This is a genomic window from Nocardioides albertanoniae (genome assembly GCF_006716315.1).
Taxonomy (GTDB): domain Bacteria; phylum Actinomycetota; class Actinomycetes; order Propionibacteriales; family Nocardioidaceae; genus Nocardioides; species Nocardioides albertanoniae.
Genome location: NZ_VFOV01000001.1, coordinates 403,730 through 459,590, shown reverse-complemented (window position 1 = coordinate 459,590; position 55,861 = coordinate 403,730). Strand labels below are relative to the sequence as shown.

Sequence of the window (55,861 nt, the reverse complement as noted above, 5' to 3'; positions counted from 1 at the left end):
GTTGAACTCCTTGAGGTTGTCACCCTCGGCCTCGGTCTTGCGCACCATCTCGATGAGCTGCTCCTGGTCACCGTCGACCCACGAGGTCGTGACCTTGGCCCCACCGTCGCGAGCACCCTTGACCAAGGTGGCCTTGATCTCCTGGTCGCCGTCGACGAACGTGATCTCCTTGACCTCGTCCTTCTGAATGTAGGACGTGAGCTCACTCGTGGTGATCTCGTCGCCGCCATTGCGAGGGGCCAGGTACTGCAGAGCAAGGATCACACCGAGCACTGCCAGGATGATCCACAGCCAGGGACCTTTGAATATGCGCTTCACAGGCTTCTTTCAACCGTTACGGGGTCAGACAGGGCGCGCAGGGGAGCGTGCTTGCCATTTAGAACGACGGTACACGGCAAATCGTGCCCGATCCCATCCGAGCGTTGCGCCCTCAGCGAAAGCGCGGCCCCGGCGCTGCGCTGCCACTGCCCTGGACCTGCGCTGACCTAAAGTGTGGCCATGACCCAGAACGGGCTCGGGACGCCTTCTGCCGGGAACAGCACCAACAGCCGTACGGCCGCCGTGATCATCGCGGTGCTGGCGCTCGCGCTGATCGCCGTCGTCGCCACCGCCGGCGTGCTCGCCTGGCGCCTCCTGGCCCAGGACGCGAGCGGCGATCCGGCTCCGCCGGCGGGCGGTACGTCCGAGAGCACCCAGGCGGCGGCGCCTCCGAAGTCGGTCGCGCCGGCGCCGGTCCCGGCCGGTGCCTGGAAGAAGGTGACGTCGCCCAAGGACAAGATGGCCTACGACGTGCCTCCCGACTGGGAGCCGACCCCCGGCGGGCTCGCCGGGTTCGAGTCGCCCGCCGGCGAGATCACGGCGCTCATGCACGGCATCGCCTCCTACGGCGACGACTGGTGCGACGACAACTGGCACACCCTGGTCGGCTTCGTGACGCCCGGCTCCATCTCCGACAAGGGCACCATCGAGGCGACCGCGACCCACTGGGCCAAGGCAGCCGCTCAGGACGACGGCGGCAGCAGCCCCACCGGGTCGCTGGGCGAGCCGCGGTCGGTCACGGTGAACGGAGGCCGCACCGAGGCGACCGCGGTGACCGCCACGACGACGCCGGCCACCCAGACATGTCCGGTGCCCGCCATCGAGGTGACCGTCGTGGCCGTGCCCAAGGACTCCGGTTACGCGCTCTTCGTGGTCGTCGCCGACCGGGGCGCCGAGGGGTCGAACCCGGACGCAGCGCTCGAGAAGGTGATCGCGAGCGTACGCCCAGCCGGCTGAGGTGAAGTGAGGCTCAGCTGTAGATGTGCGGGGCGAGGGCCGAGATGTCGCGCAGGTTGCGGTACTTCTCGTTGAAGTCGAGGCCGTAGCCGACCACGAACTCGTCGGGGATGTCCCAGCCGACGTACTTCACCTCGACGGGCATGCTGACCGCTTCGGGCTTGCGGAGCAGGGTGGCGATCTCGATGCTCGCCGGGCCGCGGCTGGTGAGGTTGGAGGTCAGCCAGGTCAGGGTGAGGCCCGAGTCGATGATCTCGTCGACGACGAGCACGTGCTTGCCGGTGACGTCGGTGTCGAGGTCCTTCAGGATGCGCACGACGCCGCTCGACTTGGTGCCGGAGCCGTAGGAGGAGACGGCCATCCAGTCCATCTCGACGTGGCGGTTCAGGGCCCGGGCGAGGTCGGCCATGATCATCACCGCGCCTCGTAGGACGCCGACGATGAGCAGGTCCTCACCCTCGTAGTCCTTCTCGATCCGGCGGGCCATCTCCTCGACCTTCGCCTGGATCTCGTCGTGGGTGAAAAGGGTCTTCACGAGGTCGTCGCCGACGTACTCGGTGTCCATGAGCGCCATGCTAAAGGTTTCCCGTGAACGGTCCCGATTCTCCGCTCTGTTTGCGCTCGAAGACGATCACGCCATCCGTACGCCGCGCCAGCAGGTGACCCGGCAGGTCGATCCAGCGCTGGCCGCGCCAGCCGGTGACCAGCGTGTCGACGGCCTTCACGTGCTCGCGGGTCAGCTCGGCAGGAGGACTGCCCGCTTCGAGCGCGGCGATGCGGAGCACCCGGGTGCGGACAGCGGCCGGATAGCGCGCGAGGGTCGCGACGGCGAGGGTCTCGCCGAGGTCGCGGTGGGCGGCCTCGGCGATGTCGTCGATGAAGTCGGCGTCGTCGCGGAGCTGCTCGGCGGTGCGTGCCAGGGCGTCGGTCACCCCGGGGCCGAGATGGTCCTCGAGCGTGGGGAGCACACGGTGGCGGATGCGCGCGCGGGTGTAGGCGAAGTCGCGGTTGTGCGGGTCGTGCCACACCTCGAGCCCCTGGACCTGGCAGGCGGTCTCGGTGTCGGTCCTGGTGGTGGCCAGGAGCGGGCGACGGTAGCGGTCGAAGGCCGACCTCATCCCGGAGAGGCTGCGGGCGCCCGACCCCCTGGTCAGCCCCAGCAGCACGGTCTCGGCCTGGTCGTCACGGGTGTGGCCGAGCAGGATCGTGCTCGCCCCGAGACGCTCGGCGAGCTGGTCGAGGACCGCATAGCGGGCCTGTCGCGCCGCCGCCTCGGGGCCGTCACCGTCGGCCCTGACCTCGACGGTCGCGGTCACGGTCTCGTCGACGCCGATCTCTGCCAGCTGCTCGACGACCTTCGCGGCCTGGTCGGCGCTGCCGGCCTGCATCCCGTGGTCGACGGTCACGCCGATGATCTGCAGGCCGAGCTTGTGGCCCTCGAAGACCGCCGCGGAGGCCAGCGCCAGCGAGTCGGCGCCCCCGGAGCAGGCCACGATCACCGTCTCGCCCGGCTCGAGCTGCTCGAGCGTGGCTCGGACGGGGCGGCGTACGGCGGCGACGGAGGGGTGGAGGCTCATCGCCGGCTAGAGGACGCGAGCGACCCAGGCGTCCGGGTCGACGATCTCGGCCTTCGACGGGAGGTTCTCGGGGCCGGCGAAGACGGCGTTGAACTCCTCCATGCCGACCCGGTCGACGACGTGGCGTACGAACTTCGCGCCGTCGCGGTACTGCGCCATCTTGGCCTCGAGACCAAGGAGCCTGCGCAGCAGACGGTCGAGCACGCCGATGCCCTGGCGGCGCTTGTTGAAGGCCTTGCGGATCGAGGTGACGCTCGGGATCACGCCGGGGCCGACGTCGTCCATGACCACGTCGGCGTGGCCCTCGAGCAGCGACATCATCCCGGTCACCCGGTCGATGATCTCCTTCTGCTCGGGCTTGGCGAACGCGTCGACGATGCTGCCGTTGCCCTTGAGCGCCTCGGTGACCCGCTGCAGCCCGCCGTCGAAGAGCGAGGCCGGGTCCATCGCGTCGGAGAGGCCCTCGATCTGGGTGAAGAGATGGTCGCGCATCCACGGGCTCGCGGTGAACTGCACCCGGTGGGTCTCCTCGTGGAGGCAGACCCACAGCCGGAAGTCGGTCGGGTCGAGGCCGAGCTCACGCTCGACGTGGACGGCGTTGGGGGCGACCAGCAGCAGCCGGCCCGACGGGTCGGAGAACGGGTCGAACTGGCCGAGGATCTTCGAGGACATGAAGCCGAGCAGGCCACCGACCTCAGCAGCACTGATCTTCGAGCCGACGGCCTGTGTGAAGGCGCCCGGCGCGCGCTTCTCGGTCATCCGGTCGACCACCGGCGTGATCACGTTGGCGAAGGTGTCGGCGTTGGCCTGGATCCAGCCCTTCCTGTCGACCACCAGCACCGGGGCGGTGTCGCGGGGCGCGTCGAGACCGGTGAAGTCGCGTACGAACTCGGTGGCCTTCGCTGCGTCGGCGCGCAGCTCCTCGACGGCGTGCTGGGCCTCCGTACGGGAGACGATCGGGCCCTCGCCGGCGACCTTGGCGCCAAGGCGTACGGCCAGGTCCCAATCGACCATGGAGGCTCCGGACGGGCTGGTGTCCTCAGCGCGATGGGTCATGCGTACGACCGTAGCCGAACCGGCCTACCCCGAACATCGACACGTCGCGACCGCGGTCATCGCGTCGTCGAGCGCGTCGCGTACGTCCAAGGTCTTGTCCTTCTTGAAGCGGTCGGCCATCAGCACGACGACGAACGGGGTGCCGCGGGCGTCGACCGTGATGCCCGCGAGCGAGGAGACACCGGTGAGGGTGCCGGTCTTGGCGCGGACCAGGCCCCGGCCCGGCTCGGCGTCGAAGTTGAACCGCAGCGAGAGCGAGCCGACCCAGCCGGCGACCGGGAGGCCGGTCAGCACGGGCGCGAGCTCGGGGCGGTCGGGGTCGGCGGCGGTCTGGATCGTGCTCGCCAGCAGGCTCGGTGGGATCCGGTTCTGCCGGGACAGGCCCGAGCCGTCACGGAGGACGAGGCCGTCGGTGTCGATGCCGAGGTCTGCGAGCGTTGCCCTGATCGCCTTCGTCGAGCCGTCGAACGTCGCCTCACCTGCGGCGACACCGACGTGACGGGCGAGCACCTCGGCGAGCTGGTTGTCGCTGTGCACGAGCGTGTACTCGACGATCTCGCGCAACGTGTCGCCCCGATGGCTGGCGAGCTGGGTGCCGGCCTTCGTGCCCCGTGTGGGCTTGCCGACGACCTTGATCCCGTGCTTGGCCAGGGCTCGCTTGAACTGGTCGGCCGCGGCCTGGGACGTGTCCCTGCTGTGCGCGCCTTCCGGCGAGCGGCCGTGGTCGACCAGCAGCGCGGTGATCTCACCGACGACGCTCCCCATGTATCCCGGGCGCCAGGCCGGGCTGACCGACGGACCCGCGAAGAGGCTGTCGTCGTAGGCGAGCTTGACCGTCTTGGTCCCGAGCGCGTCCGCGGTCTCGGCGGCGAGGGTGTCGAGATCGGCCGTGGTGAGAGATGCGTCACCACCGCCGACCAGGGTGAGGGTCGACCCCTGGAGCGTGGTCGTGGTCTCGAAACGACGCTCCGATCCGTACGCCTCGAGCACCGCCGCACTGGTCAGCAGCTTCGTCACGCTCGCCGGTGTGGAGGCGCCGGTGCCGTGGGCGACCAGGGGCGGGCCGTCGAGCGAGGAGATGGTGGCCTTGAGGTGCCTGCCGAGGCGCTTGTCGCGGACCATGCCGCGCATCACCTGCTCCAGCGCGGCCTGATCGGGCTTTCCGGGAGCATGGGTCTCTTCTCCGGTGACCGCCGCGGGGCTGACCGCCCGGATGTGCAGCGCCGCGGGCGGAGGGGTCGGCGCGACGTTGCCGCGGGCATACCGCACCCACCCCAGGGCGTACGCTCCCGCTGCCGCTCCGACGAGGAGCGCCAGCACCAGGGGCAGGACGATCACCAGCTTGCCGCGGGCTTCCTCCGGCTCTTCGGAAGGCCACTTCGGCTGGCTGTGCGGCTCCACGGATATCCTCCTCGATGCCGGACCTGACGCTCATCGATGTCAGACTGTCCGGCATTCCGTTTTGGTTTGTCTGGAGGCAAAAAGTGGCGCACGAGTTCGACGTACTGATCGAGGTCCCCAAGGGATCCCGCAACAAGTACGAGGTGGACCACGAGTCGAACCGGCTTCGACTCGACCGCGTCCTGTTCACCTCCATGATGTACCCCGCAGACTACGGCTACATCGAAGACACGCTCGGTGGCGACGGGGACCCGCTCGACGCGCTGGTGCTGACTCCCTACCCGCTCTTCCCGGGCGTGCTGGTCGAGTCGCGCCCCGTCGCGATGTATGTCATGGAGGACGAGAAGGGCCAGGACGAGAAGGTCCTCTGCGTCCCCTGCGACCCCCGCTTCGACCACATCCAGGACCTCGGCGACGTCGACGAGTGGACGCTCAACGAGATCAAGCACTTCTTCGAGCACTACAAGGACCTCGAGCCCGGCAAGACCGTCAAGGGCTCCGGCTGGGTCGGCAAGGACAAGGCCATCGAGGAGATCGAGGCTTCGGTCGACCGGTTCAAGAACTCGGGTCACTGAGGTTCTCTCGCCGCTGCGGGTGTCGACCGAGGTAGTCGGTCGGGTCGCGGATGCTGACCGAGGTAACTCGGTCGAGCGGCCGATATTCACCGAGGTAACTCAGTCAGGTCGCGCTGCCTTCGTGGGATTCCACGAAGGCAGCGTTCATTTACCGAGGTACCTCGGTCAGCATCCATCCAGCGCGGTGCGCAACGAGGCGTAGGTCGCGTCCACCTCTCCGGCGACGCTGGGAATGACCTTCGTCGCGGGACGTTGCGCCCGCAGGTCGGCGAGCTTGGAGACGTACACACGCAGGTGCTCGTCGCCACCGGACTCCCACACGATGTCCCTCACGATCGGGTGCCACGGGTCGTTGCCGTCGTCGCGATCGTGGAAACGGCGCACGCCGTCGTCCTCGGCTGCCTCGATCAAGACCTCCACGAACTCGGCGCCGGCGTCATGCGCCGCTTTCTCGAAGCGCTCGAGCTCGCTGAGCCTGGCCAGCAGCTGTGGTAGCACGACGTCGCCGGACTCGCGGAGATAGCCCCGGATCATTCCCAACGCCGCCGGCCGGATCCGTGCCCCGGCGCCGACGAAGTCGCCGCGCCACCCGCTGATGAACGTGCGCAGCAGATCGATGTCGCACACCAGCGTGCCCGGGTGGTCGGCCGCGAAGCGCCTGGCGAGCGTCGACTTTCCGACTCCGGGCATCCCGTTGATGAGGATCAGTCTGGCCACATGGCCAGTCAACCAGCCGAGGCGGGATCAGCTGGCGACCCGCATCCGAGACTCGAATCGGGACAGGGTCTGCCTGGGTCTGTCCAGGTCGTCCCAGACGACCCGCACGAACCCGTAGTCGGTGATCTCGCGAATCTCGTCCTCGCGCCGCTTCTCCTCGAACACCGCCTCGCTCGGCAACTGGCCGGGCCGGAGCAGCTTTCCGTACTTCACCTTCCCGTCGAACTCTCCGAACAGCCGAAACTGGGGCCAGGCCCAGTCGATGACGCCGACGAGCGAACCGTCGGCACGGTGGACGGGCACCTGCAGCAGCGGGCGCGGCAGGCCGCCGACACGGAACAACCACAGACAGCGGGACTCCGCGATCGACCCCGACAACGGATCCGCGTGAGCGACCGCGGCTCCGAGAGGGTGGCTGAAGGGCCACTGGTTCATCCGTCTGTATTCGGCGACGAGCTCCTCCTTCGTGAACGCCTTCGCCCTCAGACCGGCATCGAGAAGACACTGAGCGACCTCATCGGTGGCTTGGAGGCTCGTCTCCAGCGCGCACCGAACCGCGGGCAGCGTACGCAGCCCGTCCTGTGTCTCGATCTCTTCCTCCCCGACGACGCCCAGGTGGTGGACGACGTCTCCCTCGAGCGGCCTGCCGGCACCGTCGAGCCTGGTGACATGCACCTTGGCCAGGTCCACACCCCACAGATCGATCCCGTGAGCAACCATGCCGGACGAGTGACTCAGCACGACCTTGCGGCCTAGCGAACGCTGCACGGCTCGGGCACGGACGCGGTGTCGTCCGACCGCATCGAGCGCTTTCCACTCGTCGGCAAACACGTAGGCCCCGCGCCTGATCCGATGCCATGCGCCTTGACGGACGACCCCAGTGATCTCGCGGTCTGCGTAGCCCGCGTTCTTCGCTTCCCTGCGTGTGAAGAAACCTTCAGCGGCGGTGATGATTCGTAGTGGGTCCATGGATCCAGGGTTCGTCTCCACACCGACATTTCCGACCTGAAAATGGCGCGCTGTGGATAACGGCGAATCGAACATGGACTGTGGACAACCAGCGGCCCGTTATCTTGCACGGCCCTGGGTTGGATGCTCACCGAGGTAACTCGGTGAACGCACGCTGACCTCGTGGAGCTCCACGAAGGAAGTGACACCCGACCGAGTTACCTCGGTGAGCATCCACCCCGCCGCCAGCCCCGCACCTCAGCCGAGCAGGTCCTTGGCACGCAGCAGCGGCTCGGGCACCCCGAAACCGTCGACGAGCAGGCGAGCGTGGGGGCGCAGCTCGCGGCAGAGGCGGTTGACCTCGGAGGTGATGGCTTTGGAGCGCTCGGAGGAGAGGCGTCCGTGCTCCATGAACCAGGCGCGGTCGGCCTCGATGACGGAGAGGGCGTTGAGGTCGCAGAGCTGCTCCATCAGGTCGTGGAGGTCGCCCTCGGGCAGGCTGCGTACCTTCTCGCTGAACGCCTCGTGGATCAGCCGCTCGACGTGGGCGTGCGCCACCCCGATGACGTGGTCCTGCACGGAGGAGAACACCTCGCCGGCGTTACGTCCGGCATCGACGCCGGCCTTCAGGCGTCGGGCGACGCCGCCGAGCATGTGCTCCTCACGGAAGCGCAGCATCGCCAGGTGGTAGTCGGAGTCGAGAATGTCGGGCTCGCGCTCACCCGCGATCGGTACGACGTCACGGACCCGTTCGAGCAGCTTGTGCACGGCGGTGCGCTCCAGGACGGTGTCGACGGCGAGACCGGCCACGAAACGCACCATCGCGAGCTGGTCCATCTCCGAGAACTCGCTCGAGTAGTCGGTGAGCAGGCCCTTCGCCACCAGCTGCAGCAGCACCGTGTTGTCGCCCTCGAAGGTCGTGAACACGTCGGTGTCGGCCTTCAGCGCGGTGAAGCGGTTGGCGGCCAGATAGCCCGCGCCACCGCACGCCTCCCGGCACTCCTGGATAACCCGGGTGGCGTGCCAGGTCGCCAGCGCCTTGGTGCCGGCGGCCCGCGACTCGAGCTCGCGGCGGGCATGCTCCGAGGTCTCGGCACCGCTGAAGACGGCGTGCAGATCGTCGCGTACGACCTCCTGCGCGAAGCGCAGCGCATAGGTGCGCGCGACGAGCGGCAGCAGGCGCCGCTGGTGCTGTCCGTAGTCGAGCAGCAGGTCTTCGGAGGTCTCGGAGGTCGCCTCGAACTGTCGCCGCCGCAGCGCGTAGCGGACCGCGATCGTCAGCGCGACCTCGGAGGCCCGGATGCCGGCCCCGCCGACCGAGACGCGCCCCTGGATGAGGGTGCCGAGCATGGTGAAGAAGCGGCGGCCCGCCGACTCGATGTCGGAGACGTAGTCGCCCTCCTCGGTGACGTCCGCGAAGCGGTTGAGCAGCGACGTACGCGGCACCCGCACGCCCGAGAACCAGATCCGTCCGTTGTCGACGCCGTTGAGGCCCATCTTGAGCCCGTCGTCCTCGATGCGCACTCCGGGAGCGACCTCGCCGGAGACCCGGATCGGCACGACGAACGCGTGGACGCCGCGCTCCTCGCCACCGACGACGAGCTGAGCGAAGACGACCGCGAGCTCGCCGTGAGCGGCCGCGTTGCCGATGTAGTCCTTGTAGGCGTCCTCCTGGGTCGTCTCGATGACGAACTCCTGCGCAGCCGGATCGTAGGTGGCCACAGTCGCCACCGCGGCCACGTTGGAACCGTGCCCGTGCTCGGTCATCGCGAACGACCCGAGCAGCCGCCCGGCCACGATGTCGGCCAGGTAGGCGTCGTGGTGGCGCGCCGTGCCCAGCTGGAGGATCGCGCCGCCGAAGAGGCCGAACTGCACGCCCGACTTCACCAGCAGCGAGAGGTCGCCTCCGGCCATCTCCTCGAAGGCAGCGATGGAGGCACCGACATCGCCACCGCCGCCGTACTCCTTCGGGAAGCCGAGCCCCGACTGGCCGGTCGCGGAGATCTCGAGCAGCACCTCCAGGACCCGATCGCGGTACTCGGCTCGAGGCAGCTCCTCGACCTCGTCGAGGAACCCGGCGTGGTCGGTGAGCGACGTGCGTACGTCGGCTCTGACCGCGGCGTAGCGGCCGTCGAGAAGTGAAGTCAGTGCGGTGGCATCGATGGCGTTCACAACCGCCACCCTAAGCCCAGCGCGCAGACCGATCAGGTCAACTCGTGGGCCACCTTGGACTCGCGTTCGGCGATCTCGTCGGACTCCACGCGAAGCCTGCGTACGCCCTTGCGTTGGAACTTCTGGTTCGCCGCCAGACCACCGAGGTAGTAGGCGACCAGGGCGATCATGCAACCCGCGACGTCGTCGGCGAGGTAGTGCCAGCCGAAGTAGATGGTCGCGACGACGGTGATCCCGAAGTTGATCCAGCCGGCCCAGCGGGCGATCTTGTTGTTGATCGTCGCCTGGATCATCAGCGCCATCAGCAGGGTGATGCCGCAGTGCAGCGAGGCGAACCCGCCGACGGACTGCACCACGTTGGAGTCGACGTCGAAGAGCACATGTTGTCGGGTGAAGACCAACGACTGCATCAACGCGCTCGCCGGCGTGTCCGGCAGGTCGGAGTAGAGATAGGGGTAGTTCAGCCCGGGGCCGACGGTCGGCAGGCAGTAGTAGGAGACCGTGCCGAGGATCCACGCGATGCACTGCGCGCTGACGAACCAGTAGCCGTAGGCGAGGTTGCGCGACCACACCAGCCAGCCGGCGACGGCGAACGGCACCAGCGGCAGGAACCACATGTAGATGTAGGAGAGGAACCAGGCCACCCAGCCGGTGCCGAGGAGGTCGTGGAGCATGATCGCCGGGTCGGCGCCGAAGAGCACCGCCTTGTCGATCAGGTGCAGCTCGTGGTCGAACTCGTAGGTCTCCGGCACCACGAACGGCAGGAACGACTTGAGGTTCCGGTAACAGACGTAGACCAGGTAGAAGCAGACGATGCCCATCGCCACGAGCGTCAGCCGCTCGCGGGTCCAGTGACTGCGGAGCCGAGACGTGAAGATCGGCCCCATCGCCCGCCAGTTGAACTTCGATTTCCACAGCGTCCGTGGCACGAGGTCGACGAGGAGCGCCGCTCCGACCAGGAGGGGAAGGCGGAGCCACGTGGGTCCGAGGAAGCCCTCTGGGTCGAGCATGCGCTTGTCGACGATCTGCGCGGTCACGACTGCGATCAGGCCGAAGATCAGCGCGCTTCCGACGAGGAGGATCTGAGCGCGTCGATACATAGCCGCTAATTCTAAGTGGGGGGTGGGTGCGCTGCCGATTCGGGGAGAGCTGATTCCGGGATCGCGAGACGGTTCGGCTCGACGCGGAGCGCGATGTTCTCCCCCGGTGCGGGCGCTTCGTCGGCGACCGCGTCGACCTCTCCGACGCCCGGAAGACGTACGACGAGCCGCAGCTGTTCCGGCGTCGCCCTGGCCGAGACCACGGTGCCGGTGAGCGGCCCGGAGGGGTCGGCGACGAAGGCCGAGCGGCGCAGCGCGACCTCGTCGGCGGAGGTCATCCCGGCGGCCTCCAGGACGGTGCGTGCCGCAGCACCCTCGAGCACTCGGGCGTAGCCCAGGAAGCTCGCGGCCCAGGCGTCGGTCGGCGTCGCCCACACGTCCCGGAGCGTGCCCTCCTGCACCAGCCGCCCGTCACGCAGCAGCGCGATCCGGTCGGCGACGGCGAAGGCCTCCTCCTGGTCGTGCGTGACCATCAGCGCCGTCGTGCCGGACTCGTGCAGGATCCGTCTCAGGTCTCCCGCCAGGCGCTCCCGCAGCCCGGCGTCGAGTGCGGAGAGCGGCTCGTCGAGGAGCAGCAGCCGTGGTTCGACCGCGAGCGCCCGGGCGAGCGCGACCCGCTGCCGCTCGCCACCGCTGAGGGTGCCGGGGAGACGGTCCTGATAGCCGCCCAGGCCGACGAGCTCCAGCAGATCACCTGCCTTTTTCGTGCGGACGGCGGCGGCCATGCGGCGCAGTCGCATCGGGTAGGCGACGTTGCCGGCGACGGTGAGATGCGGGAACAGCTGCCCGTCCTGGAACATCAGCGCGAACCCACGCTTGTGCGTCAGCACCCCACGCAGCGACCGGCCGTCCCACTCGATCGCTCCCCCCGCATCCTCCAGCCCGGCCACGGCTCGCAGCAGCGTCGACTTCCCCGACCCCGACGGCCCCAGCAGCGCCAGGACCTCGCCGTCACCCAGCTCCAGGCTGACGTCTTCGACCGCGGTCGTCCCGTCGTACGCGACCGACACCTCACGCAGCGACAGCATCACTCTCTCCTCCCCGAAAGGTCACTCGTGCAGGCCGAAGCGTCACTCGTGCAGGCCGAAGCGTCACTCGTGCAGGCCGAAGCGTCACTCGTGCAGGCCGAGAAGTCAGTCCTGCAGACGTGACTTCTCGACCTGCAGGACTGACGCTTCGACGTACAGCCGTGACCTTTCGACCTGCACAAGCGACCTCTCGACCTGCAGGAGTGACGTTTCGGCGGATGGGGTTCACAGGGCTCCGATCGAGGGGACGCGGAGACGCTCGACGAGGAGCATCACGGCGGCGGTGGCGACGGCGAGGACGCAGGCGGCGGCGAGGGCCATGCCGTAGTTGTCGGACCCTGGGCGGGACAGCAGCCGGAGGATGACGACGGGGAGCGTGGGGCGCTCCTCGCGTACAAGGAACGAGGTGGCGCCGAACTCGCCGAGCGAGGCCGCGAAGGCGAAGCCTGAGGAGGCGAGCAGCGGCTTCCAGACGGCGGGTGCATCGACGGTCATGACCGTACGCAGCGGCCCGGCGCCGAGTCCGGCGGCGGCCTGCCGCAACCGGTCGTCGACCGAACCCAGCACCGGGACCAGCGTGCGCACCACCAGCGGAAGCGCGACGAGCGCCTGGGCCAGGGGTACGAGCCAGGGGGCGTCGCGCAGGTCCAGCGGCGGCGATCCGAGGGTCAGGTAGAGCCCGAGACCCAGCGTCACGGCGCTGACTCCGAGCGGCACCATGAACAGCCCGTCGAGCACCGCCCGCACCCGGCGCTCGCCACGGGTCCGCGACCGACGGGTCACCGCGAAGGCGACCAGCAGGCCGAGCGCCAGCGCGACCAGGGCGGCCTGCACCGCGACCGCCAGCGACGTCACCAGCGCCTGGGTGACCGGCACCGGCAGCGGCGGGTCGAAGCCCGGCGTCTGCAGCGCGACGTAGTTCGCGAGGCTCCAGCGGTCGTCCACCCGCAGCGATCCGAGCAGCAGCGCCAGCATCGGCCCGGCGACCAGCAGGACCAGCACCGCCGTCGACGCCAGGACCGGGAGGTCGCGGAGCGAGACCCGCCGGCGGCGTACGACGACCCGGGACTGCGCCGGGTCGGGCACCGCCCGAAGCCGACCGGCCACGACCAGCAACCCGACGACGACCACCAGCTGGAGCACCGACAGCACCGCGGCGCCAGGCAGGTCGAAGAGCGTGAAGGTCAGCTTGTAGATCTCGGTCTCGATGCTGTTGTAGCGGACCCCACCGAGGGTGAGCACGATCCCGAAGGCGGTGGCGCAGAAGAGGAAGACCACCGACGCGGCCGACACGATCGCGGGACGCAGCGCCGGCAGCGTGATCGTCATGAACACCCGCACCGGCCCAGCACCCAGCGCCGAAGCCGCCTCGCCCGGGCGCGGGTCGAGCGACTCCCAGGCCGCCCCGACCGCACGGATCACCACCGAGGCGTTGAAGAAGACCAGGCCCAGGATGATCGCGGTCGGTGTGCCGTCGAGCCCCAGGAATGCCAGGACTCCCGCCTCGCCGATGAGCTCACGGAAGGCGACACCGACGACCACCGTCGGGAGCACGAACGGCACCAGCAGCCCCGCCCGGATCACCCGCTGCAGCGGGAAGCTCAGCCGGCTGAGCGCGAACGCCGCCGGCAGCCCCAGCGCGACGCTCAACATCGTCGCCAGCCCCGAGGACCACAGCGTGAACCAGAGCGCCCGCTGGATCTCTGACCGCTCGAGCACCCGGATCACGACCGCGGGGTCGAAGGCCCCGTCGGCCATGAAGCCGCGCTGCACCATCCCGGTGACCGGCAGCACGAAGAAGACCGCCAGCACCGCCACCGGGATGGCGGCGAGTGCGATCAGGGTCCCGATGCGTCCGGACACGGCGCGGCGGGTGGGGCTCCCCAAGCGAGAGGTCACTGCGCGATCGTGTCACTCCACGTCGCCAGCCAGGCCTCCCGGTTCTCCTCGATCTCCTCGGGGTCGACGGAGAGCGGCGAGGTCGGCTGCTTGGCGTGCTTGGCCCAGTCGGCGGGCAGCTGGGCGCTCGAAGAGACGGGGAAGACGTACATGCTCTCCGGCAGTGCCTCCTGGACGCTGTCGGTGAGCAGGAAGTCGATCAGCGCCTGGGCGCCTTCGGGGTGGTCGGCGCCCTTGAGCACGCCGGCGTACTCGACCTGTCGGAAGCAGGTGTCGAGCAGGGCCGCGGTCGTCGACTTCCCGTCCTCGAGGGTGAACGCCGGCGAGGAGTCGTAGGAGACGACGATCGGGCGCTTGCCCTTGCCGCCGCCCTGGGTGAAGTCGGAGTAGTAGGCTTGGTCCCAGCCGTCGACGACCTTGGCGCCGTTGTCGATCAGCTTGCCCCAGTAGGACTCCCAGTCGTCCTCGCCGTACTCGGCGATCGTCGCGAGCAGGAAGGCCATCCCCGGCGTCGACGTCGCCGCACCCGGGGTGACCAGCAGATCCTTGTACGCCGGCTTCGCCAGGTCGTCGAGCGACCTCGGCGGCGCCAGCTTCTTCGCCGCGAACCATTCGGTGTCGACGTTGACGCACACGCTGCCGTTGTCGACCGGGGTGAGGAAGTGGTCGTCGTCGCCGGGAAGGTCGAACTCGGAGACGCCCTCGGGCACCTTGGCCGGCGTGTAGGACTCCAGCGCACCCTGGTCGATCGCCCGGCTGGCGAAGGTGTTGTCGAGCCCGAAGACGGCGTCGCCGTCGGGGTTGCCGGTGTCCATGGCGATCTTGGTGGTCAGCTCGCCACCGTCGCCCGCGTGCCGGATCTCCGCGGTGTAGCCGGTCTTCTCCTTGAACTCGGCCAGCACCTCCTTCGGCAGCGTGAAGCTGTCGTGGGTCAGCAGCACCACCGACTTGTCGTCGGCGCCGCCGGACGGCTTGCTGTCGGGCTCGGTGGACGTGCTCCCGCACGCGCCGAGCAGCAGCGCCGAGACCGCAGCGATCGCAGTGGCAGTGATGGCAGGCCTACGCTTGCGCACTCTGACTCCCTTCGCCGGTGTCAACCGGAGCAGGTTCGGAGGGTCTGCGGCCCGTGGCGTCCGCACTCTCAGGCCTCCCGGCCTCCCCTGTCTGTCGTGGTTCACCCTACCGGTGACCGGGCACGTCGAGGCCACCGGGGACGTGTCAGACTCCCAGCGTGACCAGCGTGAACATCTCGTCGTTCGACGACCTGAGCCCGAAGACCGCGTACGCCCTGTGGCAGCTGCGCCAGGAGATCTTCATCGTCGAGCAGGACTGCCCGTATCCCGACCTGGACGGTCGCGACCACGAGCCGGGCACGCTCCACGTGGTGCTCAGCGACGGCGACCGGGTCGCCGGCACCGCACGGATCCTCGACGACGGCGACGTGTGGCGGATCGGCCGGGTCGTGCTCGCCCCTGCCTACCGCGGCAAGGGCCTCTCCGACGTCATGATGACCGCCGCCGTCGAGGCGACGTCCGACCGCGCCGTCGTGCTCGACGCCCAGGCTCCGCTCGCCGGCTGGTATGCGACGTTCGGCTTCGTCAAGGACGGCGAGGAGTTCCTCGAGGACGGGATCCCGCACATCCCGATGCGGCTCACCCGCTGATCGCGAAGGTGATGCCCGCCTCGGTCTCCTCACGGCTCGCCTGACCGCGGGCGGCTAGCAGCTCGAGGTGAGCCTTGGTCTCCATGACGGCCAGGCCGGCGTTGAAGAAGTCGAGCTCGCTGAAGGCACGCTCGTGGCGGGTCCAGCCGAGATCGTTGGCCACCTCGAGCGCCGAGCTCCGGCCGGCCCGCAGCGACGCCAGGCTCTGCGCGAGCCGGTCCTCGTGGTGGGCCAGGAGCTCGTCGACGCGCGTGTGCGACGAGTCGGCGACCGGCCCGTGGGCGGGCAGAAGTCGCAGATCGGGCATCGAACGCACCTTCGTCAGCGACGCCATGAAGTCGCCGAGCGGATCGACGACGGGCACCGGCTCGAAGCCGATCGAGGGAGTGATCGTCGGCAGCACGTGGTCGCCGGCGAACAGGATCTCGGCCGCGGCGTCGGCGTAGACGTAATGGCCTTGGGTGTGGCCAGGGGTGTGCACGGCGTCGAGCTCGCGACCGGCGACGGAGAGGCGTACGTCGCCGTCGAGCCACTGATCGGGCATCCGCCAGTGGGCCAGGTCGGGCGCGGGAGGCGGGTTGGCCGCCCACACCTCGGCCAGCTCGTGAGCACCCGCGTGAGCGAGCAGCCGGTCGGTCGAGATCCAGCCGTCGAGGTCACCGTTGGTGAGCTCGAGCGTGGGCCGGTCGCCGGCGCCGAGCAGCACCTCCGCGCCGAACTCACCGCCGAGCACCGAGGCGAGCGTGTAGTGGTCGCGGTGCACATGGGTGACCAGGAACCGGCGGATGTCGCCGAACTCGAAGCCGAGCTTCGCAAGCCCCGCCTCCAGGGCCGAGCGCCCCTCGGTGATCGCCCAACCGCCGTCGACGAGCGAGAGCCCGTCGGCGCCCTCGAGGACGTAGATGTTGACCGCCTTGAGCCCGTCCATCGGCAGCGGCAGCGGGATCCGGTGGATGCCGTCGGCGACCGTCCACGCACCCGGGGCGGACCAGTGCTCCCCCGAGTCAGGCGAGATCGCGGTTGCTGTCGACTGGCTCATCGGTCTCCTTCGGTTTGACCTTCCAGAGCCAGAGGAGGCCCAGGATCGGCAGCAGCGCCGGTACGAAACCGTATCCGCTGCCGAACTTCGACCATACCGAGGCGTCCGGGAACCACGACGTCACGGTGAGCGACAGCGTGCCCACGACGAGCACCCCCGCCAGCTCGATCCAGAGCATGATCCGGGCGAAACCGGTCGAGCCGTTGGCCGCGCGGCGGATCGCGAACCAGCCCGCGACGTAGGTGGCCGCCGCGACCACGGACAGCGAGTAGGCGACCGGTGCCACCTCGAACTCCGTGATGACCTGCACCAACGAGCGTGCTCCCGCCGCGAGCACGAAGATCGCGTAGACGGTCAGCAGCACCAGGTGCGGACCGGAGCGGGGCCGTCGTGGGGTATTCACGCCTTTCGGGGTCCCCGCGGCGCCCGGAGCGAAGCGAGGACGTCGTGGGGTACTCATCGCACCATCATGACGCGCACGGCGACGACCCCGACCGCCAGGGCAGCCGCCGCGATCACGCCCGAGGACCAGGGCGAGCGGTCGCCGCGCATGGTCTGCAGCGCCAGCGGCATCAGGCACACCAGCGCGCCGAGGTATCCCAGGAAGGTCGAGAGCGACTCCGGCTTGCGACCGGCTGACCAGCCGGCCAGCGCACCGAGCGCGAGCACGAGCGCCAAGACCTCCAGCATCCACGCGAGCTGGTCGAGCCACTTCGGCCGCGGTGCCTTCAGCGCGACGCCGAGCGCGGCCGCGACCGTCACGAGGGCGGCATAGCCCGCGACGATGAAACCGATCGGAGTCAGGGCGTCCACATGACAATCTTCTCCAATGACCTCCCCCGCTCGTGACCCAGCCCCTGGTCCTGGGCTCGTCGCGCGCCTGCGCGCGGCCGGCTGTGTCTTCGCCGAGGAGGAGGCGGCACTGCTGCTGGGCGAGGCCGTCTCGCCCCAGGAACGAGAAGCCATGGTCGTACGCCGCGTGGCGGGCGAGCCGCTGGAGGCGGTCCTGGGCTGGGCCGAGCTCTGCGGGCTCCGGGTCCGGGTGGCGCCCGGCGTGTTCGTGCCTCGGCAGCGCTCGGCGCTGATGGTCGAGCTGGCGGTCGATCACCTCGGGCGGCCGTCGCGGCAGGCCCGGCGACCGGTCGTGCTCGACCTCGGGTGCGGCACCGGTGCCCTCGGCGCGGTCGTCGCAGCACGGGTGTCGGGGGTCGAGGTGTGGGCGACCGACATCGACCCGGCGGCCGTGGACTGCGCCCGGACGAATCTGCCGGCTCGCGGCCAGGTGCTCCTCGGTGACCTCTTCGACCCGCTCCCCCGCGATCTCGTCTTCGACGTGATCCTGGCCAACGCGCCCTACGTCCCGACGACGCGGATCGCCGACATGCCGCCCGAGGCCCGCGACCACGAGCACCGGGTCGCCCTCGACGGCGGCGAGGACGGGCTCGACGTCCAACGTCGCGTGATCGCGCAGGCGCCGGATCACCTGGTGCCCGGCGGGATTCTCGTCGTCGAGGCCGGGGAGGATCAGGCTCCGATCGCCGCGGGGCTGATGCGGGACCAGGGGCTCGCCGCGGAGATCCGGCACGACGAGGAGACCTACGCGACCGCGGTCAGCGGCACGAAGGCGTAAGGGCCCCGAAAACCAAGGCGTCCCTCTGGTTGCACACCACCCCCGCGGTGTGCACTCAGAGGGACAGCCACCGAGCTGGCGGATCCCCCCGGATCAACCACCAACCCTGGTGTCGGAGGGTCGTCCGCCCCCACCGGCGAACGCCCTCACGCCGATGGAACGGCCCACCCGTCATCGCATGACGCGGATTCGCGAGAACTTTTTTCCGGCTTGTCGTCCAGGCCGTCGTCGGTGGGTCAGACTTCCCACATGGAGGCGTACGGCCTGACCCACCTCGTGCCGTTGGCCCTGCTGGCTGCGGGGATCGTGGTGGTCGTCCGGCTGGGCAGGCGCCAGCGGGCGTACGGGAGACCATCGAGGTTCTCCAGAGGCTTCGCGCTGGCGATCCCCCTGACGACCATCCCGCTGCAGGCCCACGAGTGGGTCACCGACTTCGACCTCTTCATCGACCTCCCGCTCCAGCTGTGCGACCTGGCGTGGGTCGCGGCAGCGGTCGCGCTGTGGACCCACCGCCCCTATCCGACGGCGCTGGCCTGCTTCTGGGGTCTCACGCTGACCACCCAGGGCGTCTTCACGCCCGACGTGAAGGACTTCCCGGACGTCAGCTACCTCACCTACTGGGGCCTGCACCTGATGGTCGTGCTCGCCGCCGTCTACCTGGTCTTCGGCCTCGGGCTGCTGCCGCACTGGCGTGACTACGGCTGGACCGTCGCGACCACGGCGGCATGGGCCGTCGCGGCGTACGCCCTCAACCTCGTGCTCGACGCCAACTACGGCTACCTGCGCTACAAGCCACCGACGGCCTCGATGCTCGACCTGCTCGGCCCGTGGCCCTTCTACATCGTCAGCGAGATCGTCATCGTCGCCGGTGTGTGGGCACTGATCACCCTGGGGCTACGAACCTGGGCGCGTCACGAGGGGTCGACGAGCACGCCGGTGCGCTCGTAGTCGGCGAAGCGCTCATCGATATATTGCCTGAAACCTAGAGATTTCGATAGTATTTCCGCAATCATCGATGACTTTAAAGGATTCAGGCAATGGCCCGACTCAGTGTCGCGGAAGCCGCCGAGCGACTCGCCGTCGGCCCACAGCGCATCCACCAACGGATCCGAGACGGATCCTTGCCCGCCGAGCGCGTTGGCGGCCGTTGGATCATCGACGACAAGGATCTGCGCCGCGTCGCCGACTCCCACAAGCCCGGACGGCCCCTGTCCGCACGGTCAGCATGGGCACTGGTGGCGGTCGCTTCCGGCGACCCTTCCTGGCTCGGTGATCTCGCAGCTCCCGATCGCTCTCGGGCGCGGTCTCGCCTCCGGGCCCTGCTGGGTGCGGCCGAAGATGTCGACAACGAGCGCGAGGTTGCCAGGATGCTGTCGAGGGCACTTCGCAATCGCGCCGCCCGTCGCAGCTTCCATGCTTCGGTGCCTGATCTGCCCGACCTACGCGGCGATCACCGCATCCTGCGATCAGGGCTCTCGGATCCCGGGTCAGGGCTCAGCGCCGGCGACGTCGTCGAAGGGTATCTACTGAAAGATGACCTCGACGGCGTCATGCACGACTACCTGCTGAGCGAAGTCGACCGCGACCGCGCCAACGTCGTCCTGCATGTCTTCGCTCCCGGCGCACGACCACGGCACCTCGATGAGCGGGCACGAAAACTGCTCCTCGCCGCCGATCTCGCAGAGCACGGCGGCCCACGCGAGCTTGTCCGCGCCGTCGAGTCGCTGCGCGATCTCGCGGCCGGCCCGGGGAGCGCCGCCGACCGATGAGCGAACCGATCGTCATGCCCCCGATGGATGATGCGCAGGCCGCGTCCTGGCACGCCATGATGGAGCTGCACGCGAAGGTCCCGGCGAACTGGGCACTCGTCGGCGGTCAGCTCGTTCATCTGCACTGTGCTGAACGTGGCGCTTATCCGACGCGCCCGACGACAGACGCCGACACGGTCATCAACATCCGTGCCGATCCCCTGATGCTCGTCCGATTCACGACGGCGCTCGCCGACCTGGGCTTCACCGCTGACACCAGCGCCGAAGGCCACCAACACCGGTGGCGTCGCGATCTGGCCCAGATCGACGTCCTCATCCCGGAAGGCGTGGGGGAGCGCGCCGCGTCTCGCACTGGCGTCGGCGGAGCCCCGACAGTCTCCTCACCCGGGACGACTCAGGCGCTGGCTCGGACCGAGGCTGTGATCGTCGCCGTCGAGGGACGAGTCGGAACCATCTTGCGTCCCAACTTGATCGGCGCGCTCGTCGGTAAGGCAGCAGCGCGCGTCGATCTCGGCGGAGGCAGCGCGGCCTCTCGCCACTGCGTCGATTTCGTGGTGCTGGCTTCACTGGTCGCTGCCCGCGACTTTCGCATCACTTCGCTGGGACGCAAGGACAGACATCGGCTACGCAAGATGGTGCCGCTGTGCCGCGGCGACAGCGCGGCAATGCTCGTCGACCACGCCGACGAGCATCTGGCACGCATCCTTCGCGCAGTCGACCTCTGATCAGGAGGGGTCGACGAGCACGCCGGTGCGCTCGTAGTCGGCGAGGGCCGCGGCGTACGGGGTCAGGTCGATGCCCTTCTCCTTCACCCACGCGTCGTCGTAGTAGGACGAGGTGTAGCGCTCGCCGGAGTCGCACAGCAGGGAGACGACGCTGCCCTGCTCGCCCGCCTCCACCAGCTCGCGTACGACGCCCAGCGATGCCCACACGTTGGTGCCCGTGGAGGGGCCGACCGAGCGGCCCATCCGGGTCGAGAGCCAGCGCATCGTCGCGATCGAGGCGGCGTCGGGCACCTGCACCATGTCGTCGACGACCCCGCCGACGAACGACGGCTCCACCCGCGGGCGGCCGATGCCTTCGATGCGCGAGGGCATCCCGGTGGCGTAGTCGGAGGTGTCGCTCTCCCAGCCGCCGTAGAACGCGGAGTTCTCCGGGTCGGCGACGAGCAGCCTGGTGGAGTGGCGGCGGTAGTGGAGGTAGCGGCCGATGGTCGCCGAGGTGCCGCCGGTGCCGGCCGAGACGACGATCCAGGCCGGCACCGGGTGCCGCTCCTGCGACATCTGGTCGAAGATCGACTCGGCGATGTTGTTGTTGCCGCGCCAGTCGGTGGCCCGCTCGGCGTAGGTGAACTGGTCCATGTAGTGGCCGCCGCACTCGCGGGCGAGACGCTCGGCCTCGGCGTACATGTCGGGGGCGTGGTCGACGAAGTGGCAGGTGCCGCCGTGCCACTCGATCAGCGCGACCTTCTCCTTCGAGGTCGAGCGCGGCATCACCGCGACGAACGGAAGGCCGAGGAGCCCGGCGAAGTAGGCCTCGGAGACCGCGGTCGACCCCGAGGACGCCTCCACGACCGTCGCGCCCTCGTGGAGCCAGCCGTTGCACACCGCGTACAGGAACAGCGACCTCGCCAGGCGATGCTTCAGCGAGCCGGTGGGGTGCACGGACTCGTCCTTCAGGTAGAGGTCGATGCCCGGACATCCCGGCAGCGGCACGGCGTGCAGATGGGTGTCGGCGGAGCGCTGCGCGTCGGCCTCGACACGGCGTACAGCTTCGTCGATCCAGGCGCGATGCGAGTCAGAGAGGCGTGGCACCGCCCGAGCGTAACTCCACCCTGGCCTACCACCGACATGTGCGGTGAGCCACAATGAAGGACCGAATCACGCTGGACTCACCCCGGGGTCCGGGCAGTGAAGTTGCCCACAACTTAGACCGATCTAAGGACCCCGATTAACCATTGCGGACCCAAAAGCGAGACAAAAGACCTGTGGACGAACCTCTTGACGTAGTGCTGATCGGCGGCGGCATCATGAGCGCCACCCTGGGCGTGCTCCTCCAGGAGCTGGAGCCCAGCTGGTCCATCAAGCTCATCGAGCGGCTCGACTCGCTCGCCGTGGAGTCCTCCGGACCCTGGAACAATGCCGGCACCGGCCACTCCGCGCTGTGCGAGCTCAACTACAGCCCACAGACGGCCGACGGCTCGGTCGACATCACCAAGGCCGTGGGCGTCAACGAGCAGTTCCAGCTCTCCCGCCAGCTGTGGTCCTTCCTCGTCGAGAACGGTCGCATCCCCGACCCCGACAAGTTCATCCACACCGTGCCCCACATGTCGTTCGTGTGGGGCGAGAAGAACGTCGACTACCTGCGCAAGCGCTACGAGGCGCTCAAGGACCACCCGCTCTTCCCGGGGATGGAGTTCTCCACCGACCCCGAGGTCATCAAGGGCTGGGCGCCGCTGCTGCTCGAGGGCCGCACGTCGAAGTCGCTGGCCAACGAGCCGATCGCGGCCACCTGGACCAACGCCGGCACCGACGTCGACTTCGGCTCGCTCACCTCGATCCTGACCAAGACGCTGGTCGACAAGGGCGCCGACCTGGAGTCCGGCTCCGAGGTCACCGACCTGCACCAGACCACCGACGGCTTCTGGCACGTCTACGGCCGCAACGCGTCGGGGAAGTACCACCTGCGGTCGCGGTTCGTCTTCGTCGGCGCCGGCGGCTACGCGCTGCCGCTGCTGCAGAAGGCCTCGATCCGCGAGATCCGCGGCTTCGGCGGCTTCCCGGTCTCCGGCGAGTTCCTGCGTACGTCGAAGCCGGAGCTCGTCGCCCAGCACAAGGCCAAGGCCTACGGCAAGGCCGCCGTCGGCGCTCCGCCGATGTCGGTGCCCCACCTCGACACCCGTTACGTCGAGGGCGACACCCACCTGATGTTCGGCCCGTACGCCGGCTGGAGCCCGCGCTTCCTCAAGTCCGGGTCGCTCACCGACCTCTTCCTCTCCGTGCGCCCGCACAACCTGCTGCCGATGGTGCGCGCGGGTCTGAGCAACATGGACCTCACCGTCTACCTGGTCAAGCAGCTGCTGGCCTCGCCGAAGACCAAGTTCAAGGACCTGCAGGACTTCTTCCCCGCCGCGGACCGCAACGACTGGGAACGCATCACTGCAGGTCAGCGCGTGCAGGTCATCCGCCCCGACGGTGTGCTCCAGTTCGGCACCGAGGTCATCACCGCCGAAGACGGCACCATCGCCGGCCTCCTCGGCGCCTCCCCGGGCGCCTCGACCGCCCCGGGCATCATGCTCAACCTCCTGCAGCGCTGCTTCCCGGAGCGCTGGGACTCCTGGCAGCCGCAGCTCAAGACCATGATCCCGGCCAGCGGCGCCGACATGGTCGCCGACCCCGAGCTCGCCAGCGAGACCTTCGCGCGCACCGACCAGGCGCTCAACCTCGGCTGACCCAGCACCACCCGTCGAGAAGTCACTCCTGCAGGTCGAGTTGGCACGTCAGTGCCAACTCGACCTGCAGGAGTGACTTCTCGACCTGCGGGAGTGACTATTCGGCGGCGGTCAGGAGCGCGGCCACGGCGGCGGCCTGCACGCGGATCTCGGGGATGGCGGTCGCCTCATAGAGGGCGCCCTTGCAGGGCGGACCGACGGTCACCAGATTCCGTACGATGCGGCCGTCTGCTCCGCGCACGCGGCCGTCCTCGGTGACGTCGATGCCGAGGCGGAGCGGGTCGGGCACGATCAGGCCGCGCTTCTGCAGCGCGAGCAGGAGCGGGTTGTCGGTGCGGGTGATGTCGGGTGAGGGGCCGGTGCAGTTGATGACGGCGGTGACCTCGCGCTCCCCGTCGGCCAATGTGACGACCGGTTGCCCCACGCCATCGAGCCGGCAGCCGAGCACCCCGCCGGCGAGGATCTCCAGACGGCCCTCGGCCTGATAGGCGGCGAGGAGCGCGGCGATGCGCGGCGCCATGCGGTGGCGGCGTACCTCCCACTCGCGGGCGTAGACCTCGCGGAAGCGACGCCGCTCGGACTCGGGGAAGCGACGCCAGATCGACTGCGTCGGGCCACGCAGGCCGTCGATGACCGCGCGCCAGTCGACGCCGATCTCGGCCGCGTGCTCGAGCTGCTCGCGCACCAACTCGACGACGCCGTCGGCGGTCAGCGGACCGTCCGGGACCGGAGTCACCCACGAGGTGAACTGGTCGTCGACGTGCGGATTCGGCAGGAGCCCGTGACGGCTCACCATGACCACGCTGCGCGCCGGGGCCTCGTCGAGGAGCGTGACCGTCGTGTCGACAGCGGTCAGGCCGCTGCCGACGACGAGCACGGTCGCGTCGGCCGGCAGGGCGCTGATCCGGTCGACGTCCCAGGGGTCGGAGAGGTTCCACGGCGCCTCGGGCAGATCGGCGAACGGCTGCGGCGGCGGGTTGCCGTACGCCAGCACGACCGCGTCGGCGGCGTACGTCTCCTCGGGGCCGGCGGCACCATCGGCACCATCAGCACCGGTCACCACAGTGAAACCACCCCCGACCGGCTCGACGTCGACGACGGTCTTCCCCACCGTCTCCAGCGTGCCGGCGCCGGCTTCTGCCGCGGCAGCGAGGCGGTCGCACAGGTAGCGCGAGTAGTCGCGACGCGGCAGGAAGTCGGTCGGGCCGAGCTCGATGCCCGCGGCGGCAGCCCAGCTGAGCAGGTCGTCGCGGTCGTCGGGGAAGCCGGACATGTTGTTGGCCCGGACGTTGAGGAGATGACGCTCGTCGGTGGTGGAGTAGGCGACGCCGCGGCCCGCCTCGCCCCGTGACTCGAACAGCCGCACCGATGCTCCCCGGCGCAGCAGGTTGACGGCGGTCAGAGTGCCGCTCGCTCCCCCTCCGATGATCGCCACGGTGGGTGTGGAGGTCGGCGCGGGCGATGCGGCGTCTGTCGTCACCCGCACAGGGTAACCGCGCTATCCCGGCTTTGTTCACCGGCTTACTTGGTTTTCTCTCAAACCGCACAATTCTATTTGCAAACACATCCTTGCGGTCTACGATGCCAGCATGGCAGCACGCGAGATCGTCCCCGGAGTCGACCAGCTCAAGGCCCTCACCCACCCTGTGCGCGTACGCATGCTCGGGCTTCTCCGGGTCGACGGACCCGCGACGGCGACGACCCTGGCAACCAGGCTCGGCATCAACAGCGGCGCGACGTCCTACCACCTCCGACAGCTGGCACAACACGGGTTCATCGAGGACGACGAGAGCCGAGGCAACGGCCGGGAGAGGTGGTGGAAGGCCGTCCACCAGGCGACCGTCACCGGCGAGAGCAGCGTGCCGGACACCCCCGAGGGTCACGAGACCCTCGACGCCTACCTGCAGACGGTCGTGACCATCTACGCCCAGCGTCTCCAGGAGGGGATCGAGCGGCGGAGCAGCCTCCCTCAGGAGTGGCGTGAGGCCTTCGGCCTCAACGATCGCGTCGTCCGCGTGACGCCCGCCCAGGCCACTGAGCTCGAGGCGCAGGTCAACGAGCTCATCGACGGCCTCGAGCACGACGCCGTCGGCGAGGCCGTGATGTTCCAGTTCCACGTGCTCCCACAACCCGGCCCCGACCAGGAGAGATAGCCGGTGAAGCTCCCCCTCTACGGCTGGCTGGCGGCCGAGACGATCAGCCTGGTCGGCACCCGGGTCTCGATGCTGGCCATCCCGTGGTTCGCGCTCGAGACGACCGGCAGCCCGGCCAAGACCGGCCTGATCGCGCTCTTCGAGCTGACGCCGCTGGTGCTCAGCAAGATCTTCGGCGGCCCGGTCATCGACCGGATCGGCCCGCGCCGCGTCGCGATCGCCTGCGACCTCGGCTCGTCCCTCGTGGTCGGCCTCATCCCGCTTCTGTACGTCGCCGGGCTCCTGCACTTCCCCACGCTGCTCGCCCTCGTCGCCCTCGCCGGCACCCTGCGCGGCCCCGGCGACTCCGCGAAGGCGGCGATGATCCCGCAGCTGGTCGAGGCGGCCGGGGTGCCGACGGAACGGGCCACGGGCCTCCACTCGTTCGTCGAGCGCACCGCCTCGATGCTCGGCGCGGCCGCGGCCGGTCTCCTGATCGGCCTGGTGGGCGCCACCAACGCGATCGTCGTCGACGCCGCCTCGTTCGCCGTCGGCGGTCTGCTGCTCGCCGCGACCACCGCCGGGCTGTCCCGCCGGCACGCCGAACGGTCAGCCACCGCCCCGCCGGAGCAGCGCGACCCCGCCTCCTACCGCGCGCAGCTCGCCGAGGGCTGGCGCTTCCTCCGCCGCGACCGGGTGCTGATGGGGATCGCGTTCATGGTGGCGTTGACCAACCTGATCGACCTCGCCTGGAGCAGCGTGCTGATGCCCGTGTGGGGCCAGGCGCATGCCGGCCCCGAGACGATCGGCCTCCTGTTCGCCACCTTCTCGGGCTTCTCCGCGGCAGGCTCGGCCGTGGCCGCCGCGCTCGGCGACCGGATGCGGCGCTACCCGACCTACCTGGTCTGCTTCCTCGTCGCCGGCCTGCCGAGATTCCTGGTGATCGCCTTCGGGGCGCCGCTGTGGGTCGTCTTCGTGGTCTTCGCGATCGGCGGCACCAGCAGCGGGTTCATCAACCCGATCCTCGGAGCGATCCAGTTCGAGCGCATCCCCGCCCACGTGCTGGGCCGGGTCATGTCGCTGGTCTCGGCCTTCGCCTGGGGCCTGATGCCGCTCGGCGGGCTGCTCGGCGGCAGCCTGGTCTCCGGCTTCGGCCTGACCGTCGCCCTCGTGGCCTGCGGTGCCGCCTACTTCGTGGTGACGATGTTCCCGGCGGTCGACCCCACCTGGAAACAGATCGAGCGGACGCCCGACGACGAGGCCGTCCCCCTACGCGCGTAGGGGTGCGGATCGCTCCGTGGAGCGACGCGAGCGCCGGAGCCTCGTCCTTAATCTCACCCGCATGACAACGCAGACCGCTCTTCCCAGCACCGTCCTTCCCGGGTCCGTCAGGCTCGCCGGCATCGCCTGGTCGGGTGCCGTCGCGGCCGGCGTGCTCGAGTCGGCGATCGCCGTGACCCGCATGCTCGCCGACGGCGTCATCGGGCCCGGCGACTGGCTCGGTCTCGGCGTACATCTGGTCGTCTACGTCGTGGCAGCACTGCTGATCGTCGGCCTGCTGCGCGGGTCCCGGGCCGCACGCATCGCGCTGACCCTGCTCCTGAGCGTGGTCGGGCTGGCTTCGCTGGTCGTGCCGACGGTCGCCGACGTCGCAGGTGGTGCCTCCGTGGCCGCCGCGCTCGGCGGGGGCGGGCTGCTCGGCGGCGCGTTCGTCGTGGTGCGCGTCGCGCACATCCTGCTGGTGATCGTCGCGACCGCGGCGATGTACGCGCCGACGGCCGACGCACACTTCCGGAAGCGGGCCTAGCAGGCTTCCCGCAGCCTGGGGATCCTCGGAATCCCGCCGAGCCGCTTGTTGTAGCGGACCCGGTCGGCGTGGCCCTCCAGCACCGTCCACAGCGCCTTGTGGGCAGGCCATGGCACCGGCTCGCCCGGGAACGCCCAGGTCGAGCCGAACCCGACCCAGACCGGCACCCAGTGCTTCGCACAGTCCCACTCGCCGCGCTTGGACATCAGCAGCTTGTGGCGGATCTGGAACGCGAGCCGCTGCCCGTCCTTCGCGATCGGCGCCGCGCACACCCGCCACAGCGGCATGTCGAGCGCCATCAGCTGGATCTCGATGTCGCCCAGAACGCGCGGATCCACCAGGACCGTAGCGACGTTCTCGTGCGGGCGCCTCATACACATCACGCTAGCGGCGAGCACCGACAAACGGGGCGGATCCGCCAGGAGCGAACATCAGCCCCCAATTCACCACCCCGGCGGACGCGAGGCGGGCCTCGGGCCTATCATCCCTCCCAATCTCGATCGGGCAGGGAGGCCCGAGGGAGTGACCGCGCGAGGCGCGGATCGAGGAGGGACGACGGTGGCATCGACGAGGCAGCCCGTGACGGGCGAAGAAGCCGAGAGGTACGCCGCGGAGCATCTGCACGCGCTCGGCTGGCCCGACGCCTCGCCCTCGGGCAGCACGGCGGCAGCCGACGTCGACATCATCGGTGGCCGACCCGACAACGTCGTCGTCGCCCAGGTCGTGCTGACCCGATCGGCGACCGACGCCCGCAGCGTCTGTGCCGTCCGCGGCGCCGGCCACGCCTACGCGGCTCGCACCGTCGCGCTCTACAGCCGCGCCGGCTTCACCGACGACGCCGTCGCCTGGGCCGACAGGATCGGGGTGGCGCTCTTCGAGCTCGCCGCCGACGGCTCGGTGCGCGCGCACGGGAAGCATGCCGCCGGCCTGATCACGACGGCGACGACACCCGCGTCCGCACCGACACCCGACCCCGCTCCGGCGCCCGTCGTGGGCCAGGCACCGGAGCCGGCGCCCGGCCGCCACATCGACCCCACCACCCGCACCGGCAGCTTCACGTTCAGCATGAAGATCCCCGCGATCCGGGCGCGCCGGAAGGCCGGCACGCAGGCGACCGCCGACATCGCCCCGGCGCCCGCCCCGGAGCCGACGCCGCCCTCGCCGGGCACGGGCTCCCAGAAGATCGCCGGGCCGCTGACCGGCCAGCTCCCTGCGTACTCGAACGACGGCACCCGCGAGCTCGCACCGCCCGACGGCGAGCGGTGGGTGCCGGAGGGGCTGGGGCCGATCCTCGACGCGATCGACCGCGCCCTCGAGCTGCCGGTGGTGCTCGTGCTGGGCTCCGAGCGGCGAGCCGAGTGGGTGCGGCAGACCTTTCGCGTCGGCACCATCACGGTGACCGAGGAGAGCGTGCTCCCGATGCTGCTCTCGCTGGTGACCGGCCGGGAGTCGCAGTACGCCAGCGGCGGTTCCTACCACAAGGTCGACGGTCTCAAACCGCAAGGAGAGCGGGCCCTGGAGTCGTGGCGGGCCTGGGAAGCCTACGACCGGGCGCTGGCGCAGCACCCTCGCGCGGTCTGAGCACCGATGAGTGCGGGACGCTCCTGACCGCGTGTCGTCAGGGTGCTGAGATCGTCGCCGACCACGGCTCATCGCCGCGGAGAGGGTAGAACTGGGGAACACTCTCCAGACGTCGGCTGGAGTCTTCCCAGGAGGTGACCGGTCGTGCCGGACGGACAGATGCCCGAGCTCGCGCCCCAGCAGGTTCGCGAGATGTTCACCCGGGTCGCGCCGAGCTATGAGCTCGGCAACACCCTGATGACAGGCGGCATGGACCGCCGCTGGCGACGTCTGATCCAGCGGCTCGCGGCCCTGGGCCCCGACGAGGAGCTCCTCGACCTCGCGACCGGCACCGGCCAGCTCGCCCTCGATGCTCGCCGGCGGCAGCCGACGGCCCGGATCGTCGCCGCCGACCTGACCCCGGAGATGCTCACCGTCGCCCGCCGGCAGCCCAGCGCCGACACCATCGAATGGATGGAGATGGATGCGCACACCCTGCCGTTCGACGATGCCTCCTTCGACGTGATCACCCACGGCTACCTGCTCCGCTACCTCGTCGACGACCTCGACGCCGCGCTCCGCGAGCAGTGGCGCGTGCTCAAGCCGGGCGGGCGCCTGGTCGCGCTCGAGACCGGACCCGGCCGCGAGGGCCCGCTCGGCTCGGCCGCCCGCGTCGTCGGCGGCCGCTGGCCCCGGATCGTGGGCCGCCTCATCGGGAGCGACCCCGGCGACTACGGCTTCCTCCAGGAGTCGACGCTGGCCTTCCTCCGCCCCGCCCCGCTCGCCGCGGCCCTGGAGAGGGCCGGTTTCAGCGACGTACGCCACCACGGGTTCCTGCAGGGAATGGTCTGCGTCCACTCGGCCGTCAAGCGCTGAGGAGGGCGGCTCAGCCGTCCGCCGCGCCCTCCAGCTCGTCGACGAGCAGGAGCCCGCGCTCGGCCCAGGCGATCGCGCTGCGTGCCTGATCGATGAGGCCGTCGTAGGCGAAGATCTTGTAGCGCACGATCCGGTCCCACTGGCCGGCGTCGTAGTGATCGAGGCGCCGGGCCAGGGTGGGGTGGCTGCGGTCGACGAGCGTCGCCCGGGTGACTTCGAGCATGGCCATGTGCTCGGTCCAGTAGTCGCGGAACTTGGTGAGCTCGGCGCGTGCGGCGTCGGGCTCGGCCCACTCCAGATACGCCGCCTTGAGGTAGGCGGGCTCCCGCTGCCGGCGGATCTCGACCGGCGCGTCCATCCACTCCCGGAAGGCCGTCACCCCGGCCTCGGTGACGGCGTACTCCTTCTTCGTGCCCTTCTTGCCCCACGGCACCACGGTGGACTCGAGCAGGCCGTCGCGCTCCATCCGGTTCAGCTCCGGATAGATCTGCGAGTCGGGCGCGTGCCAGACATGGGCGACCGACTGGCTGAACTGCTTGGAGACGTCGTAGCCCGTCATCGGGCGTGAGGTGAGCAGCGCCAGCAGCGCGTACCTCAACGACATCGCGACCCCTCTCCAGCACGGCGGACTCGGCGAGCCTACCCGGCAGCTCCGGCGAGGACTTCCGGCGGCCAACCCCTTGCCACTACCTATATTGATAGTTAGTTTGTGATCAGCACCACAACACCTATCCCCATAGGGAGTCGCCATGACCACCGCCGTCGCTCGTCCCATCGATCCCGCTGCTCCGACGACCGCCGCCAGCAAGATCTTCAACTTCCCCCGCAACACCTGGTACGTCGCGGCCTGGGACCACGAGGTCACCGGGAAGCAGCCGCTCGCCCGCACCGTGGCCGACCGCCCGCTGGCGCTGTGGCGCAACAGCGAGGGTCGTGCGGTGGCGATGGCCGACGCGTGCTGGCACCGCCTGGCGCCGCTGTCGAAGGGGAAGCTGTTCGGCGACGAGATCCAGTGCCCCTACCACGGCCTGCGCTACAACTCGGCCGGCCGCTGCACGAGCATGCCCGCCCAGGAGACGATCAACCCGAGCGCGACCGTCCCGTCCTACCCGGTCGTCGAACGTCATCGCTACGTGTGGGTCTGGGTGGGCGACCCCGATCTCGCCGACCCCGCCAGCGTGCCCGACATGCACCAGATGGACTCCCCCGACTGGGCCGGCGACGGCGAGACGATCTACGCGCCCTGCAACTACCAGCTCGTGCTCGACAACCTGATGGACCTCACCCACGAGGAGTTCGTGCACAGCTCGAGCATCGGGCAGGACGAGCTCTCCGAGGCCGAGTTCGACGTGAGCCACACGGATCGTGGCGTGACCGTCACCCGCTGGATGCGCAACATCGACGCGCCCCCGTTCTGGCTGAAGAACATGCGCGACAAGTTCCCCGGCTTCTCCGGGAAGGTCGACCGCTGGCAGATCATCCACTTCGAGGCGCCCTCGACGATCTGCATCGACGTCGGCGTCGCCAAGGCCGGCACCGGCGCCCCCGAGGGTGACCGCAGCCAGGGCGTGAACGGGTTCGTGATGAACACGATCACCCCGGAGACCGCGCGCACGTCGCACTACTTCTGGGCCTTCATGCGCAACTACCGCCTGGAGAGCCAGACCATCACCACCCAGCTGCGCCAGGGCGTCCACGGCGTCTTCGGCGAGGACGAGGAGATGCTCGCCGCCCAGCAGAGCGCGATCGACGCCAACCCGGACCACGAGTTCTACAGCCTCAACATCGACGCCGGCGGGATGTGGGTGCGCCGGATCCTGGACCGCATGCTGCAGGCGGAGGGCCTCCCCTCTGCCGCGGCGGCGAAGTGAGGCCGCCGCCATGGCAGTGAACACCCAGACCTGGTGGCAGCAGGGCCGTGTGGTCGAGACCTCCGACCTCGCCAAAGGCGTACGCCGCGTCGTGCTCGCCCCCGACCGTCCCGTCCACGCCGCGCCCGGCACCCATGTCGACCTCCGGCTCGAGCTCGACGGCCACGTGCGGAAGCGGTCCTACTCGGTCCTGCGCTCCGAGGACGGCGGCCGCCGGATCACCCTCGGCGTGCAGCTCGCCGCGTCGTCTCGCGGCGGGTCGCGCCACATGCACGGGCTCGAGGTCGGCGACGTGGTCGAGATGACCGGCCCCGTCCAGAGCTTCCCGCTCGGCGTCGGCGCGGACCGCTACGTGCTGGTCGCCGGCGGGATCGGCGTCACCGCGCTGGTCGCGATGGCCGACGCCCTGCGCCGCCGCGGCGCCGACTACACCCTCGTCCTGGCCGGGCGCAGCCGCCGCGTCATGGCCTACCTCGACGAGCTCGTCGAGACGCACGGCGACCGCGTCCGCGTGTTCGTCGACGACGAGGACGTACACCTCGACGTGGAGACGCTCGTCGGCGAGATCGCCGGCTCGCCGGCAGCGGCCCGGACCGAGATGTACATGTGCGGGCCGATCCGGCTGATGGACGCGATCCGCCGCGCCTGGGTGGCCCGCGAGCTGCCCGAACCCAACCTGCGGTTCGAGACCTTCGGCAGCAGCGGCGCCTGGGCGGCCGAGGAGTTCGTCGTACACCTCCCCCAGCTCGACCGTTCGGTCAGCGTCGGCAAGGACAGCTCGATGCTCGACGCGCTCGAGGACGCCGGCGTCGACGTGATGTGGGACTGCCGCAAGGGCGAGTGCGGGATCTGCCAGGTCAAGGTCCTCGACGTCAGCGGCCGCATCGACCACCGCGACGTGTTCCTGAGCCGGCAGCAGAAGGAGACGTACGCCTCCTTGTGCCTCTGCGTGGCGCGAGCAGCCCGCGGCGAGTCGGGGTCGGGCTCGGCCGACCCCGCCGCCGTGACCCTCCACCTTCCGTGAAACCCCACACCGAAAGAGACCCGAGATGAACCTTCGTGCGCGCATCGACGCCGCCGCGATGACCCCGTACCAGTGGATGGTCGTCGCGCTCTGCGTCCTGCTGAACTGTCTGGACGGATTCGACGTGATGGCGATGGCCTTCACGGCCTCCTCGCTGACCGAGGAGTTCGCGCTGAGCGGCTCGGAGCTCGGCCTGCTGCTGAGCGCCGGGCTCGTCGGCATGGCCGTCGGCTCGCTGGCCCTGGCCCCGGTCGCCGACGTCATCGGCCGTCGGCCGCTGATCCTGGTCAGCGTCGGTCTGGCGACGCTCGGCATGCTGCTCTCGGCGGCCGCTCCGTCCGCGATCCTGCTCGGCCTCGCTCGGGTCGTCACCGGGCTCGGCGTGGGCGGCATCCTGGCCAGCACCAACGTGATCGCGAGCGAATACTCCTCCTCCCGATGGCGGGGTCTGGCGATCGGGATCTACACGGCCGGATACGGCATCGGTGCCACCTTGGGCGGCATCGCGGCCCGCGGCATGCTGACCGATCTCGGCTGGCGCAGCGTCTTCGTCGCCGGTGGCGTCGCGACCGGGGTCGCGCTGGTTCTCCTCGTGATGCTGCTGCCCGAGTCGGTCGACTTCCTCGTCCAGCGCCGACCGCGTCAGGCCGTGGAGCGGATCAACCGGATCCTCGGGCGGCTGGGCCAGCCTGCTGTCACCGCCGACTCGCTCGGCACCGCACCGGTCACGACAGCCCGGCGCCGGAGCGGCAACCCCGGCGTGCTGCTCGGCTCCGAGCTGCGTCGCTCCACCCTGCTGATCTGGGTCGCCTTCCTGGCCACGATGTTCGGTTTCTACTTCGTCAACAGCTGGACCCCGCAGCTGCTGGTGACCTCGGGGATGTCGGAGGCCGACGCGGTCACCGCCGGCATGATGCTGGCGCTGGGCGGCACGGCAGGCTCTGTTCTCTACGGCGTCGTCGCCTCCCGGCTCGACAATCGCCTGGTGCTCATCGGCTTCACGGTGCTCTCGTCGCTGACCATGGTCGTCTTCATCACCAGCACCGCCCTGCTCACGGTCGCGCTGATCATCGGCGTCGTCGTCGGCGCGCTGATCAACGGCTGCATCGCCGGGCTCTACACGATCACGCCGGCGGTCTACGGCACCGAGATCCGCACCACCGGCATGGGCTGGGCGATCGGCATCGGCCGCATCGGAGCGATCTTGTCGCCGATGCTCGCCGGGCGCCTGCTCGACTCGTCCTGGACCCCGGTGCATCTCTACATCGGTGCTGCCGTCGTCGTCGCCGTCTCCGCCGTCGCCCTGGCCTTCCTGCGCAGCGGCCGGGCTGCGCGGCCCGTCCCGGACGTGGCCTCGGCCTAGGCGGCCGGAATCGGCCCGTCCCGGCCGCAACCGGGGCGGGCCACACCGGTGACGACAGCCACACGGCCCTGTGCTGATTGCACAAACGACCTCAGGAAGACACGGAGCGTCGCGTTGGTAGCCTCCAGCACATGTCCCGCCAGCCGACTGGTGAAACACCGCCGCCACCCGTCCCCGTCCCCCAGCCCCTGGCGATCACCCGCGCACTGGCGGAGCGCCTGCTGCCGCGTGCCGAGGAGCTCGGCACGGTGCTGCGCGACACGCTCCTCATCAAGGACGAGCGCTACGCGACCACCGACCTGATCGCGGCTGAGGAGCTGCTGCGGTCGTGTCGCGACAACATGGTGCGCTCCCTCCAGTCGCTGGCCGACCGGATACCGCCGGGCGTGGACGTCTTCGACGCCGCCCAGATCACCGCGCGGCGCCGAGCCGACGCCGGCTTCCCGCTCGAGTCCGTCCTGCACGCCTACCGCCTCGGCACCGAGGTGATCTGGGCCGCGATCCTCGACGAGGCCCGCTCCCGGGCCCCCGAGCTGCTGGACGAGCTCCTGGACAGTGCCGTCCAGGTCATGCAGCTGATCGACCTGATGTCGACCGCGGTCGCCGACGAATACCGCACCCGAGAGCTCGAGGCCAAGCGGCGCGACATCGAACGCAGGCAGGCGATCCTCGACGGGCTGCTGGAGGGGCGCGCGGCAGACCCGGGTTTCGCCGCCGAGGCGATGCGCATCCTGGAGCTGACCTCGGCGGCACGGATCGCGGTCGTCGTGATCCGGCACCGCGCCTCACCGGGGCCTCCCCCGTCGCCAGGCGCCGCCCTCGCCGCCGCCGGGTTCCGGTCCGAGTGGCGCCTGCGTGCGGACCGCGAGATCGGGCTCGTCGAGCTGGGACAGGCGACCGTCACGCAGCTGGTGGGTCGGCTCTCGTCGATCGTCGACGGCTGGGTCGGTGTCTCCCAGGAGACGGTGGGCCTTGCCGACGTGGTCACCGAGTTCCGGATGGCCGAGCTCGTCCTGGCCAGCCTGCCCGCCGAGAAGCCGGGCGTCGCCGCGCTGACCGAGAGGCTTCCCCAGGTGCTGGTCGCCGCGAACCGACCGATCGCCGACCGGATCCGGTCCCGCGCACTGGGCGACCTGCTCTCGCTCCCCCTCGACAAGCAGGAGTCGCTGCTGGAGACCCTGGGCCGGTGGTTCGCCAACAACAGGTCGACCTCGGCGACCGCGACCGAGATGCACTGTCACCGCAACACCGTGGTCTACCGCCTCAAGCAGATCGAGGATCTGACCGGCTGCCGCCTCGACGACGGTGACGACCAGATGCTGCTGAGACTCGCACTGCTCGCGTCCTGAATCGACGACCTCCAGCTGTGCGCCAGCACAGTTTGGCTCCGCCAACTCTGTGCGTGTCACTGATGCCGACGGCCCGATCGCGGTGGCACTGTGAGATGCGTATCGAGCTCGGAGGTATGTGTCATGGAGACACCGCACGTCGATCGTCGCTTCTTTCTGACCCGTGTCGGGGTGCTGGGCGCCCTGGCCGCGGCCGGCACCGCGGTGCCCGGTGTCGCGAGGGCCGTCACCAGCGGGTCACCGGCCGATCCACTGGTCGACCAGGTCGCCAAGCTGTTGGCGGCCATCGCCCGGGACACGCTCAACGGACTCGCGGTCTTCGTGGTGCCCGGTCCCGACGCCTACTCGAGGACCCAGGGAACGCCGCGCGAGGAGCCCGGCGCGATGGAGGCCAGGACTCCGGACTTCCTCATCGAGTCCCTCGACAACTACGTGCCGATGTCGGACCAGGTCGCCGCCGCGGTCGGCCGGGCGCTCGCCAACGGTCTCGCCGACGTACCGATCGTGGTGCCGCCTGCGATCCCGGTGGTGACCAACTCGTTGCTCGCCGATCTCGACGACGTGGTCAAGGTGCTGCTCCGCAACGACTCGGCGCTGCCGCTGTCCGCGGTGATCGCGCTCCTCCTCAACACACAGGCCGTACGGGTCGATCCCGGGTCGGCGGCCGGGCCGCACCTCTCACCGTTCTCCCGGCTGTCCTTCGCGAAGAAGGCCGAGGTCTTCGAGCTCTTGGAGCAGGCCGACCCGCAGCTCGTCGGCTCGATCGACCGCGAGCTGCCCGAGCCGCTGAAGGGGTCCGTGTCGGGCATCCTGCAGTTCATCGCCGGCGCCCTGCTGGAGTTCTCGGCGTTCGGCGCCTACTCCGAGTGGTCGACGTTCGACGCCGCCACCCTGACCGTCGCCAAGCCACCCCTCGGCTGGGGTCTGGCGAAGTACGACCCCGGGAGCATGGACGGCTGGGACGAGTTCAAGGGCTACTACCAGGGACGACAGAAAGTGAGCCCCCTCTGATGCGCGACGTGATCATCATCGGTGCCGGCGGTGGCGGCGCGGTCGCCGCCAAGGAGCTCGCCGCTCAAGGCCTGGACGTACTCGTGATCGAGGGTGGGCCGCGGCACGCCAAACCGCGCGAGCAGTGGAGCCGCCTCGAGAACGATGCCAACAACCCGCTGACCGGTTACCTCCGGGTCGGCCAGGAGGACCGCACCAAGCCCGCGGCCTACCGCGAGCTGCCGCAGAACTCCTTCCTGTGGCAGGTCTCCGGCGTCGGCGGCACGACGCAGCACTACTTCGGCAACAGCCCACGGGCCTACCCCGGGGTCTTCACCGGGTACGACGGCCCCGACGCCGCCCTGTACGACGTCGACCACCGCTTCCCGTTCTCCTATGCCGACCTGGTGCCCTACTACGAGTGGGTGGAGACCACCCTGCCCGTGCAGACGGCGGCCGTCGGCACCAAGGAGTCGGTCTACCTCCAGGGCTGCGAGACCCTCGGCCTTCCGGTCCAGAAGACGAAGACGACGCTCGAGGCGTCCTACCGTCCGCAGGAGAACGCGATCCTCCAGCCGGGCGGCACCGCCGGCCGGACGAACGACGCCAACCTGCTGAAGTATCCGCAGGCGACCGGCTGCACCTTCTGCGGACACTGCTTCCAGGGGTGCGCATCGCCCGACAAGGCGCCGCGCAACCTGGTCGCGAAGCGTTCGACGGACAACAGCTACATGCCGATGGCGCTCACCGCCGAGTCCTGGGCCTCCGGCGGCAAGGCCGTCGGGCTGGTCACGGACGCGACGGTCACCAAGATCCGTACCGAAAAGGTCAAGGGCGAGCTGACCGCGACCGGCGTGACCTGGCTGGACAACCCGACCGGCATGGTGCACACCGAGGACGCGAAGGTCGTCGTGATGTCCGGTGGAGCCGTGGAGAACCCGCGGCTGTGGTTCAACAGCGACCTGCCCAACCCCAACGACTGGGTCGGGCGCGGGTTCACCGACCACTACCTGGACTGGACCTTCGGTCTCTTCGACGAGAACGTCGGCAGCTCGAAGGGGCCGGCGTCCGCGGCGCGCACCGAATACCCCGGCTACGGGATGAACATGAACGTCGGCCTGATGCCGGGCATCGAGGCGTTCACGATGACCTTCTCCGACAGCGGGATCCGCGACCAGTACTCCAACGGCCGCGGTATGACCGGCCCCTGGGACGGCACCACCGGCCGGCTGGTCGGTCCGGAGCTGAAGGACGTGCTCTCGCACGGTCTCGACAACATCCTCAACGTCGTCAGCATCGTCGACGACGACGTCTCCCCGATCAACCGGGTCACTCTCTCGACCCTGCCCGCCGACGAGAACGGCCCGATCCCGAAGGTCCGGTTCGACAACCGGCACCGCACCTCCCGGAGCCGACGCAACCGCGAGTTCCTCGCGCACGAGGCTGCCCGGCTGCTGAAGGGCGCCGGCGCGAAGAAGGTCTATCGGATGGACTGGCCGGCGCTCCCCCTGCACGTGCACTCGACGATGCGGATGGGTGACTCCGAGGACGACTCGGTGGTCGACCACAGCGGCGAGACCCGGGCGGTCAAGCGGCTCTTCGTCGCCGACAACTCCGCCCTGCCCAACTCGGTGGGCGGACCCAACCCGACGCTGACGATGCAGGCGATGGTCACCCGGATCAGCGAGCACATCGTGACCCGCTACTTCGACGGCGAGGCCTGGGTTGCCGACGGGTCACCTGTCATCTCCACCGACTCCCGGATCTCGCGAAGGCTCACCGAGCTCGGGCTGTGACCGGCTGTACGGTGGCAGTGACCGGATCCCGTTCTCGTGGAGGTATCCCATGTCCCGGCTCGTATCGACCGCTGCCCTGGCCGCCTGTGGCGTGCTGGCGCTCACCGCCTGCGGAGGGGCGTCGGACTCCGGCGCCACCGACCGCGGCGAGGTGAGCGCCAAGCTCGCCGACCCTGACGGGAAACGGGTCGGCACCGTCGAGATCGACGAGGACGACGGCACCCTGCAGATCAGCGTCGAGGCGAGCGGTCTGAAGGCCGGCTACCACGGCTTCCACGTGCACACGACCGGCAAGTGCGAGGCCGACAGCGCGGCACCCGACGACCCGTCGAAGACCGGCGACTTCCTCTCCGCGGGCGGCCACCTCAACCCCGACGAGAGCGAGCACGGCGACCACCTCGGCGACCTGCCGGCGCTCCTCGTCGACGACGACGGCAACGCGAGCCTGGAGTTCACGGGCCCGTTCACCCTCGAGGAGCTCCAGGATGACGACGGCAGCGCGTTCATGATCCACGCGGACCGTGACAACTACGCCAACGTCCCGGAGAGGTATGCCCCCGAGGGGCCGGACGAGGACACGACCAAGACCGGCGACGCCGGAGACCGGATCGCGTGCGCTGCGATCAAGGCCGGCTGACCGCTCCGAAATAACGCGACGTACGCAGCGGCCGGCCGCAGACTGGAGCGGTGACCAACGACCAGCCCAGCACCGAGATCACCCCGACCGACATGGCCCACCTGCGACGCTGCCTGGAGCTGGCCGCCGAGGCGCTGGCCGACGGTGACGGGCCGTTCGGGTCGGTCCTGGCCGACGCTGTCGGCAACGCGCTCCGGGAGGACCGCAACCGCGAGCACTCGACCGGCGACCCGACGGCCCATCCGGAGATCGCCCTCGCCCGCTGGGCAGCCCTCAACCTCGATCCGGAGGCGCGTGCGGGCGCGACGATCTACACCTCCGGCGAGCACTGCCCGATGTGTGCGGCGGGGCAGGGCTGGTCCGGCGTCGGCCGGGTCGTCTACATCGCCTCCTCCGAGCAGCTGACGCAGTGGCGAGCCGGCTGGGGCGCGGCCGAGTCACCGGTGCTGCCGCTCGCGATCGGCGAGGTCGCACCCGCTGTCGAAGCGGTCGGGCCCGTGCCCGAGCTGGTCGAGGAGATCCGTACGCTCCACCAGGCCGCCGCGGGCGCGTGAGCCCGCGCCGCCTCCCCACCGAGCGCCTCGGCCTCGTGGCACAGTGACCGGATGATCACCGCAGCAGACCTGGCGCAGGCGGTCGCACCTGCTTTCGCCGAGCTGGCCCAGCCCGGGGAGGCCCGGCCCGTGCTCGGCGTGGAGCTGGTCGAGGCCACCGGACCGGTGCAGGTCGAGCAGGGCGACGTGGTGCTCGCCGTGGGCGTACGTTCGCCGGACGACGCCCTCGAGATCGTCGACAAGGCCCACGACGCGGCAGCCCTGGTGCTTCGACGCACCTGGGCCGACCTCGACGAGGTGCGGCGACGCTGCGCGGTCCGCGGGGTCCCGTTGCTGGCAGTGCCCGACCAGTCGCCGTGGTCGCCGGTGATGGCGATGCTTCGGAAGGCGCTCGAGGCCGCGCACACCGGGCGGAGCCAGGAGCCGGCCGACAACCTCTACTCCGACCTGTTCGATATGGCCGACAAGGTCAGTGCGCTCGTCGGCGCGCCCGTCACCGTCGAGGACGCCACCTCGCGCGTGCTCGCCTACTCCACCGGCCAGGAGGACGTCGACCAGGCGCGGATGTCGACCATCGTCGCCCGGCGGGTGCCGCGGGAGGTGCGCAACCACTTCCGCTCCGTCGGCGTCTTCCGTCATCTGGCCCGCTCCGACGAGCCGCTCTTCGTGCCCGCGGTCGACTCCGGGGCTCGGCCTCGCTACGTCATCCCGGTGCGTGCCGGCGGCGAGTGGCTCGGCTCGATCTGGGCCGTGGTCGACGCTCCTCCGCGAACCACGCGCGCGGGCGAGCTGCGGGCGGCCGTCGAGGTGATCGCCCTCTATCTGCTGCGCCTGCGTGCCCACACCGAGCTGCACCGTCAGACGCAGCTCGACCACGTCCGCACCGCGTTGCGCGAAGAGACCTCCGACCGGCCGGAATGGCTCGGGTCCGAGCCGTGGCGGGTCGCCGCGCTCCTCGGACCGGAGGGCCTGGGCCTCGACGCGCGGGCCGAGCTGTGGGTGATCCTGGCCCGGCGCCACGGGTGGCGGCAGCCGGTCGTGGTCGACCTCGACGGGCTGCTCTATGCGGTGCTCGACAGCTCGACGGGCCCCGGCGGCCACGACTGGTTCACCGACCTGGTGCGCGCCGAGTCCGTACGCAGCCCCTCGGTCGGGCTGCGCCTCGGCTCCGCGGTGGAGACGCTCGCCGACCTGCCCCGGTCGCGCACCGAGGCCGCCGAGCTGTCCACCATCGGCCTCGAGGGCGCGCGCCACGCGGTGGCGTCGGTCGAAGACTGCTGGCCCGAGCTGGTGCTCGGTCGCGCCCTCGGGGGCATGGCCCGGATGCCGCTCGTCTCCCCTGTCGCCGGCCTCACCGCGCCGGGCGCCGACGCCACGCTGCTGACGACCCTCGAGGCCGTCCTCGACCACTGGGGTGAGGTCGGCCGGGCCGCCCGCGCGCTCGGCGTGCACCCGAACACGGTGCGCTACCGGCTGGCCAGGCTGGCCGAGACCTGCCCGATCGACCTCGACGACGCCGCCCAACGGCTGGCCGTACGCCTCGAGATCGCGCGCGCCCGAGCCGACGCCGCCGAGCGCTGATTCTCAGCGCAGCGGGTCGACCGCGCGCAGCGGCTCGGGGCGTACGCCGGTGACGATCTGCTCGGCGAGCAGCCTGCCGGTGACCGGGCCCAGCGTGATCCCCCACATCCCGTGGCCCCCGGAGACGAAGACCCGGGGGTCGTTCGTGGCGCCGACGAGCGGGAGCCCGTCGGACGTGCACGGCCGGGCACCGACCCACTCGTCCTCGCGCTGGTCGAGGTGCACGCCCTCGAGGAGCGTGCCGGCCTCGGTCACCAGCGCCTGGATGCGGCGGTGGTCCATCGGCGCGTCGACGTCGCGGAACTCCATCATCCCCGCGATCCGCAGCCGGTCGCCGACCGGCGTGCAGGCCACCCGCTGGGTCGGGAAGTAGACCGGGCCGCGCGGCTGGTCGTCGACCTTGACGGTGAACGAGTAGCCGCGCCCTGCCTGCACGATGCGCCGCACGCCGAAGTCACGGGCGAGCCGGTTCAGCCGTGCGCCGGTGCACAGCACGGCGGCGTCGTAGCGCTCACCGGCGACGACGACACCGGAGCCGGACGAGACGACGTCGTCGGCCTCCTGACCTGCGAGGATCCGGCCTCCACGAGCCCGGACGGAGGCGGCGACGGACTCGACATAGGCGGCGGGGTCGATGAAGCGCTGGTTGCGGATCCGGATCGCCGTGGCGATGCCGCCGGCCAGGGCCGGCTCGTCGGCGCGAGCGGCGTCACCGTCGACGATGTCGAAGGTGACGTCCTGCCCGCTGGCCCTGATGTGCTCGAACTCCTCGAGCAGCGCCTCGCTGTCGGCCACCGTCCGGAAGGCCGCGGTGAACGGCTCGGCCGGCTTCGTCCGCGCCTCGACCCCGCCCCGCTCCAGCTCGGCGAAGGCGTCGAGCGAACCGTTGTTGAGCGGGATCAGCGCCGCCATCGCGCGCTGCCAGCGGGGGTGGGTGCAGTTGCGGCCGAACTGCGCGAGGAACCGCAGCAGGCGCGGGTTGGCGGTCGGCGGCACGTAGACCGGCGACGACGGGCTGAGCACGGCCTTGAAGCCGTACTTGAGCACCGACGGCTCCGGGAGCGGAACGGCGATGCTGGGGGTCAGCCACCCGGCGTTGCCCCAGCTCGAGCCCGCGGCGACGTCGTCGCGGTCGAGCACCGTGACGTCGACGCCGGCCTCCTGGAGGAACCATGCGGTGGACAACCCGACCATGCCCGCGCCGATCACGACGACGCGCTCGGGACGTGTGTGCCTGCTGGAGTTCATGGGGTCCATGCTCCGACGTCCGGCGCGAGCGCTCCTTGACCATCTGCCACAACTTCGGAGCGCGCGTCTGTGCTCTGCCCACAACGACTCTCACCCGGGCGGTGCGGTGTCACCCACGCCACATTTTCTTGCATTGACTGCAACTTGCACTGAATGCAAGAATTAACTCGTGTCTACCGCAACCCCACCTCACAACGCCCGCGAGCGCCAGAAGCGGGAGCGCCGGATGGCGCTGATCGAGGCGGCCCAGCGACTGGTGGGCGAGCGTGGCCTCGACGAGGTCACCGTCGAGGAGATCAGCGCCGAGGCCGGGTTGTCGACGCGCACGTTCTTCAACTACTTCGACACCAAGGACGACGCCGTGCTGGGCATCCAGGAGGTCGAGCTCGACGCCGAGGTGCGTGCGCAGTTCGTCTCCGGCGGGCCGTCGGGCCGGCTGATGAGCGACCTGGAGTCGCTCGTGGCCGGCTTCCTGCGAGACGGCGCCCCCAACATCGAGCAGGGCGAGCGGGCGATGCGGCTGATGGCCTCCGACCCGCGCCTCGTGCAGAGGCACATCGCCTGGCACCAGCGCGTGATCGGCGAGCTCGAGGAGCTGCTCGCCGAGCGACGTACGGCACGGCCCTCCCCCGTCGACGACGACACGATCGGGATGGTCGCCGGCCTGCTGATGCGGGCCAGCGCGCTCGCCTGGGCACGATCGGGCTACGAAGGCGACCCGACCGCGCACCTGCCCGAGGCCGTCGCCCAGCTCCGACTGCTGGTCGCCGACTAGCCACCCACCCTCTCGGGTCCACGACATACGACACACGGCACGCGTGTGCCGCCACCTCTTCACCACCTGCCTGGAAGGTCCACCCTCATGAGTCACACGGTCGCGCCCGATGCGCCCGACAAGCCGCTGATCGTGCTCACGCCGCGTACGGTCTGGCTGATCTTCGGGGCCCTGATGGCCTCGATGTTCCTCTCCTCCCTCGACCAGACGATCGTGTCGACGGCAATGCCGACGATCGTCGGTGAGCTCGACGGGGTCGAGCACCAGGGGTGGGTGATCACCTCCTACATCATGGCGATCGCGATCGTGATGCCCCTCTACGGAAAGTTCGGCGACCTGTGGGGCCGTCGCTGGCCCTTCCTGATCGCGGTCGGGCTCTTCACCCTCGGCTCGCTCTTCGGCGGTCTCGCGCAGACCTTCCCCGAGCTGGTCGCCGCGCGCGGTCTCCAGGGCCTCGGCGGCGGCGGGCTGATGATCCTGTCGCAGGCGATCATCGCCGACATCGTGCCGGCCTCCGAGCGTGGCAAGTACATGGGCCCGATGGGTGCGCTCTTCGGTATCTCCGCGGTCATCGGCCCGCTGCTCGGTGGCTGGCTCACCGACGGTCCCGGCTGGCGCTGGACCTTCTGGATCAACGTGCCGGTCGGCATCATCGCGCTCGTCGTGGCCTGGTACGCCCTCAAGCTGCCCTCGCACCGCTCCAACCGGCCCGTCGACTGGCTCGGGATCATGTTCATGGTGCTCTCCACCTGCGGCATCGTGCTGCTGACCTCGTGGGAGTCGCTGGGCAACGACGGCTACGACTGGACCTCGCCGCAGCTGCTCGGCCTGGTCGTCGGCACGCTCGCCGCGGTGGCCGCCTTCATCGTGACCGAGACCCTGGCACCGGAGCCGCTGATCCCGCTGCGCCTCTTCAAGAACCCCACCTTCACCGTGACCACGCTGATCGGCCTGGTGCTCGGGATGGGCATGTTCTCGGCGATGGCGATGCTGCCGACCTTCCTGCAGATGTCGACCGGCGCCTCGATCACCGGCTCCGGCCTGCTGATGCTGCCGATGATGGTCGGTCTGATGCTGACCGCGATCGTCTCCGGCATCATGATCTCCAAGACGGGTCGCTACAAGATCTTCCCGATCGTCGGGCTGCTCGTCACCGCCGCCGGCATCGCCTGGATGACCACGATCACCGGCGACATGTCGATGGTCGTCTTCGGGGCGATGATCTTCGTGCTCGGCGCCGGGATGGGCCTGGTCATGCAGACCATCGTGCTGGCCGTGCAGAACTCCGTCGACCCGCACGAGCTCGGCACCGCGACCTCGGCGAACAACTTCTTCCGGGAGATCGGTGCGACCGTCGGCACGGCGCTGTTCACGACCGTGTTCACCACCCGGCTGAGCGACAACTTCGAGGGGCTGGCGGCGAAGATGGCCTCCTCCCAGATGTTGCCGGCCGACGGCGCCGGTTTCTCCGGCGGCAGCCTCACCCCGGCCGCGGTCGAGAAGCTTCCCGAGCCCGTGCACGGCTGGGTCGTCGACGCCTTCACCGAGGCGCTCGCGCCCGCGTTCTGGTATCTCGTGCCGCTGGTGCTCTTCGGCTTCGCGCTCGCACTGTTCCTCAAGGAGGTCAAGCTCTCCGACCAGGCGGGCATGGTCGCCCGTGGTGAGGCTGTCGCCGGCTGAGGCCGGCTGTCACCGGGCGCCACAGGAGGGCCCTGACCAGCATGTCTCTGCTGGCCGGGGCCCTCCGTCCGTACGCCGCAGAAAACGCGTGCACCGACGGTCGCGGTGTCGCTAGGGTCCTCGCATGACTTCCCCCGCGCCGACGTACGTCCTGGTCCACGGCGCCTTCGCCAACTCGTTCTCCTTCGCTCCGCTGCAGGCCGAGCTGGCCCTGCGCGGGCACCGCTCGCTGGCGGTCGACCTTCCCGGGCACGGCTTCGGCGCGACCTTCCCGGCCGCCTACCAGGCGCCCCAGGATCTCGCCGCGCTGGCGACGGCGCCGGGCGCGATCAAGGGCGTGAGCCTCGCCGACAACGTGGCTCACCTGGTCTCGGTGCTCGAGCGCGCCAAGGAGCACGGGCCGGTGATCGTGGTCGCCCACAGCCGCGGCGGGGTCACCCTGACGGCCGCGGCCAACAAGCGCCCCGACCTGATCGACGCGATGGTCTACGTCTCGGCCTGGGCGCCGGTGGAGCTCGATGCCGCTGCCTACAACGCCGAGCCGGAGATGGCCTCGTTCGACCCCACCGCGCTGATCGCCGCCGCGGCTGCCGACCCGGCCGACGTCGGCCTGTTGCGCTGCAACTTCCGCACCGCCTCAGCCGAGGTGCTGGCCGGCTTCAAGCACGCGTTCATGGCCGACGGCACCGACGACGAGTTCCGTACGTTCCTCAACACCTTCCAGCCCGACGAGAACCTCGACCCCGGCGGCCCCGACGACCGGGCCCAGGCAGAGACGTGGGGCACCCTGCCGCGTACGTTCGTGCGCCTCAGCGACGACGTCAGCATGCCGCCGGCGATGCAGGACCGGCTCATCCGAGAGGGTGACGCGCTCACCCCCGACAACCCCTACGACGTGCACACGCTCGCCTCCAGCCACCTCGGCTGGCTGGTCAGGCCGGCCGCCGCGGCCGACCTGCTGGCAGGCCTGCACGTGGAGACGTCCGCCCGGTAAGCCATCCGGCCAGGTCTCTTGACCAACCTCTCGCGAGGCTGCACTCTCAGTTGTGGCAGGCGTCACCCGGGGACGCATGCGCCCTCGCGAAAGGCACGTCATGACGTTCCGCGCCCTGTCTCGACCCCATCGGCTCGCCACGATCGCCGTCGCGACCGTGTGCACTCTCGCCGCCACCCTGCTGCTCGGTGCGGTGCCGGCCCAGGCCGCACCGGCGGCGGCCGCCTCGGCCACCAGCGACGACGTCGTGCTCGAGACGCTCTCCAACCGGGCCGACCTGGTCTTCGACGGCAACGCCCTGGTGCGGGTGACGCTGCCGGAGGGCGGCGACCTCGACGACCTGACGGTGGCGCTGCCGGGCGACCGCGACGTCACCTCCGCCTTCGCGGAGCGGCCCGACGGTGAGATCGAGGGCGTCGTCCGCGGTCTGCGGGTCGGCACCAACGAGCTGACCGCGCGTCTCCGCGACGGCCGCGGCGCCCGGCTCACGATCACCAACCACCCACGCGGCGGTCCGATCTTCTCCGGGCCGCAGCTGCAGCCGTGGCGCTGCCAGCCGACCGCGACCGACGCGCAGTGCAACCAGGAGCCGGAGATCAGCTGGCTCTACAAATCGACAAATCCACTGCTCGACGGGCTCCAGGCGTACGACCCCGCGAAGCCGCCGAAGGACGTCGCCACCACGACGACCGACGAGGGCGTGACGGTGCCGTTCGTCGTGCGCGTGGAGACCGGCTACCAGAACCGCGATCAGTATCGGATCGCCGTGCTCTGGCAGCCCGGCGAGGCATGGGAGCGGTGGAGCCCGCAGGAGCAGTGGAACAACAAGCTGTTCATCCCGCACGGCGGCAGCTGCGGGGTCGACCACGAGGTCGGCGAGGCGCCGACCACCGACTACGCCGGCACCTTCGACCTCGGCATCCCGGTCGTCGCCGACGCGCTGGGCGACAGCCCGACGGTCGCGCTCGGCCGCGGCTTCGCGATGCTGTCGACGGCGTTGGCCAACACCGGCCACAACTGCACCGTGACCAGCGAGGCCGAGTCGCTGATGATGGCCAAGGAGCATCTGGTCGAGACGTACGGCGACCTGCGCTACACCATCGGCAGCGGCTGCTCGGGCGGCTCGATCGCGCAGCAGACGATCGCCAACGCCTACCCGGGCATCTACCAGGGCCTGGTCGTCACCTGCTCCTACCCCGACTCGCTCTCGCCCGGGCTGCAGTTCTCCGACTACCACCTGCTCCGGAAGTATTTCGAGAGCTCCGAGACGACCCGAGCGAGGCCTGACGGCGAGCTTGCTCGTCCGTCCGCGCCGAGCGAGGGAGTAGGCGCGCGCAGCGCGCAGCGGCTCACCGACGGGAAGTTCTGGAACCCGGCACAGTGGGCCGCGGTCGAGGGGCACCTGCTGCCGCTCAACGCGGTCACCGCCGACGAGGGCCTGTTCAAGCAGGCGGTCATCCCCACCTACCCGTGCGCCGGCGTCAGCGACGAGGAGCGCTACGACCCCGCGACGAACCCCGGCGGCGTACGCTGCTCGATCATCGACGGCTCGATCAACGTCTTCGGCCCGCGGCCGGAGAGCGTGTGGACGGATCAGGAGAAGCAGATCGGGCGCGGCTTCGCCGGCTCGCCGCTCGACAACACCGGCGTGCAGTACGGCCTCGAGGCGCTCCGCTCCGGGGCGATCACCCCGGAGCAGTTCGTCGACGTCAACGAGAAGATCGGTGGCCTCGACATCGACGTGCAGCCGCGCGCGGAGCGCTCCGTCGCCGACCCGACCGCGCTCGCCAACGCCTATCGCAGCGGCATGGTCAACACCGCCAGCAACCTCTCCGGGGTCGCGATCATCGACCACCGCGGGCCCGATCCGGGCATCGCGCACGACGCGCGGTGGGCGTGGGCGATGCGTGACCGGCTGACCCGCGAGCAGGGGCACGCCGACAACCAGGTGATCTGGTACGGCCTGACGCCCCTCATCGGCGACCCGAGCTACTCCAAGGAGGCGCTGCTCGCGATGGACCGGTGGCTGAGCGCCGTCGAGGCCGACTCGCGGGAGGTGCCGCTCGCCGACAAGGTCGCGCAGGACCGTCCCGGCGACCTGCACGACCGCTGCACCCAGACGCAGGGCGTCTCCAGCAAGGACGGCCTGTTCCTGCCGGTCGCCGACCCGCTCGTCGACGACCTGACCGGCGGTGCGCTCGACGGCCTGAACGGCGCCGTCAACCCGGTCCTGGACCCCGCACTCAACCTCGTCGTCGATCCTGTCTCCGACCTGGTCTGCGGGCTCGGCCCGGTCAGCGACCTGGTCAAGACCGACTTCGCGACCCCGCGGATCGTGGCCGGCGACAACAACTACTCCGACAACGCCAAGTGCCAGCTGAAGCCCCTGCGGCGTACGGACGACTACGGCACGTTCGGTCTCAGCGACCCGCAGTGGGCCCGGCTCGAAACGGCCTTCCCCGACGGCGTGTGCGACTACAGCAAGCCGGGCGTGGGCTTCTCCGAGACCGTGCCGTGGCTGACCTATCAGACCGCCGCCGGCTCCGCCGTCTACGGCGGTACGCCGATGGGCAGCCCGCCACGGTCAGAGCCGTTCGGCGGTCACGACCGGTCGCCCAACGACCGGTAGAAGTCGCCGATGACGTCGTTGAAGAGCTCGGGGAACTGCAAGTTCCACTCGTGGCCGGCGCCTTTGACAACCTTCAGCTCGGCGCCGGGCACCGACCTGGCGAGGAGACGGGCGGCCGGAAGGTTGGCGACGTCGCGCGACCCGCACAGCACGAGCGTCGGCACGTCGATGTCACTGAGGCCCGAGCGGAAGTCGGCGGCGGCGATCTCGCGAAGCATCGCGAGCCAGCCCTTCTTCGTCATCCCGAAACGAGCCGCGGTCTTCTCCGGCAGCAGCCGGATCACGGCACGCTGCGCGGCCATCAGAGCCAGGTTGGGCGCCACCTGACTGCCCGACAGCACCAGCGACGACACCCGGGCAGGGTGGTCGATGGCGATCTGGGTCGCGACCATCGCGCCCAATGACAGCCCGCACACGTGAGCGCGGGCAACGCCCTGCTGGTCGATCGCGGCGACGATGGCCCCGGCCGCCGAGCCAAAGTCGAACCGCACCTTGTCTGCCTCGGTGACCCCCGGGATATCCGGCGCGACCCCGACGAAGTCGTCCGGCAGGCCACGCACCTGGGCCTCCCACGAGGACGGCCACGCGCCCAGCGCATGAAGAAACATCACGACCTGACGTGTATCCACATCGGGAAGCTAGCACCGGACGTGCCGCCGGTCGCCGTAATTACATGGGGCCTTGGCGCGTCCGTGGCCACCCCGGGCGACGGTGAGCGTGACCGGCACCCGCGTACCGAACGGAGTCTGCGCGATGACGTCGCCCTCCCGTAGCAACACGTCGGGCCGCGCCGGGAGGCCGCTGACTGAGCGTGGCATCTGGTCCTCCTTGTACATGGCGGCGATGCGGACCGCCGTGACCGCTGGAGTCCGACGCTTTGAATGATTCGTGCGGAGCACCAGGCGAGCCAACGGGTGGCTGGTTGTCACCTCTGAGGTCGGCGGCTCTCGCGCAGATAGAGATCGCGCAACAGGCCGATCTCTCCGCCGTGATGCGCGACTTCGTCGAGGGCGTGCAGCGCGAGCTTCAGGTAGTGCTCGTCAGCCCAGCCGCCGGGTCCTGAGCCCATTGGCGCCAGCAGGCCTTTGTCGCCGAGGGACGCGATGCGCGAGACGAAGCGCTCCCAGTCCTCGGCGAGCGCTCGGACACCCTCCTTCGCGGTGCCCGGCCACGTGAGGCGGTCGCCGAAGTCTGGGACATCCTCGAAGAAGTGGATCACGTAGCCCCGCAGGCAGCCGGTGCCGATGTGCATCATGCGCCAGGCGATCGTCGTGACGGGGTCGGGCACGCCCGGGACCGACTCGGGGAACAGCGAATCGACGCGGTAGGTACCGTCCCTGCCCGGGCGGATGTTGAGACTGTCGTCGGCAGGCTCCCACAGGTACTCGGCGTCGGCCAGGCCCTCAAGGCGGCCGAACAGCCGCCGTCGCACGCCTTCGAAGGTCATGAGCAGATCGTGGGTGAGGGGGTTGGACAACGTCAGCTCCAAAGATCGGCGGATTCGGCGGTGGGGCATGCTTCGATCGCGATGACAAACATCTACCTGCACCACCTAGGAACGGTCGCCGACGAGGCTGGCTTGGCCGGTCTGACCGGTTCGAGGGGAATCTTCGCCGTAACGGTAGACCCAAACACGAAGAACCCCGCCTGACGTCCTGCGTTTTAGCAGGTCAGACGGGGATTATTGGTGGAGCCGCCTGTCGGAATCGAACCGACGACCTTCTCATTACGAGTGAGACGCTCTACCGACTGAGCTAAGGCGGCGTACCGTCACCTTTACCGCATGAAGCGGCTCTGGTTGAGCGGACCGGACGAGTGTACCGAGACTGCGCGCTCGACACTAAAACGGTGCGCCTCGACGTGCTCGTCGATGGTCATGCGGGTGGGCTTTCCCTTGCCGATGAGGCGGCCCAGGCGGCGAACGCCGTGCTTCATTACTGCTCTTCTCCCCTATGTGAACGTCAAACCACCACCGACTACGGACGCAGTGGTGGTGATTCAAGGATGACCGAACGCAATCCATAGAGGTAGGCGATCTTTCCTTGAAAAGACATAGGATGGCCCTATGTTGTCGCTGCACCAGCTCCGGGTGTTCCTCGCGGTCTACGAGCACGGCTCGCTGACCGCGGCCGCCGAGGAGCTCGGGTATGCGCAACCGTCGATCTCGGAGCAGGTCAGAGGTCTCGAGCGTACGCTCGGTGTGCAGCTTTTTCGCCGGGTTGGCCGAGGAGTCGTGCCCACCGGGGTGGCCGACGAGCTGCGGCCGCACGCGGAGCGCACGATCGCGGCGGCCGAGGACGCCCGCAAGGCCGTGCAGTCGGTCAAGCAGTTCGAGACCGGCACGATCCGGTTCGGGATGTTCGGGATCGCTCGGCTCTACGGCGGAGCGGGCCTGGTGGCGGATGTGCTCGACCGGTATCCGGGCGTACGCGTCGAGCTGGTCGGCCAGAACTCATCCGAGGTGCAGGACGACCTGCGCCGCGGACGCCTCGAGGCGGCGATGCTCTCGGTCGGCAGCGTCTCGGGGGAAGGGTTGAAGATCAACCCGGTCGCCCGCGACGAGCTCGTCTACATCTCGGCGGACCCGGCCCACCTGGCCACGCCGGTCACGTCGCACCGGCTCTCGCTGGCCACCCTGGTCATGGCCGACACGACCTGGAGCTCGGAGGACCCCACCCGCACCACGCTGCGCAACCTGCTCCACGAGACCGGCCGCAACCCACCGAGCCGGATCGAGGTCGAGGACGTCGAGACGGTCGTCGAGCTGGTCGGGATGGGCTACGCCGACAGCGTCATCCCCCGAGGAGCCGCCGAGCAGCTGCTCCCCCGGCTGGCGCCATCAGCGGGGTGGGTGTCGCTGCGACCCCGGACGTACGACACCTTCGCCATCGTCCATCGCACCGACGCCACCCTCTCCCCCGCCGCGACGCTGATGATCGAGCTCGCGACCGCTCGGATCCAGGCCATCGCCGACCCGGTGCGGCCTCGGTAGGGGCGGTTCCTCCGTCAAGGTATGCAGGCGAAGGCTCACATCCCGTACGGAGGTCCGGCCGGGATGTGACCCCTGAGCTGCATACCTTGACGAAGTCGCAGCCTCAGTAGCAGCCTCAGTCGCAGCCGTAGCCGTCCTTGTCGCGGTCGAGGCGCCACGGGTCGGAGCCGTGCACGCGCACGGGCTTCTTGTAGCCCGGGATCTGGCCGCAGTCGAGGTCGTTGGCCGAGGTGGCGTTGTAGACCTTCGCGCCGTTGCGGTAGGTGTAGTCGAGGCCGGAGCCGCCCGTCGAACCGCGCTTCTTCAGGTAGAACGACTTCGACACGTCGGCCTTGCGGCGCGAGTCACCGGCGAACTTCCAGCGGTAGTAGCGGCTCACCTTCGGCGTCATGACCACCGCGCACTTGCCGTATCGGTTCGTGACGCACGACTTCACGCTGATCCAGCGGCCGCTGCTCTTCTTCTGCAGGTGGATCCGCCGGCCCTTCACGGCCCGGCCTCCCGCGGTCAGCTTGCCGACCGGCCGATACGACTTGGTGCCATACCTGTTCGCGGAGACCTTGATGACCTTGGAGCTCACCTTGGCCTTCGCCACCACGGCATGAGGAGCCGTGGATGCGTACGCCGGTTGGCTGATGACGGGGGCGACCGCGACCGCCAGGGCGGCGACGGCGGTGGCGGCGAACGCCTTCGTGGTCAGGCGAAGGCGCAGGTTGGTGATCACTGGGGCGTGACCCTCTCTTCTCGAGGTGACTGTCAGCGGAGATCCTCTGAAGCAGGCGGATCGTCCGGTCGGGTAACGCCGAGAACACACCTCAGATGAGGTATGCGGGTCGTGCGGATCAGCGGAGAGCGGTCAGCACTCCAGGCCGTCGTCGGGCACCTTGCCGTCGACCAGGTAGTCGTTGATGGCGCCGTCGACGCAGCGGTTGCCCTGCATGTAGCCGGTGTGACCGTCACCGTCGCGAGAGACCAGCACCCCGGCGTCGAGGGCCTTGGCGAGCTCCTTGGCCCACTCGTAGGGCGTGGCCGGGTCGCGGGTGGTGCCGACGACGACGATCGGGTTGGAGCCCTCGGCGTCGATCTTCGGCTCGGGCTCGCTGGCCTTGAACTTCTCCCCGGCGCAGCCGTTGAGCATCCAGGCCAACGCGGCGCCGAAGGTGGGCGCGGCCTTCTCGAAGGCCGGCAGCTCCTTGCGCACCTCCTCGGGGCTCAGCCCGGAGGAGTCGTCGAGGCAGTTGATCGCCCAGTTGGCTTCCATCGTGTTGTTGGCATAGCCGCCCTCGGGATCACGACCGGCATAGCTGTCGGACAGGCTCATCAAGGTGGTGCCGTCGCCCTTGATGGCACCCTCGAGGGCCTTGGTCAGCTCGGGCCAGTAGGCCTCTACGTAGAGCGGGGTGATCAGGCCGTAGAGAGCGTTGCCCGAGGTGAGCTCACGGTCGCCGGCAGGCAGCGGCTTGTCGTCGATGTCGGCCATCAGCTTCTGCACTCGCTCGACGCCCTCGTCGACGGTGTCACCGAGGAAGCAGTCGCCCTTGTCGACACAGCTCTCCACGTAGGAGCGGAGCGCGACCTCGAAGCCCTTGGCCTGGGCCAGGTTGGACTCGAGCACGCTGAGCCCTGGTGCGATCGCCCCGTCGAGCACGAAGCGACCGACGCGGTCGGGATAGAGCTCGGCGTACGTCGATCCGAGCTGGGTGCCGTAGGAGGCACCGAAGTAGTCGAGCTGGTCCTCGCCGAGCGCCGCACGGAGCACGTCCATGTCGCGGGCCGCCTCGACGGTGCTGACGTGGGCGGAGATGCCGCCCTTCTGGGCGGCGCAGCCCTTGGCCATGTCGGTGCCGGTCTTGGTGTAGGCCTTCTCCTCGGCTGCGTCGTCGGGGGCGGGGTCGACCGCGACGTAGTCGTCGAGCGCGGCGTCGTCGAGGCAGTCGACCGGGGTGCTCTGCCCGACGCCACGCGGGTCGAAGCCGACGATGTCGTAGGCGTCACGGACCTCGGAGCTGAAGGACTGGTTGTTGTAGAGCGCGTAGTCGATGCCGGAGCCGCCGGGACCGCCCGGGTTGATCGCCAGCGAGCCGATCTTCTCCTTGTTGGCCGGGTCCTTGATGACCGCGACGTCGATGGAGCCGGCGGCTGGGTCGGTGTAGTCCAACGGCACCTCGAGCGTCGCGCACTCGAAGGCGCCGTTGCAGGACTTCCAGTCGAGCTTCTGGCTGTAGAAGGACTGCAAGGCCTTCTCCGGGGCGGCCGTCGCGGCCGCGCTCGGGCTGACCTGGTCGGCTTCCGGGGTGCCACCGTCGCCGGCACCACAGCCGGACAGGGCGAGCACGGTCAGGGCGACAGCACCGGTGGCTGCTTTGAGTTTCACTGGTCTCCTCCGGGCGGCAACAGCGCCACCATCATGGCCTCCAGCACCAACTGGGGCTGCACGTTGAACTCCAGCAGCTGCTCGCGGGCCTCGAAGATCGCCCCGATGCGCTGCAGATTGACCTCCGGCGAGGTCGCGGCGGCGAGCTGCTCGATCTCGCCGCGGTGCTCCTCGTTGACGAGCATCACCGGGGCTCGCGAGGCGATCGTGATCGCGTCGCGGTAGACCGAGACGAGATCCATCAGCCCACGGTCGATCACGTCGCGGTGACGCCGGGTCGCGCGGCGCTTCTGGTCCTTCTCGAGCGCCGACAGGGCCGGTCCGTACTCACGAGGGCGTCGGCCGCGGTCGACGACGCCGTAGCCGGCGTCGAGGTCTGCCTTCTCCCGGGCGTCGAGCTCGGCGGTGACCGCGTCGGCCTCCTCCTTGGAGACCGCGACCAGCTCACCGGCCGCGCGCAGCGCATCGGCGAGGGTGCTCAGCCGGGCCGGGTAGGACACGACCTGCTCACGGCGCCGCCGGGTGTCGTCGCCGCGGGCGAGCGCCTTGGCGCGGCCGATGTGGCCCTGGCTCGCGCGGGCGGCGTAGGCCGCGCGAGCCTCGTCGACGTCGAGGGTGCGCTGGAGGAAGGCGGTCACGTCGGGCGCCGTCGGGGTGCTCAGCGTGACCAGCCGGCACCGCGACCGGATGGTGGGGAGCACGTCTTCGACCGTCGGCGCACAGAGCATCCACACCGTGCGCGCGCCGGGCTCCTCGACCGCCTTGAGCAGCGCGTTGTTGGCCTGCTCGGTGAGCCGGTCGGCGTCTTCGACGATCAGGATCTGCCAGCGGTTGCCGGCCGGGGTGAGCGCCGACTGGCGCACCAGGTCGCGGATCTCGTCGACGCCGAGGGTCAGCTTCTCGGTGCGCACCAGGTTGACGTCGGCGTGGCTGCCGGCGAGCACCGTGTGGCACTCGTGGCACCGGCCGCAGCCGCCGTCGGGGCACTGCAGCGCGGCAGCGAAGGCGATCGCGGCGTTGGACCGGCCCGAGCCCGGCGGGCCGGTGAAGAGCCAGCTCTGGGTCATGCCGTGGCCGGCCGCGGCGGTCTGCAGCGTCGGGATCACGTGACGCTGACCGACGAGGTTGTCCCACACCGACGTGGTGGCCACGTTCATGCGCTCACCGCCTGGGTGAGCAGGGTCTCGAGGCGCGCCAGGACCGCGGCATGGACCTCGTCGACCGGCGCTCGCGCGTCGAGCACCAGATAGTGGTCGGGGTTGCGCTCCGCCAGCGCCACGAACGCCGATCGCACCCGCTGATGGAACTCCCCGGACTCCTGCTCCATCCGGTCACGCTCCTCGAACCGCGTGAACCCGGCCGTCGGGTCCAGGTCGAGCAGCACCGTCAGGTGGGGCCGCAGGTCGGCGGTCGCCCAGCGAGCGACCTCCTCGAGCTGATCGGCATCCAGCACCCGGCCCGCACCCTGGTAGGCCAGCATCGAGTCGACGTAGCGATCGGTGATCACCACCTCGCCCCGATCGAGCGCCGGGCGCACCATCGACTCGATGTGCTCGGCCTTGTCGGCGGCGAACAGGAGCGCCTCGGTGCGGTCGTCGAGGTCGCCGGTCTCCGGGGACAGCACGATGCGGCGTACGTCCTTGCCTACGGCGGTGTCTCCCGGCTCGAAGGTCAGCAGGACCTCGTGGCCACGGGCGGTCAGCGACTCGTGGAGCAGCCGCGACTGGGTCGACTTGCCCGACCCCTCGCCGCCCTCGAAACAGACGAAGACACCGCGCTCTGCATAGACACCCGGAAACCTCACGAGGCAAACCTACGGGGTGGGACCGACAACCCTGACGTACGCCGCCCGCGACCGCAGCGATTGGGGCTGCTCAACCTTTCACCGCCGGGTTAAGGTTCGGGTCGTCCTCACGCTGACCCAAGGAGTCTCCGGTGATCTACGTCCTGATCGTCCTGCTGCTGGCCGCGCTCGCGGTCGCGGCCTATCTGCTCTGGAGGAGCAGGCAGCAGCCGGCAGCACAGCAGGAGCCCGACGACTTCATCGGTGACCAGCACAAGCACGCCTCCGACCAGCTGCGACAGCTGCGCAACGGCGACGTCGTCGAATATCTCGGCCACAACTGGTTCGTCCGCGGACGGCTCGACTTCGACGAGCACGGCTACCGCTGGACCGAGCACATGCTCGACGACGCCGAGGGCAAGAAGTGGCTCTCGATCGAGGACGACGAGGGCTTCGAGGTCTCGCTGTGGCACGCGATCCCTCTCGGCGACATCGAGCAAGGCACCGTCGGTGACCGCGACATCATCGTCGGCGGGGTCGCCTACC

The 55,861-nt window shown here is 69.8% G+C and carries 57 protein-coding genes, 1 tRNA gene, 1 pseudogene and 1 riboswitch (2 of these 60 cut by a window edge); of the genes and pseudogenes, 28 read left to right on the top strand and 31 right to left on the bottom strand.

Going from position 1 to position 55,861, the window contains the following annotated elements:
- Positions 1-318 carry the start of an ATP-dependent zinc metalloprotease FtsH gene (gene ftsH, locus FB381_RS02230; protein ID WP_141778780.1) on the bottom strand. Its footprint begins 1,728 nt before the window's first position, so 318 of the gene's 2,046 nt are visible here — the first part of the coding sequence; the start codon lies at positions 316-318; its stop codon lies beyond the left edge, outside the window.
- Between the two features lie 180 nt (positions 319-498).
- On the opposite strand from ftsH, the gene FB381_RS02225 reads away from it, so the two are divergent.
- Complete coding sequence (locus tag FB381_RS02225) at positions 499-1,275, top strand: DUF8017 domain-containing protein (RefSeq protein WP_141778779.1); 777 nt, start codon at positions 499-501, stop codon at positions 1,273-1,275.
- A 13-nt stretch (positions 1,276-1,288) separates the two neighbouring features.
- On the opposite strand, the gene hpt is transcribed toward FB381_RS02225, so the two are convergent.
- The 4 genes from hpt to dacB are packed head-to-tail and all read right to left on the bottom strand — an operon-like array spanning position 1,289 to position 5,309.
- A complete protein-coding gene (gene hpt / locus FB381_RS02220) occupies positions 1,289-1,840 on the bottom strand; it encodes a hypoxanthine phosphoribosyltransferase (protein WP_141778778.1) in 552 nt (183 codons plus the stop codon).
- Positions 1,841-1,850: 10 nt separating this feature from the next.
- Positions 1,851-2,852, bottom strand: a complete 1,002-nt coding sequence (gene tilS, locus FB381_RS02215; protein ID WP_141778777.1) for a tRNA lysidine(34) synthetase TilS — start codon at positions 2,850-2,852, stop codon at positions 1,851-1,853.
- A gap of 6 nt (positions 2,853-2,858) precedes the next feature.
- The gene (locus FB381_RS02210; RefSeq protein WP_141778776.1) at positions 2,859-3,908 is read right to left on the bottom strand and encodes a zinc-dependent metalloprotease; all 1,050 of its coding nucleotides are present in this window, start codon (positions 3,906-3,908) and stop codon (positions 2,859-2,861) included.
- 24 nt (positions 3,909-3,932) lie between these two features.
- Complete coding sequence (gene dacB, locus FB381_RS02205; RefSeq protein ID WP_141778775.1) at positions 3,933-5,309, bottom strand: D-alanyl-D-alanine carboxypeptidase/D-alanyl-D-alanine endopeptidase; 1,377 nt, start codon at positions 5,307-5,309, stop codon at positions 3,933-3,935.
- Between the two features lie 14 nt (positions 5,310-5,323).
- Between dacB and FB381_RS02200 the strand changes: the two genes are divergently transcribed.
- Positions 5,324-5,884 (top strand): inorganic diphosphatase, encoded by a 561-nt coding sequence (locus FB381_RS02200; RefSeq protein WP_425465435.1) that lies wholly within the window; start codon positions 5,324-5,326, stop codon positions 5,882-5,884.
- A gap of 165 nt (positions 5,885-6,049) precedes the next feature.
- Here FB381_RS02200 and FB381_RS02195 read toward each other — a convergent pair whose 3' ends face one another.
- The 8 genes and pseudogenes from FB381_RS02195 to FB381_RS02165 all read right to left on the bottom strand — a co-directional run bounded on the left by FB381_RS02195 (position 6,050) and on the right by FB381_RS02165 (position 14,821).
- The gene (locus tag FB381_RS02195) at positions 6,050-6,601 is read right to left on the bottom strand and encodes an AAA family ATPase (protein WP_141778773.1); all 552 of its coding nucleotides are present in this window, start codon (positions 6,599-6,601) and stop codon (positions 6,050-6,052) included.
- A 27-nt stretch (positions 6,602-6,628) separates the two neighbouring features.
- Complete coding sequence (locus FB381_RS02190; RefSeq protein ID WP_141778772.1) at positions 6,629-7,321, bottom strand: hypothetical protein; 693 nt, start codon at positions 7,319-7,321, stop codon at positions 6,629-6,631.
- Positions 7,322-7,435: 114 nt separating this feature from the next.
- Positions 7,436-7,570 (bottom strand): annotated as a pseudogene (locus FB381_RS24550) (type IV toxin-antitoxin system AbiEi family antitoxin domain-containing protein); the annotation flags it as partial.
- Positions 7,571-7,807: 237 nt separating this feature from the next.
- Positions 7,808-9,721, bottom strand: coding sequence for an acyl-CoA dehydrogenase family protein (locus FB381_RS02185; RefSeq protein WP_141778771.1), 1,914 nt, complete (start codon positions 9,719-9,721; stop codon positions 7,808-7,810).
- Between the two features lie 32 nt (positions 9,722-9,753).
- Positions 9,754-10,821, bottom strand: coding sequence for a phosphatase PAP2 family protein (locus tag FB381_RS02180; RefSeq protein ID WP_141778770.1), 1,068 nt, complete (start codon positions 10,819-10,821; stop codon positions 9,754-9,756).
- 11 nt (positions 10,822-10,832) lie between these two features.
- Positions 10,833-11,849 carry an ABC transporter ATP-binding protein gene (locus FB381_RS02175; protein ID WP_141778769.1) on the bottom strand — a complete coding sequence of 339 codons (1,017 nt, stop codon included), beginning with the start codon at positions 11,847-11,849 and terminating at the stop codon, positions 10,833-10,835.
- Positions 11,850-12,074: 225 nt separating this feature from the next.
- Positions 12,075-13,748, bottom strand: a complete 1,674-nt coding sequence (locus FB381_RS02170) for an ABC transporter permease (RefSeq protein ID WP_246087919.1) — start codon at positions 13,746-13,748, stop codon at positions 12,075-12,077.
- Entirely contained in the window at positions 13,745-14,821 is a 1,077-nt protein-coding gene (locus FB381_RS02165; RefSeq protein ID WP_141778768.1) for a thiamine ABC transporter substrate-binding protein, read from the bottom strand. Before FB381_RS02165 ends, FB381_RS02170 begins: the two co-directional genes overlap by 4 nt.
- Positions 14,811-14,920: riboswitch (TPP riboswitch) on the bottom strand. Its footprint overlaps the gene before it by 11 nt.
- Before the next feature lie 59 nt (positions 14,921-14,979).
- On the opposite strand from FB381_RS02165, the gene FB381_RS02160 reads away from it, so the two are divergent.
- Complete coding sequence (locus tag FB381_RS02160; protein WP_141778767.1) at positions 14,980-15,411, top strand: GNAT family N-acetyltransferase; 432 nt, start codon at positions 14,980-14,982, stop codon at positions 15,409-15,411.
- On the opposite strand, the gene FB381_RS02155 is transcribed toward FB381_RS02160, so the two are convergent.
- From FB381_RS02155 to FB381_RS02145, 3 genes are read right to left on the bottom strand one after another with little or no spacing between them, the layout of a single operon-like run.
- Positions 15,401-16,450 carry an MBL fold metallo-hydrolase gene (locus FB381_RS02155; protein ID WP_141778766.1) on the bottom strand — a complete coding sequence of 350 codons (1,050 nt, stop codon included), beginning with the start codon at positions 16,448-16,450 and terminating at the stop codon, positions 15,401-15,403. The two genes, FB381_RS02160 and FB381_RS02155, sit on opposite strands and share 11 nt — an antisense overlap.
- Positions 16,416-16,853 carry a hypothetical protein gene (locus FB381_RS02150; protein WP_141782559.1) on the bottom strand — a complete coding sequence of 146 codons (438 nt, stop codon included), beginning with the start codon at positions 16,851-16,853 and terminating at the stop codon, positions 16,416-16,418. Before FB381_RS02150 ends, FB381_RS02155 begins: the two co-directional genes overlap by 35 nt.
- Before the next feature lie 53 nt (positions 16,854-16,906).
- Positions 16,907-17,263 carry a hypothetical protein gene (locus tag FB381_RS02145; protein WP_141778765.1) on the bottom strand — a complete coding sequence of 119 codons (357 nt, stop codon included), beginning with the start codon at positions 17,261-17,263 and terminating at the stop codon, positions 16,907-16,909.
- A gap of 16 nt (positions 17,264-17,279) precedes the next feature.
- Between FB381_RS02145 and FB381_RS02140 the strand changes: the two genes are divergently transcribed.
- The gene (locus FB381_RS02140) at positions 17,280-18,080 is read left to right on the top strand and encodes a putative protein N(5)-glutamine methyltransferase (RefSeq protein ID WP_141778764.1); all 801 of its coding nucleotides are present in this window, start codon (positions 17,280-17,282) and stop codon (positions 18,078-18,080) included.
- A gap of 231 nt (positions 18,081-18,311) precedes the next feature.
- On the top strand, positions 18,312-19,028 hold the full coding sequence (locus FB381_RS02135; RefSeq protein WP_141778763.1) for a YwaF family protein: 717 nt from the start codon (positions 18,312-18,314) through the stop codon (positions 19,026-19,028).
- On the opposite strand, the gene FB381_RS23785 is transcribed toward FB381_RS02135, so the two are convergent.
- Entirely contained in the window at positions 18,992-19,180 is a 189-nt protein-coding gene (locus FB381_RS23785; RefSeq protein WP_170225003.1) for a hypothetical protein, read from the bottom strand. The two genes, FB381_RS02135 and FB381_RS23785, sit on opposite strands and share 37 nt — an antisense overlap.
- Between FB381_RS23785 and FB381_RS02130 the strand changes: the two genes are divergently transcribed.
- Complete coding sequence (locus FB381_RS02130; RefSeq protein WP_141778762.1) at positions 19,118-19,849, top strand: helix-turn-helix domain-containing protein; 732 nt, start codon at positions 19,118-19,120, stop codon at positions 19,847-19,849. The genes FB381_RS23785 and FB381_RS02130 overlap by 63 nt on opposite strands.
- On the top strand, positions 19,846-20,574 hold the full coding sequence (locus FB381_RS02125; RefSeq protein WP_141778761.1) for a hypothetical protein: 729 nt from the start codon (positions 19,846-19,848) through the stop codon (positions 20,572-20,574). The genes FB381_RS02130 and FB381_RS02125 overlap by 4 nt, the downstream gene beginning before the upstream one ends.
- Here the strand turns inward: FB381_RS02125 and cds1 are convergent, their stop codons facing one another.
- Positions 20,575-21,663, bottom strand: a complete 1,089-nt coding sequence (gene cds1, locus FB381_RS02120) for an L-cysteine desulfhydrase Cds1 (protein ID WP_141778760.1) — start codon at positions 21,661-21,663, stop codon at positions 20,575-20,577.
- 173 nt (positions 21,664-21,836) lie between these two features.
- Between cds1 and FB381_RS02115 the strand changes: the two genes are divergently transcribed.
- Positions 21,837-23,300, top strand: coding sequence for a malate:quinone oxidoreductase (locus FB381_RS02115; RefSeq protein ID WP_141778759.1), 1,464 nt, complete (start codon positions 21,837-21,839; stop codon positions 23,298-23,300).
- A gap of 97 nt (positions 23,301-23,397) precedes the next feature.
- Here the strand turns inward: FB381_RS02115 and FB381_RS02110 are convergent, their stop codons facing one another.
- On the bottom strand, positions 23,398-24,780 hold the full coding sequence (locus tag FB381_RS02110; RefSeq protein ID WP_246087918.1) for an FAD/NAD(P)-binding protein: 1,383 nt from the start codon (positions 24,778-24,780) through the stop codon (positions 23,398-23,400).
- 109 nt (positions 24,781-24,889) lie between these two features.
- On the opposite strand from FB381_RS02110, the gene FB381_RS02105 reads away from it, so the two are divergent.
- The 3 genes from FB381_RS02105 (at position 24,890) to FB381_RS02095 (ending at position 27,239) form a co-directional block, all read left to right on the top strand.
- The gene (locus FB381_RS02105; protein WP_141778758.1) at positions 24,890-25,453 is read left to right on the top strand and encodes an ArsR/SmtB family transcription factor; all 564 of its coding nucleotides are present in this window, start codon (positions 24,890-24,892) and stop codon (positions 25,451-25,453) included.
- A gap of 3 nt (positions 25,454-25,456) precedes the next feature.
- The gene (locus tag FB381_RS02100) at positions 25,457-26,713 is read left to right on the top strand and encodes an MFS transporter (protein WP_211352306.1); all 1,257 of its coding nucleotides are present in this window, start codon (positions 25,457-25,459) and stop codon (positions 26,711-26,713) included.
- 61 nt (positions 26,714-26,774) lie between these two features.
- A complete protein-coding gene (locus tag FB381_RS02095) occupies positions 26,775-27,239 on the top strand; it encodes a hypothetical protein (protein WP_141778757.1) in 465 nt (154 codons plus the stop codon).
- On the opposite strand, the gene FB381_RS02090 is transcribed toward FB381_RS02095, so the two are convergent.
- Positions 27,236-27,613 carry a hypothetical protein gene (locus FB381_RS02090; RefSeq protein ID WP_246087917.1) on the bottom strand — a complete coding sequence of 126 codons (378 nt, stop codon included), beginning with the start codon at positions 27,611-27,613 and terminating at the stop codon, positions 27,236-27,238. The two genes, FB381_RS02095 and FB381_RS02090, sit on opposite strands and share 4 nt — an antisense overlap.
- 205 nt (positions 27,614-27,818) lie before the next feature.
- Here FB381_RS02090 and FB381_RS02085 point away from each other — a divergent pair, with 205 nt between their 5' ends.
- Together FB381_RS02085 and FB381_RS02080 are read left to right on the top strand one after the other, a co-directional pair.
- Positions 27,819-28,820 carry a restriction endonuclease gene (locus FB381_RS02085; protein WP_170225030.1) on the top strand — a complete coding sequence of 334 codons (1,002 nt, stop codon included), beginning with the start codon at positions 27,819-27,821 and terminating at the stop codon, positions 28,818-28,820.
- 144 nt (positions 28,821-28,964) lie between these two features.
- Positions 28,965-29,675, top strand: coding sequence for a ubiquinone/menaquinone biosynthesis methyltransferase (locus tag FB381_RS02080; RefSeq protein WP_141778754.1), 711 nt, complete (start codon positions 28,965-28,967; stop codon positions 29,673-29,675).
- Between the two features lie 10 nt (positions 29,676-29,685).
- On the opposite strand, the gene FB381_RS02075 is transcribed toward FB381_RS02080, so the two are convergent.
- Entirely contained in the window at positions 29,686-30,279 is a 594-nt protein-coding gene (locus tag FB381_RS02075; RefSeq protein ID WP_141778753.1) for a PadR family transcriptional regulator, read from the bottom strand.
- Positions 30,280-30,424: 145 nt separating this feature from the next.
- Here FB381_RS02075 and FB381_RS02070 point away from each other — a divergent pair, with 145 nt between their 5' ends.
- The 9 genes from FB381_RS02070 to FB381_RS02030 all read left to right on the top strand — a co-directional run bounded on the left by FB381_RS02070 (position 30,425) and on the right by FB381_RS02030 (position 40,840).
- Positions 30,425-31,546 (top strand): aromatic ring-hydroxylating dioxygenase subunit alpha, encoded by a 1,122-nt coding sequence (locus FB381_RS02070; RefSeq protein ID WP_141778752.1) that lies wholly within the window; start codon positions 30,425-30,427, stop codon positions 31,544-31,546.
- A gap of 10 nt (positions 31,547-31,556) precedes the next feature.
- On the top strand, positions 31,557-32,570 hold the full coding sequence (locus FB381_RS02065; RefSeq protein ID WP_141778751.1) for a PDR/VanB family oxidoreductase: 1,014 nt from the start codon (positions 31,557-31,559) through the stop codon (positions 32,568-32,570).
- A 25-nt stretch (positions 32,571-32,595) separates the two neighbouring features.
- On the top strand, positions 32,596-33,933 hold the full coding sequence (locus tag FB381_RS02060) for an MFS transporter (RefSeq protein WP_141778750.1): 1,338 nt from the start codon (positions 32,596-32,598) through the stop codon (positions 33,931-33,933).
- A 131-nt stretch (positions 33,934-34,064) separates the two neighbouring features.
- Positions 34,065-35,282 (top strand): PucR family transcriptional regulator, encoded by a 1,218-nt coding sequence (locus tag FB381_RS02055; RefSeq protein WP_141778749.1) that lies wholly within the window; start codon positions 34,065-34,067, stop codon positions 35,280-35,282.
- A 123-nt stretch (positions 35,283-35,405) separates the two neighbouring features.
- Entirely contained in the window at positions 35,406-36,293 is an 888-nt protein-coding gene (locus FB381_RS02050; protein ID WP_141778748.1) for a hypothetical protein, read from the top strand.
- Entirely contained in the window at positions 36,293-38,068 is a 1,776-nt protein-coding gene (locus FB381_RS02045; RefSeq protein ID WP_141778747.1) for a GMC oxidoreductase, read from the top strand. The genes FB381_RS02050 and FB381_RS02045 overlap by 1 nt, the downstream gene beginning before the upstream one ends.
- 49 nt (positions 38,069-38,117) lie before the next feature.
- Positions 38,118-38,705 carry a superoxide dismutase family protein gene (locus tag FB381_RS02040; protein ID WP_141778746.1) on the top strand — a complete coding sequence of 196 codons (588 nt, stop codon included), beginning with the start codon at positions 38,118-38,120 and terminating at the stop codon, positions 38,703-38,705.
- Between the two features lie 50 nt (positions 38,706-38,755).
- Positions 38,756-39,259, top strand: a complete 504-nt coding sequence (locus FB381_RS02035) for a nucleoside deaminase (protein ID WP_246087916.1) — start codon at positions 38,756-38,758, stop codon at positions 39,257-39,259.
- Between the two features lie 51 nt (positions 39,260-39,310).
- Positions 39,311-40,840 carry a PucR family transcriptional regulator gene (locus FB381_RS02030; RefSeq protein WP_141778745.1) on the top strand — a complete coding sequence of 510 codons (1,530 nt, stop codon included), beginning with the start codon at positions 39,311-39,313 and terminating at the stop codon, positions 40,838-40,840.
- Positions 40,841-40,843: 3 nt separating this feature from the next.
- Here the strand turns inward: FB381_RS02030 and FB381_RS02025 are convergent, their stop codons facing one another.
- Complete coding sequence (locus tag FB381_RS02025; protein ID WP_211352305.1) at positions 40,844-42,088, bottom strand: NAD(P)/FAD-dependent oxidoreductase; 1,245 nt, start codon at positions 42,086-42,088, stop codon at positions 40,844-40,846.
- Positions 42,089-42,257: 169 nt separating this feature from the next.
- Between FB381_RS02025 and FB381_RS02020 the strand changes: the two genes are divergently transcribed.
- The 4 genes from FB381_RS02020 (at position 42,258) to FB381_RS02005 (ending at position 48,166) form a co-directional block, all read left to right on the top strand.
- On the top strand, positions 42,258-42,863 hold the full coding sequence (locus tag FB381_RS02020) for a TetR/AcrR family transcriptional regulator (RefSeq protein WP_141778743.1): 606 nt from the start codon (positions 42,258-42,260) through the stop codon (positions 42,861-42,863).
- Between the two features lie 87 nt (positions 42,864-42,950).
- Entirely contained in the window at positions 42,951-44,543 is a 1,593-nt protein-coding gene (locus FB381_RS02015; RefSeq protein WP_141778742.1) for an MDR family MFS transporter, read from the top strand.
- A 124-nt stretch (positions 44,544-44,667) separates the two neighbouring features.
- Positions 44,668-45,537 (top strand): alpha/beta hydrolase, encoded by an 870-nt coding sequence (locus tag FB381_RS02010; RefSeq protein ID WP_141778741.1) that lies wholly within the window; start codon positions 44,668-44,670, stop codon positions 45,535-45,537.
- 100 nt (positions 45,538-45,637) lie between these two features.
- A complete protein-coding gene (locus FB381_RS02005; RefSeq protein WP_141778740.1) occupies positions 45,638-48,166 on the top strand; it encodes a DUF6351 family protein in 2,529 nt (842 codons plus the stop codon).
- Here FB381_RS02005 and FB381_RS02000 read toward each other — a convergent pair.
- The 5 genes from FB381_RS02000 to FB381_RS23780 form a co-directional block, all read right to left on the bottom strand.
- The gene (locus FB381_RS02000; RefSeq protein WP_141778739.1) at positions 48,139-48,795 is read right to left on the bottom strand and encodes an alpha/beta fold hydrolase; all 657 of its coding nucleotides are present in this window, start codon (positions 48,793-48,795) and stop codon (positions 48,139-48,141) included. The genes FB381_RS02005 and FB381_RS02000 overlap by 28 nt on opposite strands.
- 9 nt (positions 48,796-48,804) lie before the next feature.
- Positions 48,805-48,984, bottom strand: a complete 180-nt coding sequence (locus FB381_RS24035) for a hypothetical protein (protein WP_211352304.1) — start codon at positions 48,982-48,984, stop codon at positions 48,805-48,807.
- A 107-nt stretch (positions 48,985-49,091) separates the two neighbouring features.
- On the bottom strand, positions 49,092-49,613 hold the full coding sequence (locus tag FB381_RS01990) for a DinB family protein (RefSeq protein ID WP_211352303.1): 522 nt from the start codon (positions 49,611-49,613) through the stop codon (positions 49,092-49,094).
- Between the two features lie 241 nt (positions 49,614-49,854).
- A tRNA-Thr gene (locus tag FB381_RS01980) sits at positions 49,855-49,930 on the bottom strand.
- A gap of 12 nt (positions 49,931-49,942) precedes the next feature.
- Complete coding sequence (locus FB381_RS23780) at positions 49,943-50,101, bottom strand: hypothetical protein (protein WP_170225029.1); 159 nt, start codon at positions 50,099-50,101, stop codon at positions 49,943-49,945.
- A gap of 130 nt (positions 50,102-50,231) precedes the next feature.
- On the opposite strand from FB381_RS23780, the gene FB381_RS01975 reads away from it, so the two are divergent.
- Positions 50,232-51,158 carry a LysR family transcriptional regulator gene (locus FB381_RS01975; protein ID WP_141778736.1) on the top strand — a complete coding sequence of 309 codons (927 nt, stop codon included), beginning with the start codon at positions 50,232-50,234 and terminating at the stop codon, positions 51,156-51,158.
- 115 nt (positions 51,159-51,273) lie between these two features.
- Here FB381_RS01975 and FB381_RS01970 read toward each other — a convergent pair whose 3' ends face one another.
- The 4 genes from FB381_RS01970 to tmk all read right to left on the bottom strand — a co-directional run bounded on the left by FB381_RS01970 (position 51,274) and on the right by tmk (position 55,336).
- Positions 51,274-51,882 (bottom strand): hypothetical protein, encoded by a 609-nt coding sequence (locus tag FB381_RS01970; protein ID WP_141778735.1) that lies wholly within the window; start codon positions 51,880-51,882, stop codon positions 51,274-51,276.
- Positions 51,883-52,014: 132 nt separating this feature from the next.
- Entirely contained in the window at positions 52,015-53,532 is a 1,518-nt protein-coding gene (locus FB381_RS01965; protein ID WP_141778734.1) for an alpha/beta hydrolase, read from the bottom strand.
- On the bottom strand, positions 53,529-54,689 hold the full coding sequence (locus tag FB381_RS01960; protein ID WP_141778733.1) for a DNA polymerase III subunit delta': 1,161 nt from the start codon (positions 54,687-54,689) through the stop codon (positions 53,529-53,531). The genes FB381_RS01965 and FB381_RS01960 overlap by 4 nt, the downstream gene beginning before the upstream one ends.
- Positions 54,686-55,336: a dTMP kinase gene (gene tmk, locus FB381_RS01955; protein WP_141778732.1), complete on the bottom strand. Its 651-nt coding sequence runs from the start codon at positions 55,334-55,336 to the stop codon at positions 54,686-54,688. The genes FB381_RS01960 and tmk overlap by 4 nt, the downstream gene beginning before the upstream one ends.
- Positions 55,337-55,467: 131 nt before the next feature.
- On the opposite strand from tmk, the gene FB381_RS01950 reads away from it, so the two are divergent.
- Positions 55,468-55,861: the 5' portion of a DUF4178 domain-containing protein gene (locus tag FB381_RS01950; protein WP_141778731.1), read on the top strand. 224 nt of this gene lie beyond the right edge of the window; only the first 394 of its 618 coding nucleotides appear in the window; it begins with the start codon at positions 55,468-55,470; its stop codon lies off the right edge, out of view.

Excerpts from the sequence above, each read along its gene's own strand:
- FB381_RS02225 (WP_141778779.1), top strand. The coding sequence starts at position 499 with ATGACCCAGAACGGGCTCGGGACGCCTTCTGCCGGGAACAGCACCAAC.
- hpt (WP_141778778.1), bottom strand. The coding sequence starts at position 1,840 with ATGGACACCGAGTACGTCGGCGACGACCTCGTGAAGACCCTTTTCACC.
- tilS (WP_141778777.1), bottom strand. The coding sequence starts at position 2,852 with ATGAGCCTCCACCCCTCCGTCGCCGCCGTACGCCGCCCCGTCCGAGCC.
- FB381_RS02210 (WP_141778776.1), bottom strand. The coding sequence starts at position 3,908 with ATGACCCATCGCGCTGAGGACACCAGCCCGTCCGGAGCCTCCATGGTC.
- FB381_RS02200 (WP_425465435.1), top strand. The coding sequence starts at position 5,324 with ATGCCGGACCTGACGCTCATCGATGTCAGACTGTCCGGCATTCCGTTT.
- FB381_RS02190 (WP_141778772.1), bottom strand. The coding sequence starts at position 7,321 with ATGGTTGCTCACGGGATCGATCTGTGGGGTGTGGACCTGGCCAAGGTG.
- FB381_RS02180 (WP_141778770.1), bottom strand. The coding sequence starts at position 10,821 with ATGTATCGACGCGCTCAGATCCTCCTCGTCGGAAGCGCGCTGATCTTC.
- FB381_RS02175 (WP_141778769.1), bottom strand. The coding sequence starts at position 11,849 with ATGCTGTCGCTGCGTGAGGTGTCGGTCGCGTACGACGGGACGACCGCG.
- FB381_RS02155 (WP_141778766.1), bottom strand. The coding sequence starts at position 16,450 with ATGAGCCAGTCGACAGCAACCGCGATCTCGCCTGACTCGGGGGAGCAC.
- FB381_RS02140 (WP_141778764.1), top strand. The coding sequence starts at position 17,280 with ATGACCTCCCCCGCTCGTGACCCAGCCCCTGGTCCTGGGCTCGTCGCG.
- FB381_RS02130 (WP_141778762.1), top strand. The coding sequence starts at position 19,118 with ATGGCCCGACTCAGTGTCGCGGAAGCCGCCGAGCGACTCGCCGTCGGC.
- FB381_RS02125 (WP_141778761.1), top strand. The coding sequence starts at position 19,846 with ATGAGCGAACCGATCGTCATGCCCCCGATGGATGATGCGCAGGCCGCG.
- FB381_RS02105 (WP_141778758.1), top strand. The coding sequence starts at position 24,890 with ATGGCAGCACGCGAGATCGTCCCCGGAGTCGACCAGCTCAAGGCCCTC.
- FB381_RS02095 (WP_141778757.1), top strand. The coding sequence starts at position 26,775 with ATGACAACGCAGACCGCTCTTCCCAGCACCGTCCTTCCCGGGTCCGTC.
- FB381_RS02090 (WP_246087917.1), bottom strand. The coding sequence starts at position 27,613 with ATGAGGCGCCCGCACGAGAACGTCGCTACGGTCCTGGTGGATCCGCGC.
- FB381_RS02075 (WP_141778753.1), bottom strand. The coding sequence starts at position 30,279 with ATGTCGTTGAGGTACGCGCTGCTGGCGCTGCTCACCTCACGCCCGATG.
- FB381_RS02070 (WP_141778752.1), top strand. The coding sequence starts at position 30,425 with ATGACCACCGCCGTCGCTCGTCCCATCGATCCCGCTGCTCCGACGACC.
- FB381_RS02065 (WP_141778751.1), top strand. The coding sequence starts at position 31,557 with ATGGCAGTGAACACCCAGACCTGGTGGCAGCAGGGCCGTGTGGTCGAG.
- FB381_RS02060 (WP_141778750.1), top strand. The coding sequence starts at position 32,596 with ATGAACCTTCGTGCGCGCATCGACGCCGCCGCGATGACCCCGTACCAG.
- FB381_RS02055 (WP_141778749.1), top strand. The coding sequence starts at position 34,065 with ATGTCCCGCCAGCCGACTGGTGAAACACCGCCGCCACCCGTCCCCGTC.
- FB381_RS02050 (WP_141778748.1), top strand. The coding sequence starts at position 35,406 with ATGGAGACACCGCACGTCGATCGTCGCTTCTTTCTGACCCGTGTCGGG.
- FB381_RS02045 (WP_141778747.1), top strand. The coding sequence starts at position 36,293 with ATGCGCGACGTGATCATCATCGGTGCCGGCGGTGGCGGCGCGGTCGCC.
- FB381_RS02040 (WP_141778746.1), top strand. The coding sequence starts at position 38,118 with ATGTCCCGGCTCGTATCGACCGCTGCCCTGGCCGCCTGTGGCGTGCTG.
- FB381_RS02030 (WP_141778745.1), top strand. The coding sequence starts at position 39,311 with ATGATCACCGCAGCAGACCTGGCGCAGGCGGTCGCACCTGCTTTCGCC.
- FB381_RS02025 (WP_211352305.1), bottom strand. The coding sequence starts at position 42,088 with ATGAACTCCAGCAGGCACACACGTCCCGAGCGCGTCGTCGTGATCGGC.
- FB381_RS02015 (WP_141778742.1), top strand. The coding sequence starts at position 42,951 with ATGAGTCACACGGTCGCGCCCGATGCGCCCGACAAGCCGCTGATCGTG.
- FB381_RS02010 (WP_141778741.1), top strand. The coding sequence starts at position 44,668 with ATGACTTCCCCCGCGCCGACGTACGTCCTGGTCCACGGCGCCTTCGCC.
- FB381_RS02005 (WP_141778740.1), top strand. The coding sequence starts at position 45,638 with ATGACGTTCCGCGCCCTGTCTCGACCCCATCGGCTCGCCACGATCGCC.
- FB381_RS24035 (WP_211352304.1), bottom strand. The coding sequence starts at position 48,984 with ATGCCACGCTCAGTCAGCGGCCTCCCGGCGCGGCCCGACGTGTTGCTA.
- FB381_RS01990 (WP_211352303.1), bottom strand. The coding sequence starts at position 49,613 with ATGACCTTCGAAGGCGTGCGACGGCGGCTGTTCGGCCGCCTTGAGGGC.
- FB381_RS23780 (WP_170225029.1), bottom strand. The coding sequence starts at position 50,101 with ATGAAGCACGGCGTTCGCCGCCTGGGCCGCCTCATCGGCAAGGGAAAG.
- FB381_RS01975 (WP_141778736.1), top strand. The coding sequence starts at position 50,232 with ATGTTGTCGCTGCACCAGCTCCGGGTGTTCCTCGCGGTCTACGAGCAC.
- FB381_RS01960 (WP_141778733.1), bottom strand. The coding sequence starts at position 54,689 with ATGAACGTGGCCACCACGTCGGTGTGGGACAACCTCGTCGGTCAGCGT.